This is a genomic window from Kitasatospora sp. NPDC114501, assembly GCF_055633695.1.
In genome coordinates this window covers 108,909-165,760 of sequence record NZ_JBVKDS010000002.1, presented here as the reverse complement: position 1 = coordinate 165,760, position 56,852 = coordinate 108,909, and the positions used below count along the sequence as shown (strand labels likewise).

Annotated in this window: 46 protein-coding genes and 3 pseudogenes; 21 read left to right on the top strand and 28 right to left on the bottom strand. The window is 73.6% G+C overall.

Going from position 1 to position 56,852, the window contains the following annotated elements:
- Window positions 1-286 precede the first annotated feature (286 nt).
- Window positions 287-1,105 carry a methyltransferase domain-containing protein gene (locus ACZ7RU_RS04300; protein ID WP_470339429.1) on the bottom strand — a complete coding sequence of 273 codons (819 nt, stop codon included), beginning with the start codon at window positions 1,103-1,105 and terminating at the stop codon, window positions 287-289.
- A 176-nt stretch (window positions 1,106-1,281) separates the two neighbouring features.
- Here ACZ7RU_RS04300 and ACZ7RU_RS04295 point away from each other — a divergent pair.
- Both ACZ7RU_RS04295 and ACZ7RU_RS04290 read left to right on the top strand, forming a co-directional pair.
- A pseudogene (locus tag ACZ7RU_RS04295) lies at window positions 1,282-2,429 on the top strand (dihydrofolate reductase family protein).
- Window positions 2,430-2,485: 56 nt separating this feature from the next.
- Window positions 2,486-3,148: an HAD-IA family hydrolase gene (locus ACZ7RU_RS04290; protein ID WP_470339428.1), complete on the top strand. Its 663-nt coding sequence runs from the start codon at window positions 2,486-2,488 to the stop codon at window positions 3,146-3,148.
- A gap of 48 nt (window positions 3,149-3,196) precedes the next feature.
- Here the strand turns inward: ACZ7RU_RS04290 and ACZ7RU_RS04285 are convergent.
- From ACZ7RU_RS04285 to ACZ7RU_RS04275, 3 genes and pseudogenes are all read right to left on the bottom strand, one after another.
- A pseudogene (locus ACZ7RU_RS04285) lies at window positions 3,197-3,421 on the bottom strand (type II toxin-antitoxin system Phd/YefM family antitoxin); the annotation flags it as partial.
- A gap of 198 nt (window positions 3,422-3,619) precedes the next feature.
- Window positions 3,620-4,693 (bottom strand): redox-regulated ATPase YchF, encoded by a 1,074-nt coding sequence (gene ychF / locus ACZ7RU_RS04280; protein WP_470339427.1) that lies wholly within the window; start codon window positions 4,691-4,693, stop codon window positions 3,620-3,622.
- Window positions 4,694-4,777: 84 nt separating this feature from the next.
- A complete protein-coding gene (locus tag ACZ7RU_RS04275) occupies window positions 4,778-5,167 on the bottom strand; it encodes a VOC family protein (protein ID WP_470339426.1) in 390 nt (129 codons plus the stop codon).
- A gap of 176 nt (window positions 5,168-5,343) precedes the next feature.
- Here ACZ7RU_RS04275 and ACZ7RU_RS04270 point away from each other — a divergent pair, with 176 nt between their 5' ends.
- Complete coding sequence (locus ACZ7RU_RS04270) at window positions 5,344-5,976, top strand: DUF6542 domain-containing protein (RefSeq protein ID WP_470339425.1); 633 nt, start codon at window positions 5,344-5,346, stop codon at window positions 5,974-5,976.
- A 34-nt stretch (window positions 5,977-6,010) separates the two neighbouring features.
- On the opposite strand, the gene ppgK is transcribed toward ACZ7RU_RS04270, so the two are convergent.
- Window positions 6,011-6,757: a polyphosphate--glucose phosphotransferase gene (gene ppgK, locus ACZ7RU_RS04265; protein WP_470339424.1), complete on the bottom strand. Its 747-nt coding sequence runs from the start codon at window positions 6,755-6,757 to the stop codon at window positions 6,011-6,013.
- 224 nt (window positions 6,758-6,981) lie between these two features.
- On the bottom strand, window positions 6,982-7,956 hold the full coding sequence (locus ACZ7RU_RS04260; RefSeq protein WP_470339423.1) for a 4-hydroxy-3-methylbut-2-enyl diphosphate reductase: 975 nt from the start codon (window positions 7,954-7,956) through the stop codon (window positions 6,982-6,984).
- Between the two features lie 120 nt (window positions 7,957-8,076).
- On the opposite strand from ACZ7RU_RS04260, the gene ACZ7RU_RS04255 reads away from it, so the two are divergent.
- The 4 genes from ACZ7RU_RS04255 to ACZ7RU_RS04240 all read left to right on the top strand — a co-directional run bounded on the left by ACZ7RU_RS04255 (window position 8,077) and on the right by ACZ7RU_RS04240 (window position 11,718).
- Window positions 8,077-9,459, top strand: coding sequence for an APC family permease (locus ACZ7RU_RS04255; RefSeq protein WP_470339422.1), 1,383 nt, complete (start codon window positions 8,077-8,079; stop codon window positions 9,457-9,459).
- A gap of 10 nt (window positions 9,460-9,469) precedes the next feature.
- Window positions 9,470-10,681, top strand: coding sequence for an exodeoxyribonuclease VII large subunit (gene xseA, locus ACZ7RU_RS04250; RefSeq protein WP_470339421.1), 1,212 nt, complete (start codon window positions 9,470-9,472; stop codon window positions 10,679-10,681).
- Between the two features lie 53 nt (window positions 10,682-10,734).
- Complete coding sequence (locus tag ACZ7RU_RS04245; protein ID WP_470339420.1) at window positions 10,735-11,004, top strand: exodeoxyribonuclease VII small subunit; 270 nt, start codon at window positions 10,735-10,737, stop codon at window positions 11,002-11,004.
- Between the two features lie 111 nt (window positions 11,005-11,115).
- Complete coding sequence (locus ACZ7RU_RS04240) at window positions 11,116-11,718, top strand: malonic semialdehyde reductase (RefSeq protein WP_387749754.1); 603 nt, start codon at window positions 11,116-11,118, stop codon at window positions 11,716-11,718.
- 99 nt (window positions 11,719-11,817) lie between these two features.
- On the opposite strand, the gene ACZ7RU_RS04235 is transcribed toward ACZ7RU_RS04240, so the two are convergent.
- A complete protein-coding gene (locus tag ACZ7RU_RS04235; protein WP_470339419.1) occupies window positions 11,818-12,354 on the bottom strand; it encodes a DUF4245 domain-containing protein in 537 nt (178 codons plus the stop codon).
- A 215-nt stretch (window positions 12,355-12,569) separates the two neighbouring features.
- On the opposite strand from ACZ7RU_RS04235, the gene glpX reads away from it, so the two are divergent.
- Window positions 12,570-13,610, top strand: coding sequence for a class II fructose-bisphosphatase (gene glpX, locus ACZ7RU_RS04230; protein WP_387749748.1), 1,041 nt, complete (start codon window positions 12,570-12,572; stop codon window positions 13,608-13,610).
- A gap of 84 nt (window positions 13,611-13,694) precedes the next feature.
- Here glpX and ACZ7RU_RS04225 read toward each other — a convergent pair whose 3' ends face one another.
- Both ACZ7RU_RS04225 and ACZ7RU_RS04220 read right to left on the bottom strand, forming a co-directional pair.
- Complete coding sequence (locus ACZ7RU_RS04225) at window positions 13,695-14,129, bottom strand: WhiB family transcriptional regulator (protein WP_470339418.1); 435 nt, start codon at window positions 14,127-14,129, stop codon at window positions 13,695-13,697.
- A gap of 262 nt (window positions 14,130-14,391) precedes the next feature.
- Window positions 14,392-15,153 (bottom strand): DUF1707 SHOCT-like domain-containing protein, encoded by a 762-nt coding sequence (locus ACZ7RU_RS04220; RefSeq protein WP_470339417.1) that lies wholly within the window; start codon window positions 15,151-15,153, stop codon window positions 14,392-14,394.
- A 147-nt stretch (window positions 15,154-15,300) separates the two neighbouring features.
- Here ACZ7RU_RS04220 and ACZ7RU_RS04215 point away from each other — a divergent pair, with 147 nt between their 5' ends.
- Both ACZ7RU_RS04215 and ACZ7RU_RS04210 read left to right on the top strand, forming a co-directional pair.
- The gene (locus ACZ7RU_RS04215) at window positions 15,301-16,968 is read left to right on the top strand and encodes a fumarate hydratase (RefSeq protein WP_470339416.1); all 1,668 of its coding nucleotides are present in this window, start codon (window positions 15,301-15,303) and stop codon (window positions 16,966-16,968) included.
- Between the two features lie 78 nt (window positions 16,969-17,046).
- Window positions 17,047-17,265, top strand: a pseudogene (locus tag ACZ7RU_RS04210) (Txe/YoeB family addiction module toxin); the annotation flags it as partial.
- Window positions 17,266-17,292: 27 nt separating this feature from the next.
- Here ACZ7RU_RS04210 and ACZ7RU_RS04205 read toward each other — a convergent pair.
- Window positions 17,293-18,051 (bottom strand): GntR family transcriptional regulator, encoded by a 759-nt coding sequence (locus ACZ7RU_RS04205; RefSeq protein WP_470339415.1) that lies wholly within the window; start codon window positions 18,049-18,051, stop codon window positions 17,293-17,295.
- 137 nt (window positions 18,052-18,188) lie between these two features.
- On the opposite strand from ACZ7RU_RS04205, the gene ACZ7RU_RS04200 reads away from it, so the two are divergent.
- Complete coding sequence (locus ACZ7RU_RS04200) at window positions 18,189-18,464, top strand: hypothetical protein (RefSeq protein ID WP_401113961.1); 276 nt, start codon at window positions 18,189-18,191, stop codon at window positions 18,462-18,464.
- A gap of 183 nt (window positions 18,465-18,647) precedes the next feature.
- Here ACZ7RU_RS04200 and ACZ7RU_RS04195 read toward each other — a convergent pair whose 3' ends face one another.
- Window positions 18,648-18,932 carry a hypothetical protein gene (locus ACZ7RU_RS04195; RefSeq protein WP_470339414.1) on the bottom strand — a complete coding sequence of 95 codons (285 nt, stop codon included), beginning with the start codon at window positions 18,930-18,932 and terminating at the stop codon, window positions 18,648-18,650.
- A gap of 213 nt (window positions 18,933-19,145) precedes the next feature.
- On the opposite strand from ACZ7RU_RS04195, the gene ACZ7RU_RS04190 reads away from it, so the two are divergent.
- The 3 genes from ACZ7RU_RS04190 (at window position 19,146) to ACZ7RU_RS04180 (ending at window position 25,350) form a co-directional block, all read left to right on the top strand.
- Window positions 19,146-22,100: an AfsR/SARP family transcriptional regulator gene (locus ACZ7RU_RS04190; protein WP_470339413.1), complete on the top strand. Its 2,955-nt coding sequence runs from the start codon at window positions 19,146-19,148 to the stop codon at window positions 22,098-22,100.
- Window positions 22,101-22,675: 575 nt separating this feature from the next.
- Entirely contained in the window at window positions 22,676-23,347 is a 672-nt protein-coding gene (locus ACZ7RU_RS04185; protein ID WP_470339752.1) for a class I SAM-dependent methyltransferase, read from the top strand.
- Window positions 23,348-23,616: 269 nt separating this feature from the next.
- The gene (locus tag ACZ7RU_RS04180; RefSeq protein ID WP_470339751.1) at window positions 23,617-25,350 is read left to right on the top strand and encodes a SpoIIE family protein phosphatase; all 1,734 of its coding nucleotides are present in this window, start codon (window positions 23,617-23,619) and stop codon (window positions 25,348-25,350) included.
- A 51-nt stretch (window positions 25,351-25,401) separates the two neighbouring features.
- Here ACZ7RU_RS04180 and ACZ7RU_RS04175 read toward each other — a convergent pair whose 3' ends face one another.
- A complete protein-coding gene (locus ACZ7RU_RS04175) occupies window positions 25,402-27,657 on the bottom strand; it encodes an MMPL family transporter (RefSeq protein ID WP_470339412.1) in 2,256 nt (751 codons plus the stop codon).
- Between the two features lie 125 nt (window positions 27,658-27,782).
- Between ACZ7RU_RS04175 and ACZ7RU_RS04170 the strand changes: the two genes are divergently transcribed.
- Entirely contained in the window at window positions 27,783-28,430 is a 648-nt protein-coding gene (locus tag ACZ7RU_RS04170; RefSeq protein WP_470339411.1) for a TetR/AcrR family transcriptional regulator, read from the top strand.
- Here the strand turns inward: ACZ7RU_RS04170 and ACZ7RU_RS04165 are convergent, their stop codons facing one another.
- On the bottom strand, window positions 28,431-29,381 hold the full coding sequence (locus ACZ7RU_RS04165; protein WP_470339750.1) for a LysR substrate-binding domain-containing protein: 951 nt from the start codon (window positions 29,379-29,381) through the stop codon (window positions 28,431-28,433).
- Between the two features lie 190 nt (window positions 29,382-29,571).
- Between ACZ7RU_RS04165 and ACZ7RU_RS04160 the strand changes: the two genes are divergently transcribed.
- Entirely contained in the window at window positions 29,572-30,123 is a 552-nt protein-coding gene (locus ACZ7RU_RS04160; RefSeq protein WP_470339410.1) for a peroxiredoxin, read from the top strand.
- A gap of 3 nt (window positions 30,124-30,126) precedes the next feature.
- Window positions 30,127-30,669, top strand: a complete 543-nt coding sequence (locus tag ACZ7RU_RS04155; protein ID WP_470339409.1) for an alkyl hydroperoxide reductase — start codon at window positions 30,127-30,129, stop codon at window positions 30,667-30,669.
- A 125-nt stretch (window positions 30,670-30,794) separates the two neighbouring features.
- Here ACZ7RU_RS04155 and ACZ7RU_RS04150 read toward each other — a convergent pair whose 3' ends face one another.
- From ACZ7RU_RS04150 to ACZ7RU_RS04135, 4 genes are all read right to left on the bottom strand, one after another.
- Window positions 30,795-32,327 carry an AI-2E family transporter gene (locus ACZ7RU_RS04150; RefSeq protein ID WP_470339408.1) on the bottom strand — a complete coding sequence of 511 codons (1,533 nt, stop codon included), beginning with the start codon at window positions 32,325-32,327 and terminating at the stop codon, window positions 30,795-30,797.
- Between the two features lie 509 nt (window positions 32,328-32,836).
- Window positions 32,837-33,574, bottom strand: coding sequence for an aggregation-promoting factor C-terminal-like domain-containing protein (locus ACZ7RU_RS04145; RefSeq protein ID WP_470339407.1), 738 nt, complete (start codon window positions 33,572-33,574; stop codon window positions 32,837-32,839).
- 451 nt (window positions 33,575-34,025) lie between these two features.
- The gene (locus ACZ7RU_RS04140) at window positions 34,026-35,360 is read right to left on the bottom strand and encodes a PhoH family protein (protein WP_387749708.1); all 1,335 of its coding nucleotides are present in this window, start codon (window positions 35,358-35,360) and stop codon (window positions 34,026-34,028) included.
- A gap of 302 nt (window positions 35,361-35,662) precedes the next feature.
- Window positions 35,663-36,457 carry an isoprenyl transferase gene (locus ACZ7RU_RS04135; protein WP_387749705.1) on the bottom strand — a complete coding sequence of 265 codons (795 nt, stop codon included), beginning with the start codon at window positions 36,455-36,457 and terminating at the stop codon, window positions 35,663-35,665.
- A 422-nt stretch (window positions 36,458-36,879) separates the two neighbouring features.
- Between ACZ7RU_RS04135 and ACZ7RU_RS04130 the strand changes: the two genes are divergently transcribed.
- Window positions 36,880-38,490 carry a chitinase gene (locus ACZ7RU_RS04130; RefSeq protein ID WP_470339406.1) on the top strand — a complete coding sequence of 537 codons (1,611 nt, stop codon included), beginning with the start codon at window positions 36,880-36,882 and terminating at the stop codon, window positions 38,488-38,490.
- A gap of 223 nt (window positions 38,491-38,713) precedes the next feature.
- Here the strand turns inward: ACZ7RU_RS04130 and ACZ7RU_RS04125 are convergent, their stop codons facing one another.
- The gene (locus ACZ7RU_RS04125) at window positions 38,714-39,430 is read right to left on the bottom strand and encodes an A24 family peptidase (RefSeq protein ID WP_470339405.1); all 717 of its coding nucleotides are present in this window, start codon (window positions 39,428-39,430) and stop codon (window positions 38,714-38,716) included.
- A gap of 249 nt (window positions 39,431-39,679) precedes the next feature.
- On the opposite strand from ACZ7RU_RS04125, the gene ACZ7RU_RS04120 reads away from it, so the two are divergent.
- A complete protein-coding gene (locus ACZ7RU_RS04120) occupies window positions 39,680-40,894 on the top strand; it encodes a pyridoxal phosphate-dependent aminotransferase (RefSeq protein WP_470339404.1) in 1,215 nt (404 codons plus the stop codon).
- Window positions 40,895-41,067: 173 nt separating this feature from the next.
- On the opposite strand, the gene ACZ7RU_RS04115 is transcribed toward ACZ7RU_RS04120, so the two are convergent.
- The gene (locus ACZ7RU_RS04115) at window positions 41,068-42,897 is read right to left on the bottom strand and encodes a phosphoenolpyruvate carboxykinase (GTP) (protein ID WP_470339403.1); all 1,830 of its coding nucleotides are present in this window, start codon (window positions 42,895-42,897) and stop codon (window positions 41,068-41,070) included.
- 284 nt (window positions 42,898-43,181) lie between these two features.
- Here ACZ7RU_RS04115 and trhA point away from each other — a divergent pair, with 284 nt between their 5' ends.
- A complete protein-coding gene (trhA, locus tag ACZ7RU_RS04110) occupies window positions 43,182-43,856 on the top strand; it encodes a PAQR family membrane homeostasis protein TrhA (RefSeq protein WP_470339402.1) in 675 nt (224 codons plus the stop codon).
- Here trhA and ACZ7RU_RS04105 read toward each other — a convergent pair.
- The 3 genes from ACZ7RU_RS04105 to ACZ7RU_RS04095 form a co-directional block, all read right to left on the bottom strand.
- Entirely contained in the window at window positions 43,827-44,501 is a 675-nt protein-coding gene (locus tag ACZ7RU_RS04105) for a hypothetical protein (protein WP_470339401.1), read from the bottom strand. The two genes, trhA and ACZ7RU_RS04105, sit on opposite strands and share 30 nt — an antisense overlap.
- 393 nt (window positions 44,502-44,894) lie before the next feature.
- Entirely contained in the window at window positions 44,895-45,809 is a 915-nt protein-coding gene (locus tag ACZ7RU_RS04100; protein ID WP_470339400.1) for a hypothetical protein, read from the bottom strand.
- Between the two features lie 8 nt (window positions 45,810-45,817).
- On the bottom strand, window positions 45,818-46,501 hold the full coding sequence (locus ACZ7RU_RS04095) for a papain-like cysteine protease family protein (protein WP_470339399.1): 684 nt from the start codon (window positions 46,499-46,501) through the stop codon (window positions 45,818-45,820).
- A gap of 280 nt (window positions 46,502-46,781) precedes the next feature.
- On the opposite strand from ACZ7RU_RS04095, the gene ACZ7RU_RS04090 reads away from it, so the two are divergent.
- Window positions 46,782-47,714, top strand: a complete 933-nt coding sequence (locus tag ACZ7RU_RS04090) for a hypothetical protein (protein WP_470339749.1) — start codon at window positions 46,782-46,784, stop codon at window positions 47,712-47,714.
- Between the two features lie 48 nt (window positions 47,715-47,762).
- Here the strand turns inward: ACZ7RU_RS04090 and ACZ7RU_RS04085 are convergent, their stop codons facing one another.
- The 6 genes from ACZ7RU_RS04085 to ACZ7RU_RS04060 all read right to left on the bottom strand — a co-directional run bounded on the left by ACZ7RU_RS04085 (window position 47,763) and on the right by ACZ7RU_RS04060 (window position 56,506).
- Window positions 47,763-48,086 (bottom strand): GNAT family N-acetyltransferase, encoded by a 324-nt coding sequence (locus tag ACZ7RU_RS04085; RefSeq protein ID WP_470339398.1) that lies wholly within the window; start codon window positions 48,084-48,086, stop codon window positions 47,763-47,765.
- 167 nt (window positions 48,087-48,253) lie between these two features.
- The gene (locus tag ACZ7RU_RS04080) at window positions 48,254-50,302 is read right to left on the bottom strand and encodes a thioredoxin domain-containing protein (protein WP_470339397.1); all 2,049 of its coding nucleotides are present in this window, start codon (window positions 50,300-50,302) and stop codon (window positions 48,254-48,256) included.
- Between the two features lie 40 nt (window positions 50,303-50,342).
- A complete protein-coding gene (locus tag ACZ7RU_RS04075) occupies window positions 50,343-51,155 on the bottom strand; it encodes an ABC transporter ATP-binding protein (RefSeq protein WP_470339396.1) in 813 nt (270 codons plus the stop codon).
- A gap of 35 nt (window positions 51,156-51,190) precedes the next feature.
- The gene (locus tag ACZ7RU_RS04070) at window positions 51,191-53,266 is read right to left on the bottom strand and encodes a prolyl oligopeptidase family serine peptidase (protein ID WP_470339395.1); all 2,076 of its coding nucleotides are present in this window, start codon (window positions 53,264-53,266) and stop codon (window positions 51,191-51,193) included.
- Window positions 53,259-54,563 carry an MFS transporter gene (locus ACZ7RU_RS04065; protein WP_470339394.1) on the bottom strand — a complete coding sequence of 435 codons (1,305 nt, stop codon included), beginning with the start codon at window positions 54,561-54,563 and terminating at the stop codon, window positions 53,259-53,261. The genes ACZ7RU_RS04070 and ACZ7RU_RS04065 overlap by 8 nt, the downstream gene beginning before the upstream one ends.
- A complete protein-coding gene (locus ACZ7RU_RS04060; protein ID WP_470339393.1) occupies window positions 54,560-56,506 on the bottom strand; it encodes an FtsX-like permease family protein in 1,947 nt (648 codons plus the stop codon). The genes ACZ7RU_RS04065 and ACZ7RU_RS04060 overlap by 4 nt, the downstream gene beginning before the upstream one ends.
- Between the last annotated feature and the right edge of the window lie 346 nt (window positions 56,507-56,852).

The following is a 56,852-nucleotide window of genomic DNA, read 5'->3' as shown; positions in this document are numbered from 1 at the left end:
GGCGCCTGCGCCGGATCCGTGGCCGCGTCAGCACCCGCGTCGGTACCCGCGTCCGCGCCGGTCCCCGTGACCGCGGGCGACTCCGGCCCCGGGACGGGCGGCCCGGACTCAGGCTTGGACACGTGGACTCCCCCAACCCGCCGGAACGGGCGTCGGCTCGGCGCTCGGCATCATGGCTCGGACCCGAACGGGCCCGATCTGAACGGTCGCGCGACTTTACCCGATCTTTCCGAACGCCTGCCCGCCCTCCCGGTCCGCCCTCCGCCGCCCAGCCGGAGCGGTCGGCTCAGCCCCGGGCCAGGACCTCGCCGTGCAGCATCGAGAACCAGCCGTCCCCGGCGGCACTCCACTCCCGCCAGCCGTCCGCGATCCGGCCCAGCTCGCCCTCGTCCGCGAAGCCCAGCCCGACCGCCGTCCGGCCCAGCGCGGTGCCCGTCACCCGGTCCGCCCACATCCCACCCCACCAGGCACGCTGCTCGGGCGTCGCGTACGTCCAGGTGGAGGCGCCGGCGGTGACGTCGGTGAAGCCGGCCGCGCGGGCCCAGGACAGCAGCCGCCGGCCGGCGTCCGGCTCGCCGCCGTTGGCACGGGCGGTCCGCCGGTACAGCTCCAGCCACCGGTCCAGCGCGGGCACCTCGGGGAACCAGGTCATCGAGGCGTAGTCGACGTCACGGACCGCGACCACCCCGCCCGGCGCGGTCACCCGCCGCAGCTCGCGCAGCGCGGCCACCGGGTCGGCCACGTGCTGGAGCACCTGGTGGGCGTGCACCACGTCGAACTCGCCGTCCCGGTACGGCAGTCGGTGCACGTCGGCGCGCTCGACGACGACATTGGACAGTCCCAGCCCGGCGAGGTGCCCGGCGGCCTGCTCCAGCACCTCGTCGGAGGTGTCCACCGCGACCACCCGCCCCTGCGGGCCGACCAGCCGGGCCAGGTCCGCGGTGATCGTGCCGGGCCCGCAACCGACGTCCAACAGGGCCTGCCCGGGCCGCAGTTCGGGCAGCAGGTAGCCGGCCGAGTCGGCGGCGGTGCGGGAACGGTGCGAGCGCAGCACGGCCTCCTGGTGGCCGTGGGTGTAGACGGCGGCGGGCTGCGGTCCGGTCATGGGGTCCCCCTGGGCGTGGCGACGACTGCGGTCGGCCGCGGTGCTCCGCGGCGCCTCCGACGCTACTCGCCGTCCCGAATCCCGAGAAGATCCGTCTCACATTTCGATCCCACCCGCCTCGGGCGGCACCCGGCCGCCGTACCGTGGAGGCGCCCCCGACAGAACGGTCCCCGCCCATGCCCGGCCCGCGCCCCTACGTCCTGCTGAGCGCCGCCGTCTCGCTCGACGGCCACCTCGACGACGCCTCCCCCGACCGGCTGCTGCTCTCCAACGCCGCCGACTTCGACCGGGTCGACGAGGAGCGCGCGGCCGCCGACGCGATCCTGGTCGGCGGCAACACCCTGCGCGCCGACAACCCGCGACTGCTGGTCAACGACCCCGGGCGCCGGGCCGCCCGGGTGGCGTCCGGCCGGCCCGAGCACCCGCTGAAGGTGACGCTCTCCGCGAGCGGCGAACTCGGCGCCGACCTGCGGTTCTGGCACACCGGCGGCGCCCGGCTCGCCTACACCACGGACGCCGGGGCGGCGGTGCTGCGCCCCCGGCTGGAGGGGCTGGCCGAGGTGGTCGCACTGGGCGGCGCGGTGGACCTCGGCGCGGTGCTGGACGACCTGGGCACCCGCGGGGTGCGGCGGCTGATGGTCGAGGGCGGCGGCGGCGTGCACACCCAGTTCCTGGCCCAGGGCCTCGCGGACGAACTCCAGTTGGCCGTCGCCCCGCTGCTGGTCGGCCAGGCCGAGGCGCCCCGGTTCGTCCGCCCGGCCGCGTTCCCGGGCGGCCCGGCCCGGCGGATGCGGCTGCTGGAGGCACGTACCGTGGGCGACGTCGTCCTGCTCAGCTACGCCCCCAAGGAGCCCGCGCCGTGACCCAGTCCGCGTCCACCGACCTCGACCACCTGCGCCGGGCCGTCGAACTCTCCCGCCGGTGCCCGCCGTCCGAGACGGCCTTCTCGGTCGGCGCGGTGATCGTCGGCGCCGACGGCACGGTGCTGGCGGAGGGCTACAGCCGGGAGACGGACCCGCACGACCACGCCGAGGAGGCGGCCCTGGCCAAGCTCCCGGCGGGCGACCCGCGGCTGCGCGGGGCGACCGTCTACAGCTCGCTGGAGCCCTGCGGACAGCGCGCCTCACGGCCGGTGCCGTGCGCCCGGCTGCTCGTCGCGGCGGGCGTGCCGCGGGTGGTGGTCGCCTGGCGCGAGCCGGACCTGTTCGTCACCGACTGCCAGGGCACCGCGCTGCTGGCGGCGGCCGGGGTCGAGGTGGTGGAGCTGCCGGAGCTGGCCGACGAGGCCCGCGCGGTCAACGCCCACCTGCTCGAACGCGACTGATCTTTTGTATCATTGCTAAACAAAAGCTCGCCGCCCGTTCCCAGAGGAGCCGCCCCATGCCCGCCACCCCCCAACGGCTGACCGCCCGCGCCGTCCTCCTCGACATGGACGGCACCCTGGTCGACTCCGACGCCGTGGTCGAGCGCTGCTTCACCCGCTGGGCCGAGCGGCACGGCCTGGACCCGGCCGAGGTGCTCGCCGTCGCGCACGGCCGCCAGGGCCACGCGACCATGGCCCACTTCCTTCCGGACCGCCCGGTCGAGCTCAACCTGGCCGACAACGAGCGGATTCTCGCGGAGGAGCGCGCCGACACCGAGGGCGTCGTCCCGGTGCCCGGCGCCGCCGCCTTCCTCGCCTCGCTGGCCGGCCACCCGCACGCCCTGGTCACCTCCGCCGACCAGCCGCTCGCCCGGGTCCGGATGGCCGCCGCCGGGCTGCCGCTGCCGCCCGTCCTGGTCACCGCGGAGTCCGTCGGCGCCAGCAAGCCCGACCCCGAGGGCTTCCTCAAGGGCGCCGCCGCCGTCGGCTTCGCCCCCGCCGACTGCCTCGCCTTCGAGGACTCCGGCGCCGGCATCGCCGCGGCCAGGGCCGCCGGCATCCGCGTCGTCGGCATCGGCCCGCGCGCCCTCCCCCACCACCCCGACGCCCACGCCGCCACCCTCACCACCGTCACCGTCACCGCCGCCCCCGACGGCCTGCTCACCGTCACCATCGGCTGAGGACTCCGGGCCACCGGACGGCCTGACCCGTACGGCCACGGGCCGGTGCAGCCCTATGCCGTCCAGCGCGTTGTCGTACGCCTTCAGCAGGCGACGCGCGTTCGCCGGCGAACGCAAGAGGTAGGAGCCTTCGCGCAAGGAGGCGTAATCCTCGGCGGAGACGAGCACGGCATTTCCGTGCTTGGACACGATCTCGACGGCGTCATGATCCTCGTTGACCTTCTTGATCAACGGGAAGAGGTCCCTGCGGGCCTCGCTCGCGGTGATGGACATGGGTGCACCCCTTCGGCGAGCAGTACCGGATGACGCACCACTCGAGCGAGGGCTTCCGGGCGGATCGACGGCCGGTACGGACTCCCGCAAGTCAGCACCCAGTCAGCACGGAAATGAGGAGAGGGGCGGACTCCATGGAGTCCACCCCTCTCCGACCCGCACGCTTGCCACATCAAGTGACATTCAGCAACGGTTTGATCACACGTTGAAGCGGAACTCCACGACGTCGCCGTCCTGCATGACGTACTCCTTGCCCTCGATGCGGGCCTTGCCCTTGCTGCGGGCGTCGGCGATGGAGCCGGTCTCGACCAGGTCGGCGAAGGAGATCACCTCGGCCTTGATGAAGCCCTTCTGGAAGTCGGTGTGGATGACTCCGGCGGCCTCGGGGGCGGTGGCGCCCTTCTTGATGGTCCAGGCGCGGGCTTCCTTGGGGCCGGCCGTCAGGTAGGTCTGGAGGCCGAGGGTGTCGAAGCCGACCCGGGCGAGGGTGGCGAGGCCGGGCTCCTCCTGGCCCATGGACTGCAGGAGCTCCAGGGCCTCGGCGTCGTCCAGCTCGATCAGCTCGGACTCGATCTTGGCGTTCAGGAAGATCGCCTCGGCCGGGGCGACCAACTCGCGCTGGGCCTTCTTGAAGTCCTCGTCGGCCAGCTCGTCCTCGTCCACGTTGAAGACGTAGAGGAAGGGCTTGGCGGTCAGCAGGTGGAGGTCGCGGATCGGGGCGGTGTCGAAGCCGGCCTCGAAGAGGGTCTTACCGGTCTCCAGGATCGCCTGCGCGGCCTCGGCGGCGGCCAGCACGGGGGCGGTCTCCTTCTTGAGGCGCGCCTCCTTCTGGAGCCGCGGCAGGACCTTCTCGATGGTCTGGAGGTCGGCCAGGATCAGCTCGGTGTGGATGGTCTCGATGTCGTCCTTGGGCGACACCTTGCCGTCCACGTGCACCACGTCCGGGTCGGTGAAGGCGCGCACGACCTGGCAGATCGCGTCCGACTCGCGGATGTTGGCGAGGAACTTGTTGCCCAGACCCTCACCCTCGCTGGCGCCGCGCACGATGCCGGCGATGTCGACGAAGTCGACGGTCGCCGGGAGGATGCGCTGGGAGCCGAAGATCTCGGCGAGCTTGGCCAGCCGCTCGTCCGGGACGCCGACCACGCCGACGTTCGGCTCGATCGTGGCGAACGGGTAGTTGGCCGCCAGCACGTCGTTCTTGGTCAGGGCGTTGAACAGGGTCGACTTGCCGACGTTCGGCAGGCCGACGATTCCGATCGTGAGCGACATGAAGCGCAGTCCCGTGGGCTTGGAGGAGTTGGGTCGGCACCGTACGGGCCGACCCCCAAGTCTACGGGCAGCCCCCGCCCCGCCTCACTCCTCGGTCGCCGCCGCCCGGGGCTCCAGGAACTCCAGCCGGTTGCCCAGGCTGTCGTCGGCGTAGAAGCGGCGGCGGCCGGGCAGGTTGTCGTCCCAGGTCACCTGGTGGCCGTGCGCGGTGAGGCGGTCGGCCAGCGCGTCCAGCGAGTGGACCAGGATGCCCGGGTGCCCCTTGCGGGACGGACGGAAGTCCGGGGTCACGCCCAGGTGCACCTCGACCCCGCCGCCGCGGAACCAGCAGCCGCCTCGGGCGGCCAGCACCGGCGGCTTCGCCAGCTCGGTCATGCCGAGCACGCCGGACCAGAAGGCGCGGCACTCGTCCTCGGCACCGGCCGGGATGTCGATCTGGACGTGATCGAGCCGTTCGAACGTGAAATCGGTCATGTTGTTCCCCTGTGCGGAGACCCGTGGACGGATCCGGTGGTCGTCGTGCGTCGGCGCGACCGCGCAGGTCAGCCGAGCTGAGTGACGATCACATGACTACTCCGCCCGGAGACACGGGGCAAGACCTGAACGGTCCATTACACAGTGTGGCGATGATCGGACCGTACGTTGGGCGGGTGGAGCAGAGCATCCGTACCCAGCCGCCAGGGCCCAGACGCCGTCCGCCGACCGGCGCGGCCGCAGCCGCCGTCCCCGGTCCGGGCCGGGCAACCGGGGCCGCCGGAACCCCCTCCGGGTCCGTCCCCGCCTCCCGGCTGCGCGCGGTGGCCGGCCCGTCCGGCGCACCTCGCCCGGCCGGCCCCCGACTGCGGCTGCGCCTCCCCCTGCGCGGGCGCGGCGACGAGCAGCTGTACGGGCGGCGGCGCACCGGCCGGCCGGCCCGGCTGACGGCCGTCGGCACCGGGGTGGCCGCCGTCCTGGCGACGCTCGCGGTGGCGGGCGTGGACCGGCTGCTGTTCGACGGCCTGGGCTGGCTGTTCGGCCTCGGCTACCTGGTGGTCTGCTTCCAGCTGGCCGTCCGGGTGCGCTACGCCGACCTGCTGGCCGCACCGATCAGCGGCCCGATCGCCTTCGCCCTCGCGCTGCTGCTGCTCGAACCGGTGAGCTCCCCGGGCGTCACCGCCCAGGTGGTCTCGCTGGCGACCGGGCTGGCGCTGCGCGCCGGGTGGCTGTTCTCCGGCACCGGGCTGGCCGCGCTGATCGTGCTCGCCCGGTTCGTCGCCCAGCGCCGGATCCACCGCGCCCGCTGAGGCCGTACCCGCCGAGCGGCAGCGCCGGGGGCCCTCAGACCTCCGCCCCGGCCGCCGCCATGGCGGCTCCCACGATGCCCGCGTCGTTGCGCAGCTCCGCCGGCACGATCCGCGCCGCGCGGTCCTTCAGCAGCGGCAGGAACTTCTCGTGCTTGCGGCTGACCCCGCCGCCGATCACGATCAGCCGCGGCGAGAACAGCGTCTCCACCACGTCCAGGTACTCGTCGACCCGCCCGGCCCACTCCTCCCAGTTCAGCCCGTGCCGCTCCTTGGCGGCCGAGGAGGCCCGGCGCTCGGCGTCCTTGCCGCGCACCTCCAGGTGGCCCAGCTCGGTGTTGGGCACCAGCACGCCGTCCACGAACAGGGCGCTGCCGATGCCGGTGCCGAAGGTGAGCACCAGGACCACGCCCGACTCGCCCCGCCCGGCGCCGTGCGTCAGCTCGGCCAGCCCGGCCGCGTCCGCGTCGTTCAGGACGGTCGCGGGCATCCCCAGTGCCTGGCGGAAGAGACCGGCCGCGTCCAGGCCGATCCAGCCCTTGTCGACGTTGGCCGCCGTCCTGGTGCGGCCGTCGACCACCACGCCGGGGAAGGTCAGCCCGACCGGGCCCTGGTGGTCGAAGTGGCGGATCACCTCGCAGACGGCGGCGACCACGGCCTCGGGGGCGGACGGCTGCGGGGTGAGCACCTTGTGGCGCTCCTGGGTGAGCGCACCCCGGGCGAGGTCGACGGGCGCGCCCTTGATACCCGAGCCGCCGATGTCCACGCCGAATACCGCCGTCATCCCGTCCACCCTCCGCCGTCGGCCGCGGACCGGGCCGGTCCGCGGCCGGTGAATTGTCCACAGCCTGTGCACAAAGCTACGAGAGCCCGCCCGGGCGCGCACAGCGGACACCGCGGAACAGGACACCGTGCACAGGACACCGCGCGACGGCACGCCGCACAGCGGGACGCCGGCACAGCGGAAAGGGCCGGCACCCCCACGGGGTACCGGCCCTTCCGGGTGGGTCAGAGCTTGCCCGCCGCCTCGGCGCGCAGGTCGCGGCGCAGTTCCTTGGGCAGCGAGAAGATCAGGTGCTCCTCGGCGGTCTTGACCGTCTCGACCGTGTCGTAACCGCGCGCGGCCAGGAACTCCAGCACGCCGTCGACCAGGATCTCCGGCACCGAGGCGCCGCTGGTCAGGCCGACCGTGGTGACGCCCTCCAGCCACTCCTCGCGGATCTCCTCGGCGAAGTCCACCAGGTGGGCGGCCTTGGCGCCGTACTCCAGGCCGACCTCGACCAGGCGGACGGAGTTGGAGGAGTTCCTGGAGCCGACCACGATCAGCAGGTCGGCCTCCGGGGCCAGCTGCTTGACCGCGACCTGGCGGTTCTGGGTGGCGTAGCAGATGTCGTCGCTGGGCGGGCTGACCAGCGCCGGGAAGCGGTTCTTCAGCTCGCCGACGGTGGCCATGGTCTCGTCCACCGAGAGGGTGGTCTGGGACAGCCAGACCACCTTGGACTCGTCCCGGACCCGCACGTTGGCGACGTCCTCGGCACCGTCCACCAGGTGGATCCGGTCCGGGGCCTCGCCCATGGTGCCGATGACCTCCTCGTGGCCCTCGTGGCCCACCAGCAGGATGTCGAAGCCCTCGTCGGCGAAGCGCACGGCCTCCTTGTGCACCTTGGTGACCAGCGGGCAGGTCGCGTCGATGGTGGCGAGCTTGCCGGCCCGCGCCTCGTCGTGGACGGACGGGGCGACGCCGTGCGCGGAGAAGACGACGATCGAGCCCTCGGGCACCTCCTCCGTCTCGTCGACGAAGATCGCGCCCTTCTTCTCCAGGGTCTGCACCACGTACTTGTTGTGGACGATCTGCTTGCGGACGTAGATGGGCGCCCCGTACTGCTCCAGGGCCTTCTCCACGGCGATCACGGCGCGGTCGACTCCCGCGCAGTAGCCCCGGGGGGCGGCGAGCAGGACACGGCGCTGCGCGGTCTTGGACATGGCTCCATCGTACGGGCGGCCGCGCCCGGCGCTCGCCGTCCCGGCCTCCGACGGGACGCCGCGCCGACGCCGGGCACTTTCCGTGCAGACCCGGTCAACAGCACACAAAATATGGTGTCTATGAGCTCTGTGAGCGAGCAGGTGACGCCGAGCGGCCTGCGCCGCAGCCTGGGCGTCCGCGATCTGATGGTCTACGGACTGCTGTTCATCGCCCCGATGGCCCCGGTCGGCGTGTTCGGCGTGCTGGACGCCAAGAGCCACGGCGCCGTCGCCACGGTCTACCTGGCCGCGACGGTGGCGATGGGCTTCACCGCCGTCTCGTACACCCAGATGGTGCGCGCGGTGCCGCAGACCGGCTCGGTGTTCGCCTACGCGCGGGCCGGGCTGGGCGAGGGCCCGGGCTTCATCGCCGGCTGGATGGCGATGCTCGACTACCTCCTGATCCCCGCGGTGGCCTACCTGTTCTCCGGGATCGCGCTGAACTCCCTGGTGCCGGACGTCTCGCGCTGGGTCTGGACGGCGCTCGCGGTCGTGGTGACCACCGCGCTCAACCTGGTCGGGGTGCGGACGGCGGCGGCGGTCGGCTTCGCGGTGCTCGCGATGGAGATCGCGGTGCTGGCGGTGTTCGTGGCCGCGGCCGTGGTGGCGCTGGCCCAGGACGGCGCCCGGCGCGGCTGGGACAGCCCGTTCACCGCCGTCGGCGACTTCTCGCTGACCGCGGTGCTCTCGGCGGTGTCCGTCGCGGTGCTCTCCTACCTGGGCTTCGACGCGATCGCCACCTTCGTGGAGGAGGCGGTCGGCGCCTCGGCGGCGGTGGCCCGGGCGGTGCTCTGGTGCCTGGCGCTGGCCGGGGTGCTGTTCGTCGCCCAGACCTACCTGGCGGCGGTGCTGGAGCCGACCGGCCCGCAGCAGCTGGCCGCCGACCCGGCGGCGCAGGGCTCGGCCTTCTACGACACCGTGGAGAGCGGCGTCGGCCACTGGCTGCACGTGCTGGTGGCGGCCAGCAAGGCGATCGGCGCGGCCTTCGCGGCCCTGGCCGGGCAGGCCGCGGCCGGCCGGCTGGTCTTCGCGATGGGCCGGGACGGCCGGCTGCCGCGCCTGCTCGGCACGGTCGACCCGGCCAGCGCGGTGCCGCGCCGGGCGCTGCTGGCGGCCGCGGTGATCACGATGGCGGCGGCGGTCTGGGCGGCCGAGCGGGACGACGGGCTGGACCAGCTCACCTCGGTGGTGAACGTCGGCGCGCTGACCGCCTTCGCGCTGCTGCACGCCTCGGTGGTCGGCTGGTACGCGGTGCGGCACGGCTCGCGGCGGTGGCTGCCGCACGTGGTCGTGCCGGTGCTGGGGATCGCGGTGATCGGGGCGGTGGTGTACGAGGCCTCGACCACCGCGCAGATCGTCGGGCTGGTCTGGCTGGCGGTCGGCCTGGTCGTGCTCGCCGTCCAGGGCGCCGCCGGCCGGGGCGGCCCCCGCGGCGGTCTCGGCCGTGTCGGCCCGCGCCGCTAGCCTCGTACGCATGGCCAACACCAGCTCCCCCGAAGCACCGCTCCCGGTCGGCAAGGTCTCCGCGCTGATCGGCGGCTGGATCGACCGGCTCGGCGCGGTCTGGGTGGAGGGGCAGATCACCCAGCTCAGCCGCCGCCCCGGGGCGGGCGTGGTGTTCCTGACCCTGCGCGACCCGCAGGCCGACGTGTCGCTCACGGTGACCTGCTTCCGCTCGGTGTTCGACCAGGTCGCGGACGTGGTGCAGGAGGGCGCGCGGGTCGTCGTGCACGCCAAGCCGGAGTGGTACGCGGCGCGCGGGCAGCTGTCGCTGCGCGCCGCGGAGATCCGCCCGGTGGGGCTCGGCGAGCTGCTGGCCCGGCTGGAGCAGCTGAAGCGGCGGCTCGCCGGGGAGGGCCTGTTCGCGGCCGAGCGCAAGAAGCCGCTGCCGTTCCTGCCGCAGTGCGTCGGGCTGGTCACCGGGCGCGGCTCGGCGGCCGAGCGGGACGTCCTGGAGAACGCCCGGCGGCGCTGGCCGGCCGTCCGCTTCGAGGTGCGCAACGTCCCGGTGCAGGGGGTCAGCGCGGTGGAGCGGGTGAGCGCGGCCGTGCGGGAGCTGGACGAGCACCCCGAGGTGGACGTCATCGTGGTGGCCCGCGGCGGCGGCAGCGTGGAGGACCTGCTGCCGTTCTCGGACGAGGGCCTGGTGCGGCTGGTCGCGGCCGCCCGTACGCCGGTGGTGAGCGCGATCGGGCACGAGCCGGACCAGCCGCTGCTGGACTTCGTGGCCGACCTGCGCGCCTCCACCCCGACCGACGCGGCCAAACGGGTGGTTCCGGACGTCGGCGAGGAGCTGGCCAAGGTCCGCCAGCTGCGCGACCGCGCCCGCCGGCACGTGCTGTCCCGGGTCGAGCGCGAGCAGCACGGGCTGGACGGGGTGCGCAGCCGCCCGGCGCTGGCCGCCCCGCACCGGATGCTGGACGGGCGCGGGCAGGAGGTGGACGGCCTGCTGGAGCGGGCCCGGCGCACCCTGCGGCACCGGCTGGACCACGCGCAGAGCGACCTCGGGCACACCCTGGCCCGGGTGGTGGCGCTCTCCCCGGCGGCCACCCTGGAGCGCGGCTACGCGGTGCTCCAGCGGGCGGACGGCACGGTGGTGACCGACCCGGCGCAGGCCGCGCCCGGCGAGGGGCTGCACGCCCGGGTGGCGGGCGGCGGCTTCGACGTCACCGTGGCGTCCGGGTAGTCCCCGCCGGCGGGGGCTGGGGCGTGTCGGTCCGAGCCCCTACGCTGGCACGCATGGCAGAGCAGCAGGAACAGCAGGACGCGGCAGCGGCGGCGGCGGCGCCGAACCCCGACGACGCGCTGGGCTACGAGCACGCCCGGGACGCGCTGCTGGACGTCGTCCGGCAGCTGGAGAACGGCGGGACGTCGCTGGAGGAGTCGCTGGCCCTGTGGGAGCGCGGCGAGCAGCTGGCGAAGGTGTGCCAGCGCTGGCTGGACGGCGCCCGGGCCCGGCTGGACGCCGCGCTGGCCGCCGAGGAGGGCGCGGACCCGGGCGGGGTGTGAGGCTGGTCACAAGCGCTTGGGGAATAGTTGAATATTCACCTATGTTGGGTGGGAGTGACCGGCTGCGGCCGATCATACCGACGAACCCCTTTCCGCATGAGGTGCAGAAGCATGACCACCGACGCCCTGGTACTCGACGCCGCCGCTCAGGACCTGCTGTTCCGTGAGGCCCGCACCGCGAACACCTTCACCGACGAGCCGGTCACCGAGGAGCAGGTCCAGGCCATCTACGAGCTGGTGAAGTTCGGCCCGACGGCCTTCAACCAGCAGCCGCTGCGCGTCGTGCTGGTCCGCTCGGAGGAGGCCCGCGAGCGCCTCGTCCGGCAGATGGCGGACGGCAACAAGGACAAGACCGCCGCCGCCCCGCTGGTCGCCATCCTGGCCGTGGACAACGAGTTCCACGAGGAGCTGCCGACCCAGCTCCCGCACTTCCCGCAGGCCAAGGACCTGTTCTTCTCGGAGCGCAGCGTCCGTGAGCAGTCCGCCACGCTGAACGGCGCCCTGCAGGCCGCCTACTTCATCGTCGGCGTGCGCGCCGCCGGCCTGGCCGCCGGCCCGATGACCGGCTTCGACGCCGAGGGCATCAACAAGGAGTTCTTCGGCGACGGCGAGCACTCGGTGCTGGCCGTGGTCAACATCGGCAAGCCGGGCGAGGACGCCTGGTTCCCGCGTTCGCCGCGCCTGGCCTACGACGAGGTCGTCACCACGGTCTGATCCGCCCCGCGCGAGAGGGCCCCGCTCCGGTTCGTCCGGTGCGGGGCCCTTCGGCGTGCGCGGGCGCGGCGGCGTGCGCGGGGGGCGTCGACGGCGGGGCTACTTGAGCGCCTGCGCCAGCTCGGCCAGCTCCTCGTAGGAGGCGGTGCCGGTGAGCAGGGTGGTCCCGGGGCCGGTCTGCACGGCCAGCGCGCGGGCCTTCTCGCCCTGCACCCGGTCCCAGGCGCGGCCGCCCGCCTCGGCGGTGCCGTCCGGCTTGGCGCCCGCCACGTAGTCGGCCAGCAGGGAGTCGCGCGGCACGTCGCTCTGCTCGATCGCCGCGTACTGGCCGGAGGGGGTCACGAAGCCCAGGTGCCAGGCGTTGCCCTTGCCGTTGTTCTGGCCGGCCGGCCGGTAGCTGACCGAGGTGGCCCGCCACTTCTCCGGCAGCCCCTCCGGGGAGAGCAGCGGGTACGGCGCGGTGCGCTTGGCGGAGGCCGCCGCGACCCTGTACTCGACCACGTGCACCGGGTCGCCGCTGGCGTCGTGCGGGAGGAACAGGTACCCGACCCAGACGACGATCCCGACCGCCAGCATCGACAGGACCATGTCCCGTACGGTCTGCCGGCCCCTCATGCCCTTGCTGTCTGCTGCCACCCCCACATGGTGACTCATCCACATCCGCGGGCGGCCACCAGGGGTGTTCACGTACGGGTGAAACGGGACGAAGCGGTGGTTTCCGCCACAGAGCAGCGACCTGCGCCACAGACAGTCATCTCGTGGGCAGATACGATCGCAGAACCCTCACCACGGCGTTCGACCTGGCAGTAGTCGGGCGCTCACTGGCCGTCGCGTACAGAGAGGTAACGACGATGACCACGCAGTACCCGCACCACCTTCCCAGTGCCCTGGAGGTCGCGCCCGAGGCTCCGGACCGGAACCTCGCGCTCGAACTCGTCCGGGTCACCGAGGCGGCCGCGATGGCCGCCGGCCGGTGGGTCGGACGTGGCGACAAGAACGGCGCGGACGGTGCCGCCGTGAAGGCGATGCGCACCCTCGTCTCGACCGTCTCGATGAACGGCGTCGTCGTCATCGGGGAGGGCGAGAAGGACGAAGCCCCGATGCTCTACAACGGCGAGCGGGTCGGCGACGGCACCGGCGCCGAGTGCGACGTCGCGGTCGACCCGGTGGACGGCACCACGCTGACCGCCAAGGGCATGAACAACGCGGTGGCCGTCCTGGCCGTCGCCGACCGCGGCACCATGTTCGACCCCAGCGCCGTGTTCTACATGGACAAGCTGGTGGCCGGCCCGGAGGCGGCCGAGTTCGTCGACATCACCGCCCCGGCCGCGGTCAACATCCGCCGGGTCGCCAAGGCCAAGGGCAGCGCCGTCGAGGACGTCACCGTCGTCGTGCTCGACCGCCCGCGCCACGACGGCCTGGTCCGGGAGATCCGCGAGGCGGGCGCCCGGATCAAGTTCATCTCGGACGGCGACGTGGCCGGCGCCATCATGGCCGCCCGCGAGGGCACCGGCGTCGACCTGCTGATGGGCGTCGGCGGCACCCCGGAGGGCATCATCGCGGCCTGCGCGATGAAGTGCATGGGCGGCGTGATCCAGGGCCGGCTGTGGCCCAAGGACGACGCCGAGCGGCAGAAGGCCCTGGACGCCGGTCACGACCTGGACCGGGTGCTCACCACGGACGACCTGGTCAGCGGCGAGAACGTGTTCTTCGTCGCCACCGGCATCACCGACGGCGAGCTGCTGCGCGGCGTGCACTACCGCTCGGAGACCGCCACCACCAGCTCGCTGGTGATGCGCTCCAAGAGCGGCACCATCCGCGAGATCAACTCCACCCACAAGCTCGCGAAGCTGCGGGCCTACAGCGCGATCGACTTCGACCGCGCCAACTGAGCACCACCGAAGCGCACTTCGCGGCCCCGGCGGAATCCCCCTCCGCCGGGGCCGCGTCGCGTCCCCTGGGTCTCGGACCCGGCGTCACCCGGCTATCCGGCGCCGCGCGGTCGCCGTCACCCGGGCCGCCTCGCGCAGCTCGGCGTCCCGGCGGCGGCGCCGGGCCAGCACCACCCGCCGCTCGGCGGCCGTCAGCCCGCCCCAGACCCCGTACGGCTCCGGCTGCGCCAGCGCGTGCTCGCGGCACTCCAGCAGCACCGGGCAGCGGGCGCACACCTGCTTGGCCTGCTCCTCGCGCGACAGCCGGGCCGCCGTCGGCTCCTTGGAGGGCGCGAAGAACAGCCCCACCTCGTCCCGCCGGCACGCGGCACCGGTGTGCCAGGGGTTGTCCTCGCCCGCGGGGGAACCCGCCGGGACGCCCGGGGCCTGCGGCTGCGGCCGGACGCCGGGACGGCGCTCCAGGACCTGCTGCGCGGCGGCGGCTGGCGAGGTGGTGCGGGACTCGATCGGATGCAGCACGGCCGTACTCCTGACGAGGCTCTCGGACACGGGGAACCCTCGCTCCCCCGCCGGCCGCGAGCCCCCGCTGTCCCACCCGGGCGCGGCCGCTCGGCCGCCTCCGGTGCGCAGCCGTCCAAGAAGCGATGTGCGGAAGGAACTACCCCGCCCGGCCGCGATTCATGCACACTGCACGCAATCGACTACGCAGCGCACTGGCCGCAACGCCGAGCGCCCGACCGGGAGTTGATCCCCAATCGGGCGCTGCGCAGGTCAACGGCGGTCAGTCGGTGCCGAGTTGGCGGCGCACCCACTCCTTGAGCTTCTTGCCCCGGCGCGGCTTGGCCTCGCAACCACCGAACAGCGCAAGGCCCTTGATCCGGACAACCGGAGCGTACGGGTCCGCCGCGGTCTGCTCCCGGACGTCGAAACCGCCGAAGATGCCGACGCCGGACCCCTGCAGGGTGACGTTCTCCGGCACCCGCACCTCGACCCCGCCGAAGACCGCCGTGACGGTGATCTCCACCTCCGGGGACTCGAACACGGCGTCGGTCAGGTCGATCTGCACCCCGCCGAACGCGGCGAAGGCGCTCAGGTGCGAGCCCACCCGCCAGCGGCCCTTGCGGGCCGCGCCGCCGAAGATCGCCACCACCGTCGGGGACTCCTGGCGCGCGGGCGGCTGCGGGGTGCCCTGCGGGGCGTTCAGCGGCTGCTTCTCGAAGGACAGCGGGCGGGCCGGCAGGTCCCTGGTCAGCGGCACGAGGTCGCCGAAGGTCTTCGCGGCGTAGGCGGCCTCGATCCGCTCCGCGTGCTCGTCCGCGTCCAGCCGGCCCACGGCGTAGGCCTCCCGCAGCAGCTCCGCGACCTTCTCGCGGTCGGCGTCGGAGACGCGCAGCTCCGCCTCCGCGACCGGCGCGTGCGGCCGAGGCGCGCTCTCCGCCCTGGCCTGGGGCCTGAGTTCGGACTTGGGTTCGGGTTCGGTCATCGGTACGGGCGCCGGCACCGGCGGCTGCCCCGAATCGTCGTGCGACGGCGAGTTGTCCACGGGGTCAGCCTAGTCGCTCGCACTCCCGCGCGAGTGAGCCCGGTCACGCAAGGCTGACCTGTCCGCAGGCCGACTTCCACCGGGTCCTACCCTGGATGGTGCTTCGCCGACGCAGCCGGACCAACTGGACAGCTAAGGACCGCCCCGATGGCTCCCACGCCAGACTTCGAGTACAGCGACCTGCTCCCCCTGGGCGCTGACCCGACCCCGTACCGCAAGCTCACCTCCGAGGGTGTCTCCACCTTCGAGGCGGGCGGTCGCACCTTCCTCCAGGTCGAGCCGGAGGCGCTGCGGCTGCTGACGGCCGAGGCGATGCACGACATCTCGCACTACCTGCGCCCCGCCCACCTCGCCCAGCTGCGCCGCATCCTGGACGACCCGGAGGCCAGCCCCAACGACCGCTTCGTCGCGCTCGACCTGCTGAAGAACGTCAACATCTCGGCCGGCGGCATCCTCCCGATGTGCCAGGACACCGGCACCGCGATCGTCATGGGCAAGCGCGGCCAGAACGTGCTGACCGAGGGCGGCGACGAGTCCGCCATCGCCCGCGGCGTGTACGACGCGTACACCAGGCTCAACCTGCGCTACTCCCAGATGGCCCCGGTGACCATGTGGGACGAGAAGAACACCGGCAACAACCTGCCGGCCCAGATCGAGCTGTACGCCACCGACGGCGACGCGTACAAGTTCCTGTTCATGGCCAAGGGCGGCGGCTCCGCCAACAAGTCGTACCTGTACCAGGAGACCAAGGCCATCCTGAACGAGGCGAGCATGCTCTCGTTCCTGGAGCAGAAGATCCGCTCGCTGGGCACCGCGGCCTGCCCGCCGTACCACCTGGCCATCGTGATCGGCGGCACCAGCGCCGAGTTCGCGCTGAAGACCGCCAAGTACGCCTCGGCGCACTACCTGGACAACCTGCCGACCGAGGGCAACGCCAGGACCGGGCACGGCTTCCGCGACCTGGAGCTGGAGGCCAAGGTCACCGAGCTGACCCAGAAGATCGGCATCGGCGCCCAGTTCGGCGGCAAGTACTTCTGCCACGACGTGCGCGTGGTGCGCCTGCCGCGGCACGGCGCCTCGCTGCCGGTCGCGATGGCCGTCTCCTGCTCCGCCGACCGCCAGGCGCTCGGCAAGATCACCGCCGAGGGCGTGTTCCTGGAGCAGCTCGAGACCGACCCGGCGAAGTACCTGCCGGACACCACCGACGAGCACCTGGACGACGACGTGGTGCGCATCGACCTCGACCAGCCGATGTCCGCGATCCGCGCCGAGCTGTCCAAGTACCCGGTGAAGACCCGGCTCTCGCTCACCGGCACCCTGGTCGTCGCCCGCGACATCGCCCACGCCAAGATCAAGGAGCGCCTGGACGCCGGCGAGGGCATGCCCAAGTACCTCCAGGACCACCCGGTCTACTACGCGGGCCCGGCCAAGACCCCCGAGGGCTTCGCCTCCGGCTCCTTCGGCCCGACCACGGCCGGCCGGATGGACTCCTACGTCGACCAGTTCCAGGCGGCCGGCGGCTCGATGGTCATGCTCGCCAAGGGCAACCGCAGCAAGCAGGTCACCGACGCCTGCGCCGCGCACGGCGGCTTCTACCTCGGCTCGATCGGCGGCCCGGCCGCCCGCCTCGCCCAGGACTGCATCAAGAAGGTCGAGGTGCTGGAGTACGCCGAGCTCGGCATGGAGGCGGTCTGGCGCATCGAGGTCGAGGACTTCCCGGCCTTCATCGTCGTCGACGACAAGGGCAACGACTTCTTCCGCGAGACCACCGAGGGCCCGCTGATCACCAGCCTTCGGGTGCGCTCGAAGGAGTAGTCCCCGCCGTCCCCGAACCGCCCCGGCCGCCCCGCGCGGCCGGGGCGGTTCTGCCTGGCAGGCTGGTACGGAAGACTCGTGGCAGGAGACGATCCACCTCCTGCGCTCACCGGCCGCCAGCGGATCACTCGCCTCATCGGCGAGATCCAGCGCGATCCGTTCGGTGGCACCGGGAAGCCCGAACCGCTGAAGGGCGACCTGGCCGGCTGCTGGTCGCGCCGGACCGACGACGAGCACCGACTGGTGTACCGGGCCGACGAGAAGGAAGTGAGGATCCTCAAGGCCCGCTACCGGTACCGGTCGCGGCTGCCGACCGGTCCGCGCTCAGGCGTCGAAGTCGTACTCCAGGACGTAGGAGGCGGCGTCCAGGATCATCTCGTTGAGCTCGACGACCTGGCCCTCGTCGGCGAAGGCGGTGCGGCAGATCAGGATGACCGGGGTGCCGGCGGACAGCTCCAGGCGGGCCGCCTCCTCCCCGCTGGGCATCCGGGAGCGGACCTCCTCGCGGAAGTGCACGGGCTTGGCGCCGATCTCGGCGAGCCGGGCGTAGGTGCCGCCGGGGCCGGTGTCCTCGCGGGTTATGGCGGTGCCCGCGACCAGCACGGCGGGCAGGTAGGAGGTCGAGAGCAGCACCGGCTTGCCGTCCAGGACGAAGCGGCGGTGCCGTACGCACATCGGGGCGCCCGGGTCGACCCCGAGCACCCGGGCCACGTGCTCGGGCGCGCCCTGCTCGGTGACGGACACCTGGTCGACCACCAGGCTGCGGTTGTCGATGTCCGCCGACCATATCGACCGGCCGGAGCCCCACTGCCCCTGCGCCAGCCGCTGGATGCCGCGCCGGCGCAGCGGGCGGAAGTCCCGGACGAACACCCCGGCGCCGCGGCGCGCCTCGGCGATGCCCTCGCTCTGCAGCACGCCCAGCGCCTGGCGGGCCGTCATCCGGGCCACGCCGTACTCGTCCATGAGGTCGTTCTCGCCGGGCAGGCGGTCGCCCGGGCGGTACCGGCCGGTGTCGATGGCCGCCTTCAGCCCGTCGGCGATCCGCTGGTACTTGGGCTGCTTGTCGCCACTGCTGCCGGTCATCGCCGCTCCCTCTGCCTCGGAGAAATCGTAGGCGTGCCCGCGGTCTCCGGTAAGGAGATAGGACCGTTGACATCTCTAGAGATATTAGCTTCTCTAGAGATGCTGGCCAGTCGCCGACCAGAGCGAGGAGCAGCACGGTGAGCACCCGACAGCGCAACGCCCCGGCCTACCGGCCCCACGTGGGTGAACTCGTCCTCGACCGCAGGACCGGACGCACCGGCATCTACATGGACACCATCGGCGGCGAGCACTACCTGCGCCCCGAGCCCGGCGGCCGGGAATGGACGGCCGACCCGCACCAGGTCGCCCCCGCCCCCGGGACCGGCGATTCAGCCGAATACGATCTTCCTCGGCAATTTCGGCAAAACGCAGGCAAACAGCAACATTCCGACCACCGCAATACCCCCGGGTGAATCCGGAATTCCGGAACGCCCCGCGCCCGCCGTCGGGCACGTTACGGATATCGCCGGTCACCATGAGTGCACCACGGGCACGATTCGGCCACCCGGTGGGCACCGACGGGTAATTGGCGTGCCCATAACCGCCGGTACCCCCGCGCCCGGACGGGGGCGACGGGGGCACCGGGGTGCGGTCGCTCAGGCGTGGCCGAAGACGATGCTCTCCGGCTCGTACTTCTCGCCCGGCTTGCCGGTGTCCGGCTCGGCGGGCTCGGGCAGGTAGTCGGCCTCGTCGCCGAAGGCCCCGTTCTCGATCGCGTTCTTCCGGTCGGCACTCGGCTCGGTGTACTCGGTCGGGTTCGAGGCCGCGGCAACCGCGCCCTCGACAGCCTGGCCGGCCTCCACAGCGACGTCCGGGGCCGGGGTCTTCGCCTGGTTCTCGGGCGTCGACGGCACCGGGGTCTCGCTCTGGTCGTTGGCCATTGGCGGCCGCCTTTCGGTCATCAAATGTCGTCAGCCCGACCGGTTCGGCGCGGGCGCGGGGACAGTATCGTAGGGTTGATTAAATGTCCGATAAACATCGTGCGACTGGCGGAACCGTCCGGCAGAGTCGGACGTCCGCCTAAGCTGAAGCACCACGGCGGACCGCCGAGCGCCCTTTCACGGAATCGACACCACAGGCCATCGGGGGACTTCATGGAGTTTCGGGAGACGCCGCAGAACCCTGCGCCGCGCTTCCAAGTCCTCGGTCCGGTCCAGGCCTGGCTCGACGGCAAGCCCCTCTCGCTCGGCTCCCCCCAGCAGCAGGCGGTCCTGACCACCCTGCTGCTGCACTCCGGGCGCCCGGTCACCACGCAGGACCTGGTCGACGCGCTCTGGGGCGACCGGCCTCCGGCCCAGGCCGTGGCCGCGCTCCGCACCTACGTCTCCCGGCTGCGCTCGGTCATCGAACCCCGGCGCGAGGTGCGCCGCCCCGCCGAGCTGCTGGTCTCGGTCGCCGACGGCTACGCGCTGCGGATCCCGGGCGAGGCCCTCGACCTGACGGTCTTCGAGCGGCTCTGCGCCGAGGCCACGGCAGCCCGGACGAACGGCGACAAGCGCGAGGCGCACCGGCTGCTGACCGAGGCGCTGGGCCTGTTCAGCGGCCGCCCGCTCACCGGCATCCCCGGCCCCTACGCCGACGCCCAGCGGCTGCGACTGGCCGAGCGCCAGGTGGCCGCCGCCGAGGACCTGTGCGCCGCCGCCCTGGACATCGGCCGGCACGCGGAGATCGTCGGAGAGCTCAACAACCTGACGACGGAGCACCCGCTGCGCGAACGGCTGCGGGAACTGCTGATGCTGGCGCTGTACCGCTGCGGCCGCCAGGCCGAGGCACTCGGCGTCTACACCGACACCCGCAAGCTGCTCATCGAGGAGCTCGGGGTCGAGCCGGGGGTCGGCCTGTCCACGATGCACACCCGCATCCTCGCGGCCGACCCCGCACTCGCCCTCCCGGCCGTGCCCGAGGTGGCGCCGAAGGACCCGCCCGCAGCCCCACCGCCGGCCCAACTCCCGGCCGATGTCCTGGACTTCAGCGGGCGCACCGAGCTGGTGGGCGACCTCTCGACGGTCCTCATGAACGCCACCGGCCAGGCCGTGGTGGTCACCTCGCTGGCCGGCATCGGCGGCGTCGGGAAGACCACCCTCGCGGTCCACGTCGCCCACCGCGTCCGGGCCGAGTTCCCGGACGGCCAGCTGTACGTGGACCTGCGGGGCGCCGGTGCCTCGCCGGCCGACCCGGTCGTCGTCCTCGGCGACTTCCTGCACGCCCTCGGTGTCACCGACAACCCGGAGTCGCTGGAGCAGCGCGCGGCGCTCTACCGCTCGCTGCTCGCCAACCGGCGGATGCTCATCCTGCTGGACAACGCGCGGGACGCCGACCAGATCCGGCCTCTGATCCCGGGCGTCTCGGGCTGCGCGGTGCTCGCCACCAGCCGCTCCCGGCTCGCCGGCATTCCCGGCGCACAGCTGTTCGACGTCGAGGAGCTGACCCCGCAGGAGGCGTTGGCGCTGTTCTCGGCCATCGTGGGGGACCAGCGGGTCGCCGCCGAACCGGAGGCCGCCATGGCGGTGGTCACCGCCTGCGGCTTCCTGCCGCTGGCCGTGCGCATCGCCGCCGCCCGGCTGGCCAGCCGGCCGCGGTGGAGCGTCTCCGACCTGGCCCGTCGGTTAGCCGACCAGCGCCACCGCCTGGACGAGCTCCAGCTCGGCAACCTCGCCGTGGAGACCACCATCGGGCTAGGCTACGGACAACTGTCCGGCCCCGAGGCCCGCGCCTTTCGGCTGCTCGCGCTGATCGACTCCCCCGACATCCCGCTGGCCGCCGCCGCGGCGCTGCTCGGTGTGGACGAGGACACCGCCGAGGACCTCGCCGAGGCGCTGGTCGAGGCGAACATGCTGGAGTGCTTCACCCCGGGCCGCTACCGCTACCACGACCTGCTCCGGCTCTATGCCCAGCGGCAGAACGATCGGTCGGGCGACACCGAGGAGCAGGAGCGGGCCGTCCTGCGGCTGCTCGACCTGCTGATCCCGACCGTCCGCAACGCGGCCCGGACCATCGAACCGGACGACCCGGAACCGGAGTTGCTCACCACGCCCTCCTCGCCGGGGATCAGCCTGCCGACCAGCGGTTCCGCCCAGTCCTGGCTCCGGTCCGAGAGCGCCCTCCTGCTCAACTCCACGGCGGCGGCCGCGAACGGGTCCCGCTCCTCCCAGCACGCGGCGATCGACCTGCTGCTCCTGCTGTGCGGCCTCGATCTGGACCCGACCCACGGCCCTCAGGTACGACCGGTCCTGGAAGCCCTCGGACACGAGGCGGAGCTCCGCGACGACTCCGCCGCGCTCGCCCGCGTGCACTTCGTCCTGGGTGCCCTGAACTACGTCACCAGTGACTTCCAGGGCGCCGAGCACTCGCTGCGTCGCAGCCTGGACCACCAGGCGCCGGACCACCCGACCGTCCAACTGCTGGCCACCGCCAACATCCTGGGCGTCATCCTCAGCATGGGCGACCGTTCTGCGGAGGCCCTGCCGTTCCTGGAGCAGGCCCGGGCGACCAGCCAAGCCGTCCGCAACCCGATCGCCGAGGCGCGGATCGTCAGCAACATGGCCCGGGTGCAGCACCGGCTCGGGATGACCGAGACGGCGGTCCGGTCCGCCGGCGACGGTGTCGCCGCCGCCCGGGAGTCCAAGAACGGTCCGCTGCTCGCCCAGACCCTCTACCAGCTGGGCGTGGTGCTCTCCGGCGGCGACGCCGTTCCGCACCTGCGCGAGGCGCACCGGCTCTACCAGTCGCAGCAGAACCCCCTGTGGGAGGGCTACACCCTGGCCCGGCTCGCCTCCGCCCTGCTGGTCGCCGAGCAGCCCGCCGAGGCGGCCTCGGCGGCCGGCGAGTCGCTGGCGATCGGCCAGGAGCTGGGCTCCGCCTACTGCCAGGGCCTGGCGAACGCCGCGCTGGGCGAGGCCCTGTTGACGCTCGCCCAGCCGGCCCGCGGACTCGCCTGCCTCCAGGAGGCACATGCGATCTTCACGCGGCTCGGTGTGCCCGAGGCCTCCCCCGTGGCGGACCTCATCTCCCAGCAGCACACCGAGCCCCTCTCTCCCCCCGCGCCGTAAGGCTTCCGCTCCCCCACGGAGAACCTCCCCCGTTCCGCGCGTCGGCGCTCCCGCAGCCCCCCGGCTGCGGGAGCGCCCTCAACGCTTCCCCGGCGCTGGACTCCACTGTGCACCGGACCGATTGACGTTCGATAAACGTCAGATAGTCACCCTGCGGATCGGTAAAACCGCAGGTCATCGACCTTCACCGGGCGCATAGTCCGGCGTGCGGTGACTCGCGCACAACCCCGCCCGCACCCGCGTGCTTCCGCAACCCCGGCCACAACGGCCCAAGCGCGGCGAGTTGGCCGGAAAGGGACCCCACGACGCAGTGATCACGCATATTCTCAGATGCCAGTACGCACACGAGTGTCTGCCGGACGACCATCGGGGTGCAGTCCGGGTCCGTGTGGTGCGCAGAGCGTGATGTACCGCCACCGGCAGCGGCCCGCGGGGCCGTGGAGGAGCCACCGGAGGCCACGGGTGGAAGGGTGCCTCGCAACGTGACGACCGGACAGATATCCGACCCGTTCCCCGTCGGCGAGGACGCCGGCGACGACGAGCCCGAGGTACGGCGGCGGCGGGCGGCCCGGGCACTGCAGGCGGTCGCCTTCGACACCATCGGCACCGGGTACGGCGAGGCCTTCCCCGCCAAGGACGGACAGCTGGCCTGCGTCCGGCGGCTGCTCGCCGGGCTCGAACCGGGCGCCCGGGTGCTGGACGTGGGCTGCGGCACCGGTGACCCGACCGTCCGCCAGCTGGTCTCGGCGGGTCTGCGGGTGACCGGCGCGGACCTCTCCGACGGGATGCTCACGCTGGCCCGGCGGACCGCCTTCCCGGGTGCGTTCGCACCGGTCTTCCATCGGATCGACCTGTACGATCTGGCCACCGAGCGTGCGGACCGGGTCTGGAACGCCCCCGGGCTGGGGCGGGACGGCCGGGGCGGCTTCGCCGCGGTCACCGCGTTCTTCTCGCTGATCCTGCTGCCGCAGGACGAGATCCCGACCGTGCTCGGTCGGCTGCGCGAACTCCTGCGGCCCGGAGGGCTCCTGGCGCTCGGTATGGTCGAGGCGGACCTGGATCACGTTCCGCTTCCGTTCCTTGGCAGAGAGCTGCGGATCAGTGGGTATCTGAGGGAGGATCTGGAGCGGGTTCTGGTCTCGGCCGGCTTCGCCGTCGAGGAGTGCTCGGGGCATCCCTACGCACCGGCCAGCACCTCGCTGCCGCCGGAGGAACAGCTGTACCTGTGCTGTCGACGCGTCGGCTGATCGAACGGGGGCAGGACCGGCCGCACCCCCGGCCGACGCAACAGAACAGCTCACCGACCACACCGAATCCAGGACAGGCAGCCGTGCGCGACCAGCTCAAGACCGAGGCGGAGCAGCCGCCCGCCGTCCCGGGCCAGCGCCGCCAGGTCCCGGCCGTGCCGCCGGCCCCGACCTCGGCCCCGCCGGCTCCGACCCCGACTCCGACGACGGCCCCGACGGCGGCCCAGGCCCAGGCCCGACGGACGGGTGGCCGGCCGGAGCGCGCCGAGATGGCGGACCGCCTGGCGTACCTCGACTCGGCGACCCGGCGGATCAACAGCGCCCTCGACCTCGCCGCGACGCTGCGCAACATCGGCCGGGTGCTGGTCCCGACGCTCGCCGACGCCGCCGTCGTCCACCTGCGCGACCCGCTGCCCAACGTCGAACGCGAACCCGGCTTTCCCGAGGAGCTGCGGATACACCACAGCACCGGCACCCGGATCGGCCGCCGCGGCCGCCCGAGCCTGGACGACCGGCGCCGCTCCCGCTACGGCGCCCGCTCGACCGCCGACGGCGGCCCGGCCACCCCGGTGACCCGCGGCGGAGCCCTCGCCCACGCCCTGCTGAGCCGCCGCCCCGCCGAGGCGGCCGTCCTCGGCACCCCCGCCGCCGAGCGCGCCGAGACGCTGCTGCGCGAGCTGTACGGCACCCGCGGGGTGGCCCGGCTGGCCGCCGGCACCTCCGTCCTCGCCCTGCCGCTGCGCGGCCGCAAGGCCGTGCTCGGGCTGCTGATACTGATCCGCCGCCCTCCCGAACGCAGCGGCCGCCCGGTCTTCGACGCCGCGGACACCGCGACCGCCGCACACCTCGCCACCCAGGCCGGGCTGGCCGTGGACACCGCGCTGCGCTACGCCCGCGAGTGGGAGATCGCCAACGAGCTCCAGCGCAGCATGCTGCCGCTGCGCCTGCCGCAGTCGCACGGCGTCCGGATCGCCCAGCGCTACCTGCCCGGTGAGCGCGGCGCGCAGGTCGGCGGGGACTGGTACGACGCCGTCCCGCTGCCCGGCAACCGGGTCGCCCTGATCGTCGGCGACGTGATGGGCCACTCGCTCACCTCGGCCGCCATCATGGGCCAACTGCGCACCAGCGCCCAGACCCTGGCCGCCCTCGACCTGCCGCCGCACGAGGTGCTCTACCACCTGGACGAGCAGGCCCAGCGGCTCGGCCGCGAACAGCACCTGGCCACCTGCGTCTACGCGGTGTACGACCCGATCGCCAACCGGGTGATGATGGCCAACGCCGGACACGTCCCGCCGGTGCTGGTCCGCCCGGACGGCACCGCCGAACTGGTCGAGCTGGACTCCGGGGCGCCGATCGGCGTCGGCGGGGTGGACTTCAACTCCGTCGAGCTGCCCGCGCCGCCCGGCTCGGCGCTGCTGCTGTTCACCGACGGCCTGGTGGAGACCCGCACCCGCCCGATCAGCGACGGCCTGGAGCTGCTGCGGGCCCGGATCGCCTCCGCCCGCTGGCAGACCCCCGAGCAGCTGTGCCAGGAGGCGCTGCGGATCCTGCCGCCCGGCGACCGCGGCGACGACATCGCGCTGCTCGGCGCCTGCTTCGACGGCATCCCGGCCGGGGACGTCGCGCACTGGTACCTCCAGCCGCGCAACGAGACGCCGAGCCGGGCCCGCCGGCTGGCCGCGCACACGCTGCGCCGCTGGGGGCTGGACGAGCTCAGCGAGGCGACCGAGCTGATGGTCAGCGAGCTGGTGACCAACGCCGTCCAGCACGCGACCCGGCCGGTCACCCTGAGCCTGGTGCGCACCACCCGGCTGCGCTGCGAGGTCGGCGACGACAGCCCGCTGCTGCCGCGCCCGCGCCGCACCGGCCCGGAGGACGAACGCGGGCGCGGGCTGCAGATAGTGGCCCGGTGCGCGGACCGCTGGGGCGCGACCAGGCTGGGCACCGGCAAGGTGGTCTGGTTCGAGCAGCGGCTGCCCGTACCCGTGCCCACCGGGGCCTGAACGCGGAAGCGCCCGGCGGGAACGGATCCCACCGGGCGCCCGTACCGGCCGTCAGACCCGGGTCGGCCGCCTGTCCGGCCTTGCCGACGGCTCCGCCGGCCGTTCCTGCGACCGCTCCTGCGCCGACTGCTCCGCCACGTCCTCCGCCGGCTCCTCCGCCAGCCGGGCGATCAGCTGCTCGCCCTCCATGTCCACCCGCGGCACGACCTTCTCCAGCCGCTTCGGGAACCACCAGGCGGCGCTGCCGAACAGCGCCATCGCGGCCGGCACCAGCGCCATCCGCACCACGAAGGCGTCCACCAGCACGCCCACCGCGAGGGCGAAGCCGATCGGCTGGACGATCGGGTCGTGGCCGAAGACGAACGAGCCGAACACCGCCACCATGATCAGCGCGGCCGCGGTGACCACCCTGGCCCCGTTGCGCACGCCGGCCACCACGGCCTCGCGCGGCGCCGCGCCGTGGACGTGCTGCTCCTTCATCCCGGAGACCAGGAACAGCTCGTAGTCCATCGCCAGCCCGAACAGCACGCCGATCAGCAGGATCGGCACGAAGCTGACCACCGGCCCGACCTTGGGCACGTCGATCAGCCCGTCCAGCCAGCCCCACTGGTAGACCGCGACCACCGCGCCGAGCGAGGCGGTGATGCTGAGCAGGAAGCCGGCCACCGCCTTGAGCGGGACGAGCACCGAGCGGAACGCCAGCGCCAGCAGCACCACCGCGATCCCGACGATCACGGCGAGGAACGGCGGCAGCGCCTGGCCGAGCTTGGTGGAGACGTCGATGTTGGCGGCCGTGGTGCCGGTGACGGCGATGTCCGCGCCGGTCGCCGACTTCAGCTCCGCCTTCCGGTCGCGAATCCCGTCGACCAGCGCCCTGGTGTCCGGGTGGTCCGGGCCGGTCTTCGGGATGACGGTCACCAGCGCGGTGCCGCTCGCCTGGTCGACGGTCGGCGGCAGCAGTGTCCCGACGCCGTCGAGGGTCTGGAGCCTCTCGGCCACGCCCCGCACCGCCTGCTCGGGCCGCGGTGCGCCGTGGGCGTCCACCACGACCACCAGCGGCGCGTTGAAGCCCGGCCCGAAGCTCTCGCCCACCAGGTCGTACGCCTTGCGCGCGTCCGTCCCGGTGGCCTGTGAACCGCCGCCCGGCAGGCCCAGGTCCAGGCTCGCGGCGGGCACCGCCAGGGCGCCCAGCCCGGCCAGGCCGACCAGGAGGACGGGCAGCGGGCGGCGGACCACGAAGCGGCCCCAGCGCTCGCCCAGGGTGGTGCGGCCGTCGGCGGCCAGGGCCCGCTTCCAGACCGGCAGCCGGTCGATGGCCCGGCCGGTGAAACCCAGCACGGCGGGCAGCAGCGTGATCGCGACCAGGACGGCCACCACGACCGCCCCGGAGGCGGCCAGGCCCATCACGGTGAGGAAGGGGACGCCCGCGACGGCGAGTCCGGCGAGCGCGACGACCACGGTCAGACCGGCGAAGACGACGGCGCTGCCGGCGGTCGCGGTGGCCCGGGCGGCGGCCTCCTCCGGCTCCAGGCCCTCGGCGAGGTGCCGGCGGTACCGGAAGAGGATGAACAGCGCGTAGTCGATGCCGACCGCGAGGCCGACCATCAGGGCCAGCACCGGCGCCGTGGTGATGATCTCGAAGGAGCCGGTGAGCGCCAGCAGCCCGGCCATCGTCACGGCGACGCCGACCAGCGCGGTCAGCAGCGGCAGCCCGGCGGCGACCAGCGTGCCGAGGGTCACCACCAGTACCACCCCGGCCACCACCAGGCCGATCGACTCGCTGCCACCCTCGATCTGGGCCATCCGGTTGTACGCGTCGCCGCCGAAGGCGACGTCCAGCCCGGCCGCGCGGGCCGGCTCGGCGGCGGCCCTCACGGCGTCCCGCTGCCGGTCGGTGACGTCGGCGAGCTTGTGGTCGAAGGAGACCAGGGCGATCGCGACCCTCCCGTCCGGCGAGAGCGCGCCGGTGGCGTACGGGTCGGGCACCGCGGCCACGCCCGGCACCCGGGCGATCCGGTCGACGGCCTCGCCGATCGCCCGGCCCGCCTCGGGCGTGCCGATGCCGCCGGGCGCACCGGCGGCGAAGACGACCTGCGCGGAGCCGTGGCCCTGCGCCGGGAAGGTGTCCTTGATCCGGTCCAGGGTGGCCTGCGCCTCGGTGCCCGGGACCCTGAACTCGTCGGTGGTCTTGCCGGCGAAGGCCCCCGCGGCCCCGCCGACGGCGATGAGCAGGGCGATCCAGACGGCGACGACGGCCCGCCGTCGCCGGAAGCAGTAGTGGCCCAGTCGGTACAGGTACGTGGCCATCGGCGGTCCCTCGGGGTCGGTCGGGGCAGGTCGCGTCCCACCGTAGGCCGAACCTTGTCAGTTGACAAAGTTGGTCGAGAGAATCGCTCGACTCAGTTGTCCGACCATGGCGCTACCCTGGCTGAATGGCCCATGTCCCCGCCTCCGAACGCCGACCGCAACTGGTCCAGGCCGCGATCGACCTGATGACCAGGGAGGGAATCGCCGCCGGCAGCACCCGCGCGATCGCGGCCGAGCTGGGGGTGGCGCAGGCCACGGTGCACTACACCTTCGGCACCAAGAAGGACCTCTACCGGGCGGTCGTCGAGCAGCTGAAGGCCGACTTCGTCGGCGAGGTGCGCGCCGCCTCCCCCGGCGACGGCACCTTCGGCGAGCAGGTCCGCACCCTGGCGCACGCGCTCTGGGAGGCCGCCACCGGCGAGCACGGGCGCTGCGTGCTGCTGAGCGAGTTCGGGTCGCTGGCCATGCGCGACCCGGACCTGCGGGAGATCATGCTCGGGCTCCAGCGCGACATCGAGGCCACCTCCGCCGAGATGCTCGACGCCGTCGCGGCCGTCCACGGCCTGACCCTGGCGCTGCCCGCCCGCCGGATCGCCGTCCACTTCCTCGGCGGCTTCGAAGGCCTGACGGCCCGCCACCTCACCCGGCACCGGGCCGGCGAGCGGCCCGACCAGGACACCCTGGAGGCCCTGGAGCTGCTGGTCGCGACCACGGTCGGGCTCTGCCTGGGCGCCCCGGCGGCGGCCCGGTCACCGCTCCGGGAGACGCCCTAGCTAGAAGACGATCCGGACCGGCAGTTCGACCAGCACCTCGCGCAGCGCGGCCGCGAAGCGGTCGTACTCGGCGCTGCGGCCCGAGCCCGGCCGGACGGCCAGCCCGATCCGGCGGCCGGGCGCCGGGGCGGCGAAGCGGACGGCTGCCAGCCGGTCGGCGCGGCCGGCCTCGACGTCCAGCGCGGTGGCGGGCAGCAGGGTCACCCCGAGGCCCCCGGCGACCAGCTGGACCAGGGTGGACAGGCCCGCCGCGCGGGTGGTCGAGCCCGCCGGGTCGGCGCCGACCTCGCGGCAGATGTCCAGCGCCTGGTCGCGCAGGCAGTGGCCCTCCTCCAGCAGCAGCACGTCCAGGTCGAGAAGCACGTCGCGGGGCACGTCGACCCGCCCGGCGAGCGGATGACCGGGCGGCGTGAGCAGGACGAAGTCCTCGTCGAACAGCGGGATGTCCCTGGTCGGCGAGGTCCCGCCGGCGGGCAGCGCGAGCAGCAGGACGTCCAGCCGCCCGGCGGCCAGGCCCTCCAGCAGCGAGGGGGTGCGCTCCTCGTGGACGTGCAGCTCCAGGTCCGGGAAGCGGTCGCGGACCAGCCGCAGCACGGTGGGCAGCAGGTACGGCGCGACGGTCGGGATGACACCCAGGTGCAGCGGCCCGGTGAACGGGCGGCGGGCGGCCTCGACCTCCTCGGTGAGGGCTTGCAACGAGGCGAGCACCCGGCGGGCGTGCTGGTGCACGCGCTCCCCCAGTGGGGTGACAATCACCTTGCGCGTCGTACGCTCGACCAACTGCGCGCCGAGCGACTCCTCCAGCGCCGCGACCGCCCCGGACAGCGCGGGCTGGCTGGTCCCGGTGGCGGCGGCGGCCTCCCGGAAGTGCCGGTGCTCGGCCACCGCGACGAAAGCCCGCAGCTGGGCGACGGTCGGGGTGCGGGGGCTGCGGACTGTGGCACTCGCCACAGTCGGGTCGGCCTTGCCGCCGCCGTTCCTGCGGGTCACCGGCCGTGACGTGGGGAATTCAGTACTGATAACAATCTCCGATCAGACACATCCAGTGTAGCTATTTCCCTGATCAGTCCACGATGTGGAATGGTGACTGATGTCCGGATTCCGGACAAAGCCCCCTCATCTCACTTCAGGAGAAGCGAACGTGCTCACGATCGGTGACAAGTTCCCCGAGTTCGACCTCAAGGCCTGTGTCGACCTGGACGCCGCGAACGCCTTCGCCGACATCAACCACAAGTCCTACGAGGGCAAGTGGAAGGTCGTCTTCTTCTGGCCGATGGACTTCACCTTCGTCTGCCCCACCGAGATCGCCGCGTTCGGCAAGCTGAACGACGAGTTCGCCGACCGCGACGCCCAGATCCTCGGCGTCTCCGGTGACTCCGAGTTCGTGCACCACGCCTGGCGCAAGGACCACAAGGACCTGCGCGACCTGCCCTTCCCGATGCTGGCCGACATCAAGCACGAGCTGATGCAGGCCTGCGGCGTCGAGAACGAGGACGGCACCGCCCAGCGCGCCGTCTTCATCGTCGACCCGAACAACGAGATCCAGTTCGTCATGGTCACCGCCGGCTCCGTCGGCCGTAACCCCAAGGAGGTCCTGCGGGTGCTGGACGCCCTGCAGACCGACGAGCTGTGCCCGTGCAACTGGACCAAGGGCGAGGACACCCTCGACGCCCAGGCCCTGCTGGCGGGCTGACCCATGGCCCTCGACGACCTGAAGGCCGCCCTCCCGGACTACGCCAAGGACCTCAAGCTCAACCTGGGCTCGGTCATCGGCAACTCCGACCTCCCCGCCCAGCAGCTCTGGGGCACCGTGCTGTCCTGCGCGATGGCCACCCGCAGCCCCGGTCTGCTGCGTGAGCTGGAGCCCGAGGCCAAGGCCAACCTCTCCCCGGAGGCGTACACCGCCGCCAAGGGCGCGGCCGCGATCATGGGGATGAACAACGTCTACTACCGGACGCTGCACCTGCTCTCCGACAAGGAGTACAGCACGATGCGGGCCGGTCTGCGGATGAACATCATCGGCACCCCGGGCGTCGAGAAGGTCGACTTCGAGCTCTGGTGCTTCGCGGTCTCGGCCATCAACGGCTGCGGCCAGTGCCTCGACTCGCACGAGGCCGTCCTGCGCAAGGCCGGCGTCGAGCGCGAGGTCGTCCAGGCCTCGATGAAGATCGCCGCCGTCCTGCAGGCCGTGGCCGGCGTCCTCGACTCCGAGGCCGCCCTCGCCGCCGTCGACGCCTGACGCACCCCGGCAGCCCGACTGGCCCCTCCCGGACACCACGTCCGGGAGGGGCCAGTCGCCGTTCTCTCTCCCGCCGCCGTTCCTTCCCGCCGCCGGTCTCCCGAGCAGGCGGCCCGTACGGCGGGTCAGTCGGTGGCGGGTGCAGCCGGCGGGGCGGGGCGGGTGGCCGCGGTGCGTCCGGCGGCGTCCTCCGCGGTGCGCTCGGCCGTCCGTTCGGCGGCCTCGCGGGCGGCTTCGAGCGCGGTGAAGACGGCCTGGCCCGCCTCGTTGCGGCGGCGCAGGTGGGTGACCACGGTGTTGGTGACGGCGATCAGCGGGACGGCGACCACCGCGCCGCCGATGCCGCCGATGATGCCGCCGGCCGCGACGCCGAGCACGACCCCGAGCGGGTGGACCCGGACGGCCCGGCCGAGGATCAGCGGCTGGAGGATGTGGCTCTCCACCTGCATCACCACCACCAGCACCACCAGCACCATCAGCGCCGTCCACGGCCCCTGGGTGACCAGCGCGATCAGCACCGCGACGGTACCGGTGATCAACGCGCCGACCAGCGGGACGAAGGCGCCCAGGAAGATGATCACGGCCAGCGGCAGGGCCAGCGGCACGCCCAGCAGGTCGACGCCGATGCCGATGCAGAGCGCGTCGATGAAGGCCACGCAGACCGTGCCGCGCACATAGGCGGTGAGCGTCGTCCAGGCCTTGGGGCCGGCCCCGGCCATCGCGAAGCGGGAGTGCCTCGGCAGGCCGCGCAGCGCCCAGTTCCAGATCCTCCCGCCGTCGTAGAGGAAGAAGAAGGTGGTGAAGAAGGTCATCAGCAGCGCGGTCAGCACCTCGACGGCGATCTGCGCACCGGTGATCGAGGCCGAGGTGAGCTGATCGGTGTTGGTGGTGATGGCCTTGGTGATCTGGTTGGCGAAGTCGGTGATCTGCTGCTGGGTCAGGTGCAGCGGCCCGGTGACCAGCCAGTCCCGCAGCTGGTTGACGCCGGTCTTCACCTGGGTGGTGACGTCCGAGAGGTTGGTCGACACCTGCCAGACCACGAACCAGCCGACCAGCCCGATCCCGGCCAGACCGCTGAGGAACACCCCGCCGGCCGCCAGTGAGCGCGGCACCCCGCGCCGGCGCAGCCAGGAGACCGAGGGCTCCAGCAGCGCGGTGATCAGCAGTGAGGCCAGCACCGAGAAGGCGACCAGCCGCAGCATGTCGACCACGTAGAAGACGACGTAGAGCGCGGCGCCGAGCAGCAGCAGCCGCCAGGTCGACTCGGCGGCCACCCGCAGCCCCCACGGCACCGCCTCGGCCGGCGTGGCCGGACGGCCGGGGTGGTACTCCCGGCCGAGCCCGGCGTGCGCGGCCGGTGCGGGCGGGGCGGCCGGGGGAGCCGCGGCGGACGGCTGGACCGCCGCGACCGCCGGGCCTGCCGGCGCCGGGGCCGGGTCCGTCCGCGGGACCGGGACCGGGCCGGGCGCCTCGGCGAGTGCCGGGACGTGCCCGTCCACGAGTGCCGGGAGGTGCCCGTCGGCCAGTGCCGGGAGGGCCGGCTCGTGCGGGTCGGCCGCCATCGCGGCGCGCCGGCGCCGCTCGATCACGGCGGCCGCGCTGGCCACCACGGCCATGCCCTTGGCCACGGCCTTGAAGGCCTTTCCGCCCCGCGCCATCCTCGCTACCACCGCTCCCCTGCCGAACCCGCCGTGCCCGGCGGTACGCCGCGGGTCCCGCCGCGGCCGTCAGGGATGACGCTACCCCGGCCCGGGTGCGGCGAGTCCGGTCGCCGGTCCGTTCGACTCGTCGCTCCCGCCCCGACGATCCGGACAAAACGCCAGGTTCCATAGGGTTTCGGACGCGGTGCGTGGGGGATGAGTCGGGACGAGACCCCGGAGCCGAGCCGCCGAGGTCGCCCCACGGCCAACCGCCGGCGGACCGGCCGGTGCGGGAGGCGACCAGGACCCCTTCCCGCGCCCCGCGTCCGCAACCGGGACCGCACCGCCCGAGGACGCACTGGTCAGCGCAGCCCGGGCGGCGCGGTCCGCCTCTTGCCCCGCCGGCCCCCGGCGGCGCCACCCGTTCGTCGGCCCGGGCCGGAGAACGCCACGGCCCCGGTCGCCCGTCCGGGGAGGACGGGTGACCGGGGCCGTGGGGAACCGCGCCGCCGCGGCGGCGGCCGTTCCTAGTACCAGTTGTGGCTCTGCCAGAACGACCAGGCGCCACAGGGGCTGCCGTAGCGGGAGTTCATGTAGCTGAGGCCCCACTTGATCTGGGTGGCCGGGTTGGTGCGCCAGTCGGCACCGGCCGAGGCCATCTTGGTGCCGGGCAGCGCCTGGACCAGGCCGTAGGCACCGGAGCTCTTGTTGGTCGCGGTGTAGTCCCAGCCGCTCTCGCGCTTCACGATCTGGCTGAAGCACTGGAACTGCGTGTCGTTGCCGACGATCTGCCGGGCCAGGTCCTGGACCGAGCCGGGGCTGACCGAGACGGCCGGCGCGTCCTCCACCGCGGTCATCGCCGAGCGGGCCTTGGAGCGGTTGGCGGCGGCCTCGTCGGCCTTCCGCTTCTCCTCCGCGGCCTTGGCGGCCTTCTCCGCGTCGGCCTTGGCCTGGGCGTCGGCCTTCGCCTGGGCGTCCGCGGCCGCCTTCTGGCGCGCGGCCTCCTCGGCGGCCTTCTGCTCCGCGGCGGCCTTGGCGGCCGCGTCGGCGGAGGCCTGCTGGGCGGACGCCTGCTGGCCGATGTTGTCACTGATGGTCTGCGCCTGGGCGCCAGAGGGGACTTCGGCAAGCAGGGTCGCGCCGGCGACGTCGACCGTCTGCGTGGTCTTGCCCTCGCTGCCCGAGGCCATACCCACGACGGCACCGACAGCGGTGACGGCGGTGGCGGAGGCCACAGCGACTCCCCGGACCGAGATCCGAGTCACATGGTTTCCTTCCAGCATCGCCCACGCGTGACCGTACGGGCGCAACATGCCCCTTGGCACGGACCTCCGCACGGTGCTCTGGTCACGGGAGGTGCTGGCCCGGCGTCCGGCCGAGGTGAGGCGACCGGGCGTTGAAATCGGGCGGCGTACGGCTCAACGGTCTTCAATTGTGTGTCCACCGACCGGAGTTGGCGGACCTTCCGGGGCCTGACTCCCGGAGTGCGGGAGCCCTGCCGCGCCGTACGCGGGGCCTGACAGAACCCTCACCATGCCGCACCGGGTACTGTCGACGCAATTCCCGCCCGCGTGGCGCATGTCACATCCACCGTACGGCAGTTCCCCGGACGGAAAGCACTCGATGTGATGAGACGGATGGAGCCCGCTCCCTCAGGAACGGGCTCCGGAACGCGAGTTGACCGTATTGTCCGACTATGCCCCTATCGAGGGCGGATCACGGGTGGATGTCCTCCAGCATCTCCGTGACCAGCGCCGCGATCGGCGACCGCTCCGAGCGGGTGAGCGTGATGTGGGCGAAGAGCGGATGGCCCTTCAGCTTCTCCACCACCGCCACCACGCCGTCGTAGCGGCCCACCCGGAGGTTGTCCCGCTGCGCCACGTCGTGGGTGAGCACCACCCGCGAGCCCTGGCCGATCCGGGACAGCACCGTCAGCAGGACGTTGCGCTCCAGCGACTGCGCCTCGTCCACGATCACGAAGGCGTCGTGCAGCGAGCGCCCCCGGATGTGGGTCAGCGGCAGCACCTCCAGCATCCCGCGGGAGATGACCTCCTCGATCACGTCCGGGGTGGTGACGGCGGAGAGGGTGTCGAAGACCGCCTGCGCCCAGGGGCCCATCTTCTCCGCCTCGGAGCCCGGCAGGTAGCCGAGTTCCTGGCCGCCGACCGCGTACAGCGGCCGGAAGACCATCACCTTGCGGTGCTGCCTCCGCTCCAGCACCGCTTCCAGCCCCGCGCACAGCGCCAGCGCCGACTTCCCGGTGCCGGCCCGGCCGCCCATCGAGACGATCCCGATCTCCGGGTCGAGCAGCAGGTCCAGCGCCACCCGCTGCTCGGCGCTGCGCCCGCGCAGCCCGAACGCCTCGCGCTCGCCGCGCACCAGCCGCACCCGGCCGTCGCCGGTGACCCGGCCGAGCGCCCGGCCGCGCTCCGAGGTCAGCACCAGCCCGGTGTGGACGGGCAGCTCGGCGGCGCCGTCGACGTCCACCCCGGCGTCGTGGCCGACCGAGAACAGCGCGTCCACCTGATCGGCCGGGACGTGCAGTTCGGACATGCCCGTCCAGCCCGAGGTGACCGCCAGTTCGGCCCGGTACTCCTCGGCGAGCAGGCCCACCGAGCTGGCCTTGATCCGCAGCGGCAGGTCCTTGGACACGACGGTGACGTCGTAGCCCTCGGCCTGGAGGTTGCGGGCGACCGCGAGGATCCGGGTGTCCGCCTCGCCGCCGCCGGCCCGGTAGCCGGCCGGCAGTATCGACACGTCGGAGTGGTTGAGCTCGACCCGGATGGTGCCGCCGAGTTCGCCGACCGGGATCGGCTCGTCGAGCCGGCCGTGGCGGATGCGGTAGTCGTCGAGCAGCCGCAGCGCCTGGCGGGCGAAGTAGCCCAGCTCCGGGTGGTGCCGCTTGGCCTCCAGCTCGGTGACGACCACCACCGGGAGGACGACCTCGTGCTCCTCGAAGCGGGTCATGGCGAGCGGGTCCGCCAGGAGCACGCTGGTGTCGAGAACGTACGTGCGCCGGTCTGGTGTCCGGCGGCTCTTGGAACTGACCACTAGGCCTCCAGAGCGGATGACCCTGCGTCATCCGCGGCAAGCCGGCCCTCGCTGCCCCGGTGGCCTCGGGGCCGGACTGACTGGAGTATTCCCAGGCGAGGAACGGTGCATTCGCGCCCCCGGCGAACTGACGGATCATTGCCGGTGAACGTTTGGCCTCGCGCGGGCGCCGGGTAGGCCAGGCCTACGGCGGTCATTTCCTCCGGCGGCAGGCGCCCGGGGCCCGCGCCCCAGGAGCGCGCCGGGACACCGCCGGGACATCACGGGCGCGCCGCCGGGACCAGCCGGGACGGCCCCCGGGGCTACAGCCCCAGCCGCCGGTGGCGCTGTTCGTACGCGCGCAGCGCGCGCAGGAAGTCGACCTTGCGGAAGGCCGGCCAGTACGCCTCGCAGAAGTAGAACTCGCTGTGCGCGCTCTGCCAGAGCAGGAAGCCGGACAGCCGCTGCTCGCCCGAGGTGCGGATGATCAGGTCCGGGTCGGGCTGGTTGCGGGTGTAGAGGTGCTCGGCGATGTGCTCGACGGTCAGGATCTCGGCCAGTTCCTCGATCGAGGTTCCGCGCCCGGCCTGCTCCTGGAGCAGCGAGCGGACGGCGTCGGCGATCTCGTGCCGACCGCCGTACCCGACCGCGACGTTGACCGTGATGCCGTCGATGTCGGCGGTCTGGTCGGCGGCCCGCTTGAGCACGTCGGCGGTGTGCTGCGGCAGCAGGTCCAGCGCGCCGACCGGGTGGACCCGCCAGCGGCGGGCGGCGGCCAGGCCGGTGACGGCGTCCTCGATGATGCCGAGCAGCGGGACGAGTTCGTCGGCCGGGCGGTCCAGGTTGTCGGTGGAGAGCATCCAGAGGGTGACGACCTTGACGTGGGTCTCGTCGCACCAGCCGAGGAACTCGCTGATCTTGTCGGCGCCGCGCTGGTGGCCGTACGCGGTGGAGCCGCCGGCCGCCTTGGCCCAGCGGCGGTTGCCGTCCAGGATCACGCCGATGTGGCGCGGGGTGCTCGCGAGGTGGACCTCGACCCGTCGGCCGTAGAGCCCGTACATCCCGCCGAGCAGGGTGCGCAGCCCCGGCGTCCGTTCGGCGACATCGCGCAGACCCATGTTTCCCGGCCCCTCCGTGCTCGTTGCAGCTGGTGCGTCTCCGCCCCCGGCGCAGCCTACTCCGGCGCGCAGGTGCTCGGTAAAGCCGCAGGTAGCGGTCTGGTCACGGTCCTGTACGAAGTCTGTCGCGACGGGCGTGTCGGGGCCGTCCGGCCGGGTGTGTCCGGGGTGGTCCGGACGGGCTCCGCGGCCGTTCCGGCGCTCCCGGGGCGTGGACACGGAACGGTCTCCGAATCCTTAACGGAACCGTAAGCCGTCGTTCCGATGCTTGACGACCGGCAATGGTCTAGTCCAGCTTTTGATCCGGGCCGGAACGATCCTCCTCCTCCGCCCCGCAGGCTCGCTTCGGACCTCCCCTCCCCCACACGCGGCCGCCGCGCCCCCCACCGCGGCGGCCGCTCCTCCCCCAGGAGCGTCACCCCATGGCCCGTACGCTGAACCAGCCCTCGCACAAGCGCCGGCGCAGCCCCCTCCCGGCCGTCGCGGCCGGTGCCACCGCCCTCGCCCTGGCCGGCGGCGGCCTCGCCCTCTTCGCCGGCGGCGCCAACGCGGCGGTCGGCAACCTGGTCGCCAACGGCGGCTTCGACGGCGGGCTCGGGGGCTGGACCTGCGCCGGCGCCGCGACCACGGTCTCCTCCCCGGTCCACTCCGGCACCGGCGCGCTCCAGGCCTCACCGGGCGCCGGCGACACCGCCGAGTGCACCCAGACCATCAGCGTGCTGCCCAACACCAGCTACACGCTGAGCGCTTGGGTCCAGGGTCCGTACGTCTACCTCGGTGCGCGCGGCACCGGCGGCACCGACCCGTCCGCCTGGTCGAACCAGAACGGCTGGAACCAGCTGTCCACCACCTTCACCACCGGGGCGAACGCCACCAGCGTCACCGTCTACCTGCACGGCTGGTACGGCCAGAGCGCCTACCTGGCCGACGACGTCGCGCTGATCGGCCCGGGCGGCGGCGGCAACCCGTCGCCGACCGCGACCCCCACCCCCACGCCGACGGCCACCGCCTCCCCCACGGCCACCGCGACGCCCACGAGGACGGCGACCCCGACGCCCACCGCCACGCCCACCCAGACCGCGACGGCGACCCCCACCCCCACCGCCACGCCGACCAGCACCACCCCGCCCACCGGGCTGCCCGCCCACCTGGTCACCGGCTACTGGCAGAACTTCGACAACAACTCGACCGTGCAGCGGCTGAGCGACGTCCAGAACGCGTACGACATCATCGCGGTGTCCTTCGCCGACGCCGTGCCGACCCGGACCGGCGCGATCAGCTTCACCCTGGACCCGGGCCTGTCCAAGGCCCTCGGCGGCTACACCGACGCCCAGTTCCGCGCCGACGTCAAGGCCAAGCAGGCGGCCGGCAAGAAGGTCATCCTCTCCATCGGCGGCCAGAACGGCGCGATCACCGTCGGGGACGCCACCGCCGGCGCCAACTTCGTCGACAGCGCCTACGCGATCATCAGGGACTACGGCTTCGACGGGATCGACGTCGACCTGGAGAACGGCGTCCAGGCCGGCCCGCTCGGCGACGCGCTGCACGCCCTGCAGGCCAAGGTCGGCCCCGGCTTCGTCCTGACCATGGCCCCGGAGACCATCGGGATGTACAGCACCTCCGGCGCCTACTTCCAGCTGGCGCTGAGGACCAAGGACATCCTCACCGTCGTCAACACCCAGTTCTACAACTCGGGCGGCATGAACGGCTGCGACGGCAAGGTCTACACCCAGGGCACCATCGACTTCATCACCTCGCAGGTCTGCACCCAGATCCAGGGCGGCCTGCGGCCGGACCAGGTGGGCATCGGCGTCCCGGCCTCCACCAAGGCGGCCGGCGGCGGCTACGTCTCCCCGACCGTGGTGAACAACGCGCTGGACTGCCTGGCCACCGGCGCCAACTGCGGCAGCTTCGTGCCGCCGGCCAAGTGGCCGACCATCCGCGGCGCGATGACCTGGTCGACCAACTGGGACGCCAACAACGGCAACGCGTTCTCCAACGCGGTCGGCCCGTTCGTCCACAAGATGCGGTGACCGCGGCCGGCCGAGGCCGGAGCCGCCAGAAGCCCAACTCCCCCCGGCGCGCCGCTCCTTGAGGGTGGGGCCTGCGCGTCGGCGGCGGGGCCCGTCGCACCGACCGGTGCGGCGGGCCCTTCCGCCGTCCCCCTTCGGTCGCTCTCACCTCCATACAGTGCTGTCGCTCTGTACAGTGCTGTCGCCCCAACAGGGGCCGAGCCTCACGACCGCGCGGGTGCGCTCACCGCGCCAGGACCGCGGTGAGCGCGCCGAGCAGCAGGAACGGGCCGACCGGGAGGTCGAGCCCGCGTACCGGGCGGCGGCGGGCCAGCGCGACGGCGGCCCGCAGGGTGCCCCACAGCCCGGCGAGCACCATCGCCGCGAACAGCCCGCCGAGCGCCACCGACCAGCCGTACCAGCCGAGCAGGCCGCCCAGGGCGAGCCCGAGCGGGGAGTCCCCGGGGCCCAACGCGCCCAGCCAGACGGCGAGTTCGAGCAAGCCCCCGACCGTGAGCGCGACCAGCAGGCAGCGCAGCGGCACCCCGGGCCCGGCGGCCGGCGCCGCCGCCAGCAGCAGCGCGGCCACCCCGCCGAGCAGCGGCAGGGTCAGCCGGTACGGCAGCCGGCGCACCCGCGCGTCGACGAAGCCGAGCGCCACGCCGAGCGCCGCCGCCCAGCCCAGCGCCAGGGTCACCGCCACCGGCCGGTCCGCCGCGTACGCCACCGCGACGGCGACCGCCGCCGCGACCGCCTCCACCGAGAAGGGGCCGGCTCCCAGCCGCTCCCGGCAGCCCGGGCAGCGCCCGGTCGGCGGCAGCAGGCGCACCCGGCGCCCGCAGGACGGGCAGCCGCCGCACCAGGGCTCACCCTCCGGCACCGCGAACCGGGCGACCAGCCCGCGCAGCGGCGGAGCCGCCAGGAGACCGACCAGCACCGCCGCGACCACGACCGGGACCACCGGCGCACCCCCTCCTCGACCGACGCACCGGCCACATCCTCCCGCGCCGGGCAGTGTGCCGTCCGTCTCGTTCTGCCCGACAGCGCGGCGGCGCCCCTCGCATACAGGAGCATTCCGGACATCCGACCGCCGGTTCGGAAGGCGGCCCGCCACCCCCGCCTGGCGATCCAAGGGGGTCGTTCGGCCCCTCCGAAGCGCCCCCGCGGAGACCCGCCGCACGCCCCCTCGGTACCCCTAAAGTAGGCGGACATGCAGGTCATCCAGTCCAGCAAGCTCGCCAATGTCTGCTACGACATCCGTGGCCCGGTGCTCGACGAGGCGATGCGGCTGGAGGAACAGGGCCATCGCATCCTCAAGCTCAACACCGGCAACCCGGCCGCCTTCGGTTTCGAGGCGCCCCCGGAGATCCTCCAGGACATCCTGCGCAACCTCGCCACCGCGCACGGCTACGGCGACTCCAAGGGTCTGCTCTCCGCCCGCCGCGCGGTGGTCATGCACTACGAGGACCGCGGGCTGCACGGCCTCTCCGTCGACGACGTCTTCCTCGGCAACGGCGTCTCCGAACTGATCCAGCTGGCGATGACCGCGCTGCTGGACGACGGCGACGAGGTGCTCGTCCCGGCGCCGGACTACCCGCTGTGGACCGCCTCGGTCTCGCTGTCCGGCGGCACCGCGGTGCACTACCGGTGCGACGAGCAGTCCGAGTGGTACCCGGACCTCGCCGACATCGAGGCCAAGGTCACCGACCGGACCAGGGCCATCGTGGTGATCAACCCGAACAACCCGACCGGCGCGGTCTACCCGCGCGAGGTGCTGGAGGGCATCGCGGAGATCGCCCGCCGGCACGATCTGGTGGTCTACGCGGACGAGATCTACGACAAGATCCTCTACGACGACACCGAGCACGTCCCGCTGGCCACCCTGGCCCCGGACCTCTTCTGCGTCACCTTCAACGGACTGTCCAAGGCCTACCGGGTCGCGGGCTTCCGCTCCGGCTGGATGGTGCTGTCCGGCGACCGGACCCGGGCCCGCAGCTACATCGAGGGCCTGACCGTGCTCGCCTCGATGAGGCTGTGCGCCAACATGCCCGCGCAGCACGCGGTGGCCGCCGCGCTCGGCGGGCGGCAGTCGATCCGCGACCTGGTCCTGCCCGGCGGCCGGCTGCACGCCTCGCGCGACGCCGCGTACGAGCTGCTGAACCGGATCCCGGGGGTCAGCTGCGTCAAGCCCAAGGGCGCGCTGTACGCCTTCCCCCGGCTGGACCCCAAGGTCCACAAGATCAAGGACGACGCCCGGATGGTGCTCGACCTGCTGCGCTCCCAGCGCATCCTGCTGGTCCAGGGCACCGGCTTCAACTGGCCCGAGCCGGACCACTTCCGGCTGGTCACGCTGCCCCGGGCGGAGGAGATCACCGACGCGGTGACCCGGATCGGCGACTTCCTCGACGGCTACGTCCAGCCGTAGCGGTCGGGCGGGAGAGGAACCGTCGCCGGGGAGAACACTACGGCCGGAGCTCCGGCCCGGGCGATCTCCTTGGTCGGGGGAAAATCGCCCGGCGGAACTCCGGCCGTCCTGCCGCTCGGCGGGGCGCGCGGTTCGTGCCGCGCGCCCGCCTCTGTCGCGGCTGAGCCTCAGGCTCAGCCGAGACGCGCGACGAGGTTCCGGTACTCGTCCCACAGCTCCTTCGGGGTGTGGTCGCCGAAGGTCTCCAGGTGGGCCGGCACGAGGGCGGCCTCCTGGCGCCAGAGGTCGGCGTCCACGGTGAAGAGCAGGTCGAGGTCCTCCTTGGACAGGTCCAGGCCGCCGAGGTCGAAGCCGTCGACGGTCGGCAGCACGCCGATCGGGGTCTCGACGCCCTCGCCGGTGCCCTCGAGGCGCTCGACGATCCACTTGAGCACGCGGCTGTTCTCGCCGTAGCCGGGCCAGACGAACTTGCCCTCGGCGTTCTTGCGGAACCAGTTGACGTAGTAGATCTTCGGCAGCTTGGCGGCGTCCGCCTGGGCGCCGACCTTCAGCCAGTGGGCGAAGTAGTCGCCCATGTTGTAGCCGCAGAACGGCAGCATCGCGAACGGGTCGCGGCGCAGCTCGCCGACGGTGCCCTCGGCGGCGGCGGTCTTCTCGGAGGCGATGTTGGCACCCAGGAAGACGCCGTGCTGCCAGTCGAAGGACTCGGTGACCAGCGGGACGGCGGTGGCGCGGCGGCCGCCGAACAGGATCGCCGAGATCGGCACGCCCGCCTGGTCCTCCCACTCCGGGGCGATGGTCGGGCACTGCGCGGCCGGGACGGCGAAGCGGGCGTTCGGGTGGGCGGCCGGGGTGCCGGACTCGGGGGTCCAGTCGTTGCCGCGCCAGTCGATCAGGTGCGCCGGGGGCTCCTCGGTGAGGCCCTCCCACCACACGTCGCCGTCGTCGGTGAGGGCGACGTTGGTGAAGACGGTGTTGCCCCAGAGGGTGTCGATGGCGTTGGCGTTGGTGTCCACGCCGGTGCCGGGAGCGACGCCGAAGAAGCCGGCCTCGGGGTTGATGGCGTAGAGGCGGCCGTCCTCCTTGTTGAAACGCATCCAGGCGATGTCGTCGCCGATCGTCTCGACCTTCCAGCCCGGCACCGTCGGCTGGAGCATGGCCAGGTTGGTCTTGCCGCAGGCCGAGGGGAAGGCGGCCGCGACGTACTTGGCCTCGCCGTTCGGCGGGGTGAGCTTCAGGATGAGCATGTGCTCGGCCAGCCAGCCCTCGTCGCGGGCCATGGTCGAGGCGATGCGCAGCGCGTAGCACTTCTTGCCGAGCAGGGCGTTGCCGCCGTAGCCCGAGCCGAACGACCAGATCTCCTTGGTCTCCGGGAAGTGCGAGATGTACTTGGTGGTGTTGCACGGCCACGCCACGTCCGCCTGGCCCTCGGCGAGCGGGGCGCCGACGGTGTGCACGGCCTTGACGAAGTCGCCGTCCTCGCCGAGCTGGTCCAGCACGGCCTGGCCCATGCGGGTCATCACGCGCATCGAGACGGCGACGTAGGCGGAGTCGGTGATCTCGACGCCGTACGCGGCCAGCGGGGAGCCGACCGGGCCCATCGAGAAGGGCACGACGTACATCGTGCGGCCCTTCATCGCGCCGCGAAAGAGGCCCTGTTCGCCCTGGAAGATCTCCCGCATCTCGGCGGGGGCCTTCCAGTTGTTGGTCGGTCCGGCGTCCTTCTCCTGCTCGGAGCAGATGTAGGTGCGGTCCTCCACGCGCGCCACGTCCGACGGGTCGGAGGCGGCGTAGTAGGAGTTGGGGCGCTTCTCCTCGTTGAGCTTCCTGAAGGTGCCCTGCGCCACCAGCAGGTCCGCGAGGCGCTGGTACTCCTCGTCGGAACCGTCGCACCACTCGATGCGGTCCGGCTGGGTGAGCTCGGCGATCTCGCTCACCCAAGCGAGCAGCTGCTTGTGGCGGGTGGGCGCGGATGCGCTGAGAGCAGAGATCTCGTACGACACGATCGCTCCGTTTCACGCCATCTCGGCGAGGAGACGGCGTCGCGGGGGTCTGAGGGTGCTTGCAGCGTAGCTCCGGACTCAAGGCCGGAACGCGGCGAAGCGTCGAAATTGACGCATCTTTTACTACAGCAAGTATGATTACCAGCCGGTAATAGGCCAACCACACCCGCGACGGAGTGTGCGGCGCCACACTCCAAATACTCCAAAACGTCTAAGAGTGATGATCACCACTTCCTACGCGCGAGTAACCTACGGATCCGTAGGTAGCCGGTAGCATGCTGCGCATGACTGCTGCTGCGCTCGCGGAGAGCGCACCCACGGAGAGCAAGCCGAAGTGGCGCGGCTGGCTGCACGCCGGAATGTTCCCCGCCACGGTGGCCGCCGGGATCGTGCTGATATCCCTGGCCGACTCCACGCCCGCCAGGATCGCCTGCGCGATCTACTCGGTCAGCGCCTGGCTGCTGTTCGGGGTCAGCGCGGTGTACCACCGCTTCAACTGGGGCCCGCGCGGGGACGCCGTGCTGCGCCGGCTGGACCACGCGAACATCTTCCTGATCATCGCGGGCACCTACACGCCGTTCACGATGCTGCTGCTCAAGGGCGCCGACCAGCAGGTGCTGCTCTGGGCGGTCTGGGGCGGCGCACTGGCCGGGATCGCGTTCCGGGTGTTCTGGGTCGGCGCGCCGCGCTGGCTGTACACGCCGGTGTACCTCGCGCTGGGCTGGGCCGCCGCCTTCTTCCTGCCCGACTTCCTGCGCACCGGCGGGGTCGCCGTCCTGGTGCTGATGATCGTCGGCGGGGTGCTCTACAGCATCGGCGGTGTGGTGTACGGGCTCAAGCGGCCCAACCCCTCACCGCGCTGGTTCGGGTTCCACGAGGTGTTCCATGCCTTCACCCTGGGCGCGTTCATCGTCCAGTACGTCGGCGTCTCACTGGTGGCGTACAGCACGGCCGGCTGATCCCGGCGCACCCCGACGGGCGGTCGAACGGTCCACGGACCGGGCGGCCGCCCGTTCCGCCGTCCAGGGCCGCTCGTACGGGGCCCGGACCTGCGGGCGGCGCGGGTAGCCCGCGTGGTCGGCGCCGCCGGGTTCCGTCTGCGGGCCGGGGTCCAGCTGTGGGCCGGGGTCCGACTGCGGGTCCGGGTCGTGCAGCGGCCCGTGGGCGTCGTGGTGCGCGCCGTACGCGTGGTGCTGTTCCCCGTGCGACTGCCGGTAGGGCTCGCCGGACTGCCGGCGGGGCTCGGGCGGCGACCCGGCCTGTGCCGGGAGCACCACGGAGCCGGGCCGCCCGGACGCACCGGCCGAGCGGGCCCGTGCCTGCCGGGCGTCCAGCGCCTCGCGGGCCCGGCGGCAGCGCTCGCAGTGCGCCGCGTCCGGGATGCCGCGGCGCGGACGGTGCCGGACCGGGGCCGGCTCACCGCGCAGCGCGCGCCACCGGCGGGCGACGTAGACCATGAGCAGCAGGGTCTCGACCCCGGCCACCGCCAGCACCAGCACGGCGCCGTTGATCAGATAGGCCGCGACCACGGCCAGCGCAGAGCCCACCACCACCGCCGAACCCCACACCTGGGCGCTCGTCTGCTTGTCGTCCGCGTCGGCCACTCCGGTCCCCTTTCCCGGTGCCGGGCTCGTGGTCGGCGGCCGCCGCCCCACCTCTTCTCCGCTCTCGGCACGCGTCGGCCAGCACTGACCGATTGCCACATCCTATCGACCGACAGTGATGGCCGACTGCCCCGGGGCGGCGAACGACAGATCAACGTTGCGTCAATTCCTTGTGCGGAAGCAGCACTTCCAGGACACATCACGGAGGGTAGCCGAACGGGCGGTGGGCGACCGGATCCGGCGCCCACCGCCCGTCCTGCTGCGACGTCCCTTCCGGTGCGGCGTCCCCGCTGTCCGGTGCGCCGTCCCCTCTTATCGCGTGTTCGCTCTGCTGCGTGTCCGACGGGGTGCGGAGCACGGGGCCCGGCCCGACCGGCCGGGCCCCGCCCGCCGTCAACTGCGGCGGACGCCCGTCCTCCGCCGCAGCACGGCGCCCGCGCCCACCAGCGCGGTGGCGCCCAGGGCGGCCGCCGCCGTCACGGCCGGCAGCGCCGAACCGCCGGCCGCGGACCGCGGTGCGGCCGCGAGCTCGGGCGCGGCCCCGGCGAGCGGCGCGGCGTCCACCTGGTAGCCGCCGCCCCGGCCCGCCCGGTCGTACGCCGAACCGGGCAGCTTGTCCCCGTACCGCTGGTGCACCAGCTGCTGGTACGCGGCCAGCGTGACCCCGCCCGCGCCCACCGAGCGCCGCGCCTCGTCGTCCAGCGGCAGCACCCGGCCGTCGCGCAGCACGTACCAGGCGTTGACCTGCGGTTCGCGGAAGGCGGTGCCGCCGCCGCTGCCCGCGGCCTTCGCCGCGTAGTCGCCCTCGTCACCGCCCGAGGCGATGTTGACCACCTTCCAGGCCCCGTCCTGCCGGACGGTCCAGACCGAGGCGGTCTGCCCGTCCGCCGCGACCACCGTGCTGGCGGTGAACTCGGCCTTCGCCACCGGCGCGCCCGGGGTGCCGGCCACGAAGCCGGGGTCCAGGAGGTAGACCGGGACGGTGTCGCCGGCCAGCCGCGGCGCGGCCGCATCCGTCGCCCGGGCCTCCTCGGCGGCGCCGATGGTCAGCTGCCGGGTCGGCGGGACGCCCTTGCGGGCGAAGAAGTGGCCGACCTTGTCGAGGACGGCCGGGTCCTGGACGGCGCTGCGGGCCTGCGCCAGTTCGGCGGCGGGCACCGGGGCGGGGGCGGCGGGCACGGCCGGGGCGGCCGGCTCGGCTGCGTGCCCGGCCGGCGCGAGCGACAGCGCGAGGCCGACGGTGAACAGGGTGGCGGCGGCGGCGGTGACGGCGGTCGCGGCCCGACGGCGGCTCTTGATCTCGGTCATGGTCGCCCTCACGCGCCGATCCCGTACAGGGAGTGGGTCCACGAGAACGTGTTGTTGTTCACGTAGTACCGGTAGTCCGCCCAGTTGTAGCGGTAGTTGGAGGGCCACGGGTCGCCCCAGTACACCCAGTTGTTCCCGGTGTCGTAGCCGTACAGGACGTGCATGTGGCCGCCGCCGGAGCTCCACTGGATGCGCGTCTCGATCGGACGGTCGGCGTTCACCTCGGCCTGCACGGTGCTGTAGTTCAGGTACCCGTTGACGTACGAGCCCGGGTTGATGCCGACCCAGTCCAGCCCGTTCTGCACATCGCCCAGCGTGGCCTGGCTGTTGGGGCAGCTGGAGTCGGCGGAGCGGCCGAACGCGGCGTTGCAGAACTGGTTCTGGCTGTAGTTGTAGCCGAACCAGGTGGCGATGGTGTTCCCGCTCGCCGCCCAGCACCAGTTGGTCTGCTGTTGCTGCTGCATGGTGATGTTGAGCTTCTTGTACGTGCCGGCCAGGTCGGCCGTGCTGCCGGGCGCGGCGGCCTGGCGCACCTGGTGGACCTGCTGTGCGGCCCGGACCTGGGCCTGGGCCTGCTGCCCGGCCGGGGCGGCGATCGCGGGTGCGGCCATCGCGGCGGTGAGCGCCGGGCCCAGCACGCCGAGGGCGAGTACGGAGACCGCGCGGCGCAGCCGTATCCGTGGAACTGGCATGGGGGAATGCCTCCTTGCACGAGTGGAGCGAGGTGCTGTGTGGGGGCGCGGTCCGGATCGCGCCCCGAGCATCGCGCCTTGTCAGAGGCAGGTCAACGGCCTTCGGCGGGCCCGGACCCGGGTGTGAACGGGCGGGCGCGGATGTGAACGGCGTCCCGGAAACCCCCGCACAGCAGGCCCGGACCGGTGACAAACCACCGCACCGGTGTGAATATTCACGGTCAAACGCCGGTCCGTCCGACCGCCCGCGTGCCGGACCCGCCCGCCCCAGGAGGCCGCCATCCACAAGAGCGACCCAGCCGACCTCGCCGCCGCCCTGCGCACCGGCCCCTTCCACCTGGCCCTGCGCACCGCGATCTCCACCCGGGGCCTCGCCCTGCACCGCATCCGCCGCCATCTCGCGCTGCGCGGCGTCAACGTCGGCCTGACCAGCCTCAGTTACTGGCAGCAGGGCCGCCGCCGCCCCGAACGCGCCGAGTCCCTGCGCGCCGTCGCCGCCCTCGAAGACGTCCTCGACCTGCCCGAGCACTCCCTCACCCGGCTGCTCGGCCCCCGCCGCGCCGCCGACCCCGCCCCGGCCGGACCACCCGTACGCCCCTACCGCGACCTGATCTCCCCGGCCGTGGCCGTCGACGACCTGCTCGCCACCCTGGCCGGTCCGCGCGACACCGGGCTGCACACCATCACCCACATCGAACGCATCCGGATCGACCCCGACCGCCAACTCACCCGCCGCGACTCCCAGCACGCCCTGCGCGCCCACCGCGACGGCATCGACCGCTACCTCGCCCTCTACCAGGGCGACCCGGGCAGTGACATCACCCGCGTCGGCGTCCGCGCCGAGGAGAACTGCCGCCCCGGCCGCATCCGCCGCGACCAGGCCCACCACCTGCTCGCCGCCGAACTCCTCCTCGACCGCCGACTACGCGCCGGCGACACCCACCTGCTCGGCTACGGCTTCGACGACGCCCCCTCCCCCGGTCCCAGCTGCGAATACGTCCGCGGCTTCAACTCCGGCGCCGGCCAGTACGTCCTCCAGGTCACCTTCGACCCCGCCGCCCTCCCCGTCCGCTGCCACCGCTTCGCCCTCCACTCCCCCGGCGCCGTGCCGTACGAGACCGAGGAGCTCACCCTCGACGGCCACCACTGCGTCCACCTGGTGGCCACCGCCCTGCGCCCGTGCCTCCTGGGGATCCGCTGGGACTGGGAATGACGGCCGGCCGGCGCGCGCCCGGGCGGGGTCGTCCGGCCCGGCTCCCGGCTACGGCCGGCGGAGGTCCACGATGCGGAAGTCCACGATCAGCGAGTCCTCCACCGGCCGGTAGCCGATCTGCCGGTCGATGGAGTTGCCGGTCGGGTTGGCGAGGTCGGTGGAGAGCAGGACCTCGGTGGCACCGCGGGCGAGCAGGTGGGCCGAGGTGGCGGCGGTGACGGCGGTGCCGTAGCCGTGGCCGCGACTCTCGGCGGGGGTGTGGACCGGGCCGATGCGGGACATGCCGGCCAGGATCGGGCTGCTGCCGGCCAGGGCGACCGGACGGCCGCCCTCCCACAGGTGCAGGCCGCCGGCCGCGGTCCGCTCGTCCACCGCCCGTGGCACGCCGGGCGGGGCGGGCGGCCAGGAAGGCGCCCGCCTGCTCGCGGAAATCGTCGAGGGACGTGCTGAAGGTCCGGGTCATGGCCCATGGCGGCCCCGACCTGGACTCCTTCGCCAACGAGTATCCGAGGGGCGCCGGGGCGCCGCCGGAGCGCCCCCTACTCGACCTCGACCGCCACGCCCAGCTTCCCGGCCAGCGCCGCCGGATCGGTGGTCGGGGCGTCACAGGCGAAGTGCCGGCAGACGTACGCGGCGGGCGCCCCGCCGACCAGCGGCCGGTCCGCCAGCAGCGGCACCTCGGTCTCCCCGGGCGCGCCGACCGCGACCACCGCCCCCGGCGCCGTCCCGAGCAGCGCCGCCCGGTGCAGCGCCGCGGTGGCCGGGTCGCCGTCCGCGCCGACCACGGCGACCTCGCGCGGCCCGTCGAGCAGCGCCTCGGCGACGGCGAGGCCCCAGCCGATGAACCGCGGGGCCCGGCCGGCGAGCGCGCCGACCACGCCGAGGGCCCGCTCGGCGGCGGTGCGGTGCCGGTCGGAGCCGGTGTACGCGGCGTAGGTGAGCAGGGCTCCGGCGGCGGCCGTCCAGCCGGACGGGGTGGCGTTGTCGGTGGGGTCCTGGGGGCGGCGGATCAGTTCCTCGGCGTCGTCGGCGGTGTCGTAGAGCGCGCCGGAGGCCTCGTCGGTGAAGTGCTTGAGCACGGTGTCGAGCAGGCCGCCCGCCAGTTGGAGCCACGAGGCCTCACCGGTGACGGCGTACAGCGCGAGGAAGCCCTCGGCGGTGTCCGCGTAGTCCTCCAGCACGCCGGCGTTGGCACCGGCGCGGCCGTCGCGGGAGGTGCGCAGCAGCCGGCCGTCCGCGGTGAGGTGGACGGCGAGCAGCAGGTCGGCGGCGCGTTCGGCGGCCTCGACCAGGTCGGGGCGGTCCAGCAGCGCGCCGGCCTCGGCGAGCGCGGCGACGGCCAGGCCGTTCCAGGCGGCGACCACCTTGTCGTCCCGGGCCGGGGCGGGCCGGGACGCCCGGGCCTCGACCATCCGCGCCCGGATCGCCTCGTACTCGGCGACGTCCTCCGGGTCGGCGAGGAGCTGGAGCACCGAGGTGCCGTGCTCGAAGGTGCCCTCGGCGGTGACGGTGAACAGCCGGGCGGCGGTGGCCGCGTCGGCGGGGCCGAGCAGGTCGACCAGCTGGCCGGGCTCCCACACGTAGTAGGCGCCCTCGGCGGACTTCCCGGTCTCCTCGTCCAGGCTGTCGGCGTCCAGCGCGGAGGCGAACGCGCCCTCGGGCGTGCGCAGTTCGCGCAGCAGGAAGTCGGCCGTGGACAGCGCGACCCGGCGGGCCAGCTCGGAGCCGGTGGCCCGCCACAGGTGCAGGTAGGCGCGCAGCAGCAGGGCGTTGTCGTACAGCATCTTCTCGAAGTGCGGCACCACCCAGCCGGCGTCCACCGCGTACCGGGCGAAGCCGCCGCCGAGCTGGTCGTGGATGCCGCCGCGGGCCATCGCCTCGCCGGTGCGGACGGCCATCTCCAGCGCCGCCTCGGAGCCGGTCCGGGCGTGGTGGCGCAGCAGGAACTCCAGCACCATGGCCGGCGGGAACTTGGGCGCGCCGCCGAACCCGCCGCGGCTCTGGTCGAAGTCCCGGCTGAGGGTGACCAGCGCCTGGTGCAGGTCCGCCTCGCCGGGCGGGTTGTGGGCGCCGGCCGAGTAGACGGCGGCCCGCTCGGCCAGATCGGCCCGGATCCGTCCGGCGACCTGGCCGACCTCCTCCCGCCGGTCCCGCCAGGCGGCCTCCACGCCCTCCAGCACCTGCCGGAACGAGGGCATCCCGTGCCGGGGCTGCGGCGGGAAGTAGGTGCCGAAGTAGAACGGCTCCTTGTCGGGGGTGAGGAAGACCGTCATCGGCCACCCGCCCTGCCCGGTCGCGGCCTGCACCGCCTCCATGTACACGGCGTCGACGTCCGGCCGCTCCTCCCGGTCCACCTTCACCGGGACGAACCGCTCGTTGAGGTACTCGGCGAGCCCGGCGTCCTCGAAGCTCTCGTGCGCCATGACGTGGCACCAGTGGCAGGCGGCGTAGCCGACGGAGAGCAGCACCGGCACGCCGCGCCGCCGTGCCTCGTCGAAGGCCTCCGGCCCCCAGGGCCACCAGTCGACGGGGTTGTCGGCGTGCTGGAGCAGGTACGGCGAGGTCGCGTCCGCGAGACGGTTCGGCATGCCCCCATCCTCGCGCATCCGGCGGCCGGAGCGCGGCAGGTCAGGCCGGGCCGGACCAGTAGCTGATCCCCAGGTTGGCGTCGAAGGTGCGCATCCGCGCGAGCACCTGGTCGGGCGTCGGGCCGAGGAGTTCGTCGACGATGCGGCCGTCGGCGAGGAAGACGACGCGGTCGGCGTAGGAGGCGGCGACCGGGTCGTGGGTGACCATCACGACGGTCTGGCCGAGTTCCCGGACGCACCGGCGCAGCAGGCCGAGGATCTCGGCGGCGGAGCGGGAGTCCAGGTTGCCGGTCGGTTCGTCGGCGAAGACGACGCGGGGCCGGCCGACCAGCGCCCGGACGCAGGCGACGCGCTGCTGCTGGCCACCGGAGAGCTGGGCCGGGCGGTGGCCGAGCCGGGCGCCGAGGCCGGCCGCCTCGATCAGGGTGTGCAGCCACTGCCGGTCGAGGGAGCGGCCGGCCAGGGTGAGCGGCAGGGTGATGTTCTCCGACACCGTCAGGGTGGGGATCAGGTGGAAGGCCTGGAAGACGAAGCCCACGTGGTCGCGGCGGAGCCTGGTCAGCCGGCCGTCGCTCAGCCGGGTGAGGTCCACGTCGCCGATCCGGACGGCGCCCGAGGTGCAGGACTCCAGCCCGGCGAGGCACTGGAGCAGGGTGGACTTGCCCGAGCCGGACGGGCCCATGATCGCCGCGAACTCCCCTTCCCGGAAGGCCACCGAAACCCGCTCCAGCGCCACCACCTGGGCCTCGCCCGAACCGTGCACCTTGGTCAGGTCGACGGCCGCCGCGGCGGCCGGGCGGCCGTGGTTCGCGGCGCGGGGCGGGCCTCCGGGGAGGGGCGGGTGCTCGGTCATCGGTGGTGCTCTCCTCGGCTGGACACGGGCGACGGTCAGGACTGGGGTCGGGGCGGGGGGCCGGACGGGCCGGCGGGCGGCCGCATGCCGGTGCCCGCGCCCAGCAGGGCGAGCGAGCGGACCGCGAGCTCCCGTCCGGCCGCAGCCGGGCGCCCCTGGTGGCCGCCGCTGTCGTGGTGGTCGAGCAGGACCGGCGCGGCCCCGGTGCCGGCCTGTCCGAGCGCCGCGCAGAGCTTCCAGGCGTGCCAGGGCGGCACCCGCGCGTCGTTCGCCCCGGTGGCGAACAGCACCGCCGGGTACTCCGTCCCGGGCACCACCCGGTGGTACGGGGAGTAGTCGAGCAGCGCCCGCAGCGTCCCCGGGTCGGCCGGGTCGCCGTACTCCTCGGTCCAGAGCCGGCCGAGGCCGCCGACCTGGTAGCGGGCCAGGTCGGTGAGCGGGGCCGCGCACACCGCGGCGGACAGCAGCCCGGGCTCGCGGGTGAGCGCCGCGGCGACCACCAGCGCCCCGTTGCTGGCGGCCAGCGCCCCCAGCCCGCCGGCCGGGGCCTCGCCGCGTTCGACCAGCATCGCGGCGGCGGCCCGGAAGTCGTCCACGGTGGTGTTCTTGCCGGGGCCGCGGCCGGCGGCCGCCCAGGCGGGGCCGAGCTCGCCACCGCCGCGGGCGTGCACCCAGGCGATCCGGCCGCCGGCCCGCAGCCAGGCCTCCATGGCCGGATCCCAGCTCGGTTCCAGGGAGATTCCGAATCCCCCGTAGACGGTGAGCAGGGTGGGGGCGGGCCGGCCGTGCTCCCGCGGCCCGGGGTCGCAGACCGTCACCGGGACGGGGGTGCCGTCCCGGCCGACGGCGGTGAGGGTGCGCAGCGCGGCGCGGCGCTCGGGCGGTTCGACCGGGCCGGAGCCGTCCAGGCTCCTGGTCCAGGTGCCGTACCGGGGGTCGTCGGCGAGCAGCCAGACCGAGCCGCCGACCCGTCCGTGCCGGTCGTACGGAGTGGCGCCGAGGCGCAGCCGGGCGGGCCAGTGCAGCGCGGTGGCGGCGGGCGGCTCGCCGCTCGGTACTGCGTCCGGCACGTTGTCCGGCCGGTGCGCGTCGAGCCGGTGGACGTCGAGGCCGTGCGCGTCGAGCCGGTGGACGTCGAGCCGGTGGGTGGTCCCCAGTCGGCGGAGCAGCGCCAGGGCGGGCGTCCGGCCGGGGCCGAGCACCCGCAGGGCGGTGACCGGGGCCCCGGACGGTGCTCCGGCGGCGGGCGACGCCACGACGGCGGGCCGGCCGGCGGTGCCCCGGGCGAGCCCGTCCAGGTCCAGCGCGAGCAGTTCGTCGGCGGCGAGGAAGCAGGCGGTCTCGTTCAGGTCCAGCGCGGTGACCCGTCGGCCGTCGAGGTCCAGCGGCTGCCAGTCGGGCACCGTCCGGCCGGTCCACCGGGTGACCCACCAGCGCACCGGGCCGGACGGCTGCGGGCGGGTGCGCAGCAGCAGGTTCCCGCCGGGCCCGCCGTGGAGGGTGAGCCGGACCGGGCCGGACACCGGCAGGGCGAGCCGGCAGGCGGGCCCGTCGACCGGGTGACGGGCCACCAGGGTGTGCTCGGTGCGGGTGCCGGCGGTGTACACCAGCGCCTCGCCGGCAAAGGCGAGGGTCGCGTACGGGGCGGCGTCGGGCAGGTGGAGGGGCCGACCGCCGGGCCGGGTGGGCAGCAGGTGCAGGCCGCCGTTCTCGGCTCCGTCCCGGTGCAGTTGGACGGCGATGAACCTGCCGTGCGGCTCGGGCTGCCAGCCCGCGATCCGGTCGCCCCGGCCGATGACGCCCTCGGTCGGCGTCCGCCGGGTGCCGTCGGGGTGCCGGGCGGTCAGGAGGTCGCCGCCCGGGCCGCGTTCGTGGCGGAAGAGCAGCCCGCCCGCCTCGGCCGGCGGGGTGGGCGTCCGGTCGGGGGCCTCCCGTTCCACCTGGTCGAGCAGGGCGGCCCAGGCGGGCTCGTCGGAGCGCTGCGGGCGACCGTCGAGCCGGCGCCGCTGCTCGGCGAGCCAGGCGCGGGTGCGCGGGGTGTCCGCGTCCTCCAGCCAGCGGTACGGGTCCGACGGTGCGAGGTGCACCGTCCGGTGGTCGAGGTCAGCCACGGACGGCCTCCGCAGGGTTGTCGCTGTGTCGTTCCGGGCCGTCTGCGGCCCCGGTCGGGTCGGGCGGGCCGCCGCCGGGCCGGCCCGCGGTGACGGCCGCCCCGACGGCGGCCAGCAGCACCACGACCGCCGACGCGCCGGCCACCGTGCCGGTCAGCCCGAAGGCGTGGGCGCACAGGCCCGCCAGGGTCGGCCCGGCGGGCGCGACCAGTTGGGCGAGGAAGCCGATGCCGCTGTGCACCCGGCCCTGCAACCCCGGCGGGGTCACCTGCATCTGGGTGACCGCGACCAGCACGGTGACCACCGGTCCGGCGGCCGCGGCGAGGGCGAGCGGCAGGACCGCCACCCAGTGCCCCTGGGCCGCGGTGTAGCCGGGCAGGGCGAGCGCGACCACGGCGGTGCCGAGGGCGATGCCCCGGGAGGGTGGCAGCCGTCGGGCCAGGGCCGGCGCGAGCAGCGATCCGGCCAGCCCGCCGGTGCCCAGGGCCGCGGTCAGCACCCCGATGTCCACGGCGTCCCCACCCGAGGCGACCACCACGATCAGCAGGCCGTTGAACACCAGGTTGAGCACGGCCGCGTTGACCACCGCGTACCGCAGGAAGGGCACCCGCCAGATGAACCGGACGCCTTCGGCCAGCGCGGCCCGGACGCCGGGCCCGGCGTCGGACCCGGCGTCGGACCCGGCCGGGGCGTCCTCGGGGCGTTCCCGCATGCCCTTCGGCAGCAGTGCCACGCAGCAGACGGCCGCCAGGTAGCTGCCTGCGTCGACGGCGAACACCCAGGACGGGTGGACGGCCAGCAGCGCGCCGCCGGCCAGCGGGCCGGCCGTCGCGGCGATGGCCGCCCTGCTCTGCAACAGGCCGACCGCGCGGGGAAGTTGCTCGGGCCGTACGAAGGAGCGCACCACGACGTTCTCGACCGGAGCCAGGGTGCTGCCCACCGCGCCCAGCAGCAGGGCGGCGACCAGCACCGCTCCCAGCGGCGGCGCGCCGTCGGCGGCCGACAGGGCGAGCGCGGCCAGCACGAGGGCGCCGACCGCGTTGCAGAGCAGCAGCATGGTCCGCCGCTCGCAACGGTCGGCGAGGACCCCGGCCGGCAACCGGGCGATCAGGACCCCGACGGAGAGGGCCGTGCCGGCCAGCCCGGCCTGCCGGATGTCGCCGCCGGACCGCAGCGCGACCACCGGAAGGGCGATCACCGAAGCGGCCGTCCCCAGGGCCGAGGCGGATTCGCCGCCGTAGAGCAGCCAGAACGACCGCCCCAGCCTCCCCGCGGCCGCCCCGCGCACGCCGCTCACGCCGCTCCCGTCGCGAACTGGCGCCGGATGCCGCGCAGCGGACGGGCCGCCAGCGCCGCCGGAACGGCCGTGGCGACCACCACTCCGAGCAGGACGCCGGCCGTCCACGGCACGTCCACGTCCGGCAGCCCGTGGCCGACCGCCCGGGCCAGCGGCACCAGGCAGATCCCCGCCGTCACCACCGCCAGCACCGTGCCGACCAGCGCCGAGGCCAGCACCTCGTACACCACGCAGCGCAGCAGCTGCCCCCGGCCGAGGCCGAGGGCCCGCAGGTGGGCGCGCTGGGAGCGGCGGTCCCGCTGGGCGATGGCGCAGGTGTTGGCGACGGCGAGCAGCGCGTACCCGGCCACCACGGACACGATCAGCCGGGAGGCCATGTCGTCCTGCACGCTGCGCGGCTTCAGGTGGGCCAGGTAGTCGGCCCGCCCGGCGAGCCGCTCGCCGGGCCGGAGCTCCCAGCCGCCCGGATCGCCGCGGAGCAGCACCCGGTCCGCGTACGGGGCCGGGGTGTGGGCGAGGGCGAGGTCGGCCGGGAGGACGAACGAGGGGAAGGCAAGGTCCCGTTGGTAGACGGCGACGAGCCGCAGCTGCACCTCCTGCCCGTCGGCGAGCCTGAAGGTGACGTCCTGGCCGAGCTTCCAGTGGTGCGAGGCCGTCTCGGTGCCGCCGGCGGCGAAGGTGCCGGGCGCCAACGCGTCCAGCCCGCCCTGCTGTTCACCGAGGTCCAGGACGCTCCGCAGGGCCGCCCCGTCGGCACCCCAGGCCCGGGTGGGCCGGGGCTTGCTCGCGTAGAAGCTGGGCGGCGCCGTCACCTCAGTGGCGATCGGCGCGACGGCGGCCCCGCCGGGCAGGCCGGCGGGCCGGGCGGGCAGTCGGCTGCCCGGCTCGGCCGTCACCACGGCGTCGGCCCGCAGCGCCTGCTCGGTCTGCCGTTGCACGGCGGCGCCCATGGTCGCCCCGGAGCCGAGCAGGCAGACCACGGTGCCGACGGCCAGCAGGACGGGCACCGCGATCGCGGCCGTCCTGGCGGGCGCGGCCCGCAGTCCGGCGGCGGCGATCCGGCCGGCCTTCCGGTCCAGCAGCCGCAGCAGCACGCAGACCGGGCCGGTGAGCAGCGGTACGAACCAGGGCGCGAGCACCGCGAGCGTGGGGATGACGGACATGGCCAGGCCCAGCACCATCGCGGCCTGGAACACCGGCGGCATGTCCATCGCGATCATCAGGACCAGGAGCGGCCCGCAGAGCAGGACGGCCATGGCGATGCCCGCCACCAGCCGGCCGGCGTTGCGGCGGGGCGGGGCCAGGGCCAGCGACTGGTCCTTGAGCAGGTCGATCGGCTGGACCCGGCCGGCCGCCAGCACGCTGGCCAGCGCGGCCAGCACCGCGACCGCGCAGGTGCCCAGGCAGGCACCGGCCGCGATCGCCCAGGTCTGCCCGGAGGGGGGCAGGTCGATCGCAGCGGGGAAGAGCTCGCGCTCGATCAGCACCCGCCGTCCGAATCCGGCCGCGGGGAGCGCCCCGGCCAGCGCGGCGACGGCGGACGGGACGAACGCGACCATCGCGACGTCGGCGACGACCAGGGCGCGCAGCCGACCGGCCGTCACTCCGAGGGCGCGCAGCACGGCGAACTGCCCGAGCCGCTGGTTGGTCCAGAGCGCGACCGTCGATCCCGTGACCAGCACCGCCGACATCAGCAGCAGCGTCATCAGCAGGCCCAGCAGGTTCTGCGCGTCGGTGGCCGCCGCACGGGCCGCCGAGCCCTCCGGGGCGGACGGACCGCTGACCGCCGCGAGCAGCACCAGGCAGGCGCCGACCCCGGTGGAGGTGAGCGCGCAGGCGACCGCGACACCTATGACCCGCCCCGGGTACGCCCGTACCTCGGCGGCACACAGTCGTAGCCCGCCGAGCGGTCCACTCTGGCGGGTAGTCGGTTCCGGAGCCACGGCCACGGTTATCTCACCCCAAAACAGTAAATAGGATGCAGAGTTGGGGAAGGCCGCATGTGCCGCGGCCTTCCCCCTCTGTCACCCGGTACTGCCGGACCTCGAGGGTCAGCAGTTGAACAGGCTGTACGAGCTGAACGGGGCGTCGACGACGATCTCCTCGTCGAGCTCCTGCAGCGCCAGAATGTCGGCCATCACAATCACCTCCCCCCGCCGTCTCGTCCGAACACGGCACCGAAGCACCGGAATCAGCAGTTGAACAGGCTGTACGAGCTGAACGGGGCGTCGACGACGATCTCCTCGTCGAGCTCCTGCAGCGCCAGAATGTCGGCCATCACAATCACCT

Bases quoted from the DNA above. Each gene is read 5' to 3' on its own strand.
- ACZ7RU_RS04300 (WP_470339429.1), bottom strand. From the start codon at position 1,105: ATGACCGGACCGCAGCCCGCCGCCGTCTACACCCACGGCCACCAGGAG.
- ACZ7RU_RS04290 (WP_470339428.1), top strand. From the start codon at position 2,486: ATGCCCGCCACCCCCCAACGGCTGACCGCCCGCGCCGTCCTCCTCGAC.
- ychF (WP_470339427.1), bottom strand. From the start codon at position 4,693: ATGTCGCTCACGATCGGAATCGTCGGCCTGCCGAACGTCGGCAAGTCG.
- ACZ7RU_RS04275 (WP_470339426.1), bottom strand. From the start codon at position 5,167: ATGACCGATTTCACGTTCGAACGGCTCGATCACGTCCAGATCGACATC.
- ppgK (WP_470339424.1), bottom strand. From the start codon at position 6,757: ATGACGGCGGTATTCGGCGTGGACATCGGCGGCTCGGGTATCAAGGGC.
- ACZ7RU_RS04260 (WP_470339423.1), bottom strand. From the start codon at position 7,956: ATGTCCAAGACCGCGCAGCGCCGTGTCCTGCTCGCCGCCCCCCGGGGC.
- ACZ7RU_RS04255 (WP_470339422.1), top strand. From the start codon at position 8,077: ATGAGCTCTGTGAGCGAGCAGGTGACGCCGAGCGGCCTGCGCCGCAGC.
- xseA (WP_470339421.1), top strand. From the start codon at position 9,470: ATGGCCAACACCAGCTCCCCCGAAGCACCGCTCCCGGTCGGCAAGGTC.
- ACZ7RU_RS04245 (WP_470339420.1), top strand. From the start codon at position 10,735: ATGGCAGAGCAGCAGGAACAGCAGGACGCGGCAGCGGCGGCGGCGGCG.
- ACZ7RU_RS04240 (WP_387749754.1), top strand. From the start codon at position 11,116: ATGACCACCGACGCCCTGGTACTCGACGCCGCCGCTCAGGACCTGCTG.
- glpX (WP_387749748.1), top strand. From the start codon at position 12,570: ATGACCACGCAGTACCCGCACCACCTTCCCAGTGCCCTGGAGGTCGCG.
- ACZ7RU_RS04215 (WP_470339416.1), top strand. From the start codon at position 15,301: ATGGCTCCCACGCCAGACTTCGAGTACAGCGACCTGCTCCCCCTGGGC.
- ACZ7RU_RS04205 (WP_470339415.1), bottom strand. From the start codon at position 18,051: ATGACCGGCAGCAGTGGCGACAAGCAGCCCAAGTACCAGCGGATCGCC.
- ACZ7RU_RS04195 (WP_470339414.1), bottom strand. From the start codon at position 18,932: ATGGCCAACGACCAGAGCGAGACCCCGGTGCCGTCGACGCCCGAGAAC.
- ACZ7RU_RS04190 (WP_470339413.1), top strand. From the start codon at position 19,146: ATGGAGTTTCGGGAGACGCCGCAGAACCCTGCGCCGCGCTTCCAAGTC.
- ACZ7RU_RS04180 (WP_470339751.1), top strand. From the start codon at position 23,617: ATGGCGGACCGCCTGGCGTACCTCGACTCGGCGACCCGGCGGATCAAC.
- ACZ7RU_RS04175 (WP_470339412.1), bottom strand. From the start codon at position 27,657: ATGGCCACGTACCTGTACCGACTGGGCCACTACTGCTTCCGGCGACGG.
- ACZ7RU_RS04170 (WP_470339411.1), top strand. From the start codon at position 27,783: ATGGCCCATGTCCCCGCCTCCGAACGCCGACCGCAACTGGTCCAGGCC.
- ACZ7RU_RS04155 (WP_470339409.1), top strand. From the start codon at position 30,127: ATGGCCCTCGACGACCTGAAGGCCGCCCTCCCGGACTACGCCAAGGAC.
- ACZ7RU_RS04150 (WP_470339408.1), bottom strand. From the start codon at position 32,327: ATGGCGCGGGGCGGAAAGGCCTTCAAGGCCGTGGCCAAGGGCATGGCC.
- ACZ7RU_RS04135 (WP_387749705.1), bottom strand. From the start codon at position 36,457: ATGGGTCTGCGCGATGTCGCCGAACGGACGCCGGGGCTGCGCACCCTG.
- ACZ7RU_RS04130 (WP_470339406.1), top strand. From the start codon at position 36,880: ATGGCCCGTACGCTGAACCAGCCCTCGCACAAGCGCCGGCGCAGCCCC.
- ACZ7RU_RS04120 (WP_470339404.1), top strand. From the start codon at position 39,680: ATGCAGGTCATCCAGTCCAGCAAGCTCGCCAATGTCTGCTACGACATC.
- trhA (WP_470339402.1), top strand. From the start codon at position 43,182: ATGACTGCTGCTGCGCTCGCGGAGAGCGCACCCACGGAGAGCAAGCCG.
- ACZ7RU_RS04100 (WP_470339400.1), bottom strand. From the start codon at position 45,809: ATGACCGAGATCAAGAGCCGCCGTCGGGCCGCGACCGCCGTCACCGCC.
- ACZ7RU_RS04095 (WP_470339399.1), bottom strand. From the start codon at position 46,501: ATGCCAGTTCCACGGATACGGCTGCGCCGCGCGGTCTCCGTACTCGCC.
- ACZ7RU_RS04080 (WP_470339397.1), bottom strand. From the start codon at position 50,302: ATGCCGAACCGTCTCGCGGACGCGACCTCGCCGTACCTGCTCCAGCAC.
- ACZ7RU_RS04075 (WP_470339396.1), bottom strand. From the start codon at position 51,155: ATGACCGAGCACCCGCCCCTCCCCGGAGGCCCGCCCCGCGCCGCGAAC.